Raw genomic sequence first — 57,671 nt, forward strand, 5'->3', positions numbered from 1 at the left:
GTCCTGGCCCGCCGCTTCCACCTCGACCTCGACCCCGGCGAGATACGCCCGGTGCCCAGCCTCACGCTCCAGCCGGACCGCGACGTCCTCGCCACCGTGCGGGCGAGGCCCGGCCGACCCGCCCGACGGGACTGGAACCCCGGACCTAGCCGGCCGCCGGCGCCTCTCGGGCTCCCGGAGCCTCACCGGACGTCGCGGCCCCACCGGCCCCACCGGCCCCACCGGACGTCGCGGTCTCGTCGGCCGACAGGGTCTCGCCTGCCGCCCCGGTCGCCCCGGCCGGCGCCGCCTCGGCGGACCCGGCCACGCCCGGATCCGCGCCCGGATCCGCGCCCGGATCCGCGCCCGGATCCGCGTCCTCGCCCGTCGGTCGGCCGGGCCTCGCCCGCACGGTGGCGAGGACGTCGCGGTCCGGCTGGAGCGTGAGGCTGGGCACCGGGCGTATCTCGCCGGGGTCGAGGTCGAGGTGGAAGCGGCGGGCCAGGACGGCGAGCACCAGGACGGCCTCGACCATGGCGAACCGCGTTCCGAGGCAGACCCGCGGGCCGCCACCGAACGGGAACCAGGCGTACTCCGGTATCTCCTCGGCGCCCTTGCCCTCGGCGCTCCCCCCGTCGGTCGCGCCGTCCTCCCCCGAGGCGCCGGGTGCCGCGGTGCCCCAGCGCTCCGGGCGGAACTCCTCGGGGTCGCCGAACCAGCGCGCGTCGCGGTGGGTCGCCCACTGGCTGCTCCAGACCCGCGTGCCGGGCGGAACGGGCCGGCCGCCGAGCACCGCACCCTCCTTGGCGATGCCGGTCAGAAGCCAGATGGTCGGGTAGAGCCGGAGGGTCTCCTTCACCACCGCCTGGGTATAGGGCAGCCGGGCGTAGTCCTCGAAGCCGGGCTCGCGGTCGCCGAGCACCCGGTCCAGCTCCTCGGCGAGGGCAGCCCGCACCCTCGGGTTGTGCGAGAGCAGGTGCCAGGCCCACACGAGGGTCGAGCTGGTGGTCTCGTGTCCGCCGATGTAGAGGGTGACGGTCTCGTCGCGGATCTCCTCGTCGGAGAGATGGGCGCCGGTCTCGTCCTGCGCCGCGAGCAGGCGGCTGAGCAGGTCGGGCCGCTCGGTGTCGCCGTCGCGGTGACGGGCGACGACCCGGCCGACCTCGGCGTCGATGACGGCGGCGGCCTTCTTGATGCGGGCGCGGCCGGGCGTGGGCACCCAGTCGGGCAGGATGGCTCCGATGCCGCTGAACTCGGCCCCGATCTCCTTCTGGGCGACGTCCATGGCCCGCCCGATGACTTCGGCGTCCGCCGCCGTGTCGACGCCGAAGATGGTGCGGACGGCGATGAGCTGGGTGAGCGCCGCCATCTCCTTCTTGACGTCAACGCGCTGTCCGTCGCTCCAGCGGTCGGCGAGGGCGACCGCGCACTCGGCCATGGTGGCGGCGTACGAACGGACCTGCTTGGGCCGGACGGACGGCTGGACGAGCGAGCGCTTGCGGCGCCAGTCGGCGCCCTTGGCGACGACCACGCCGTTGCCCAGGAGCGTGCGGAAGGCGATGCCGAGGTCAGGCTGGTCGAAGGTCCGCTCGATCTCGGTGAGGAGTTCGCCGATGGTGTCGGGGTGGGCGATGAAGAGGGCGGGACTCGGTCCGAACTGCCAGCTGACGAAGTCGCCACGCTCACGCAGCCGCTCGAAGAAGGCGAGCGGGTCCTTGCCGAACTCCGGCATGTTCCCGAGCAGGGGCACTCCCCGGGGCCCCGGCACGATCCTCTGTCCGTCGGACGCCTCGACGGCAGCCCGCGGACCCGCTTGCGTGGTCAAGTTCTCTTCCTCTCAACGGTGTTGAATCGTGTACGACTCCATGGAATCGGAAGGGTGTGCCACTCCGCCACCCCTGTGGACAACGGGCTGTGGACAACGAGCCACCACCGAAGGGGAGAAGACGCCCCGCCGCGTGCACCGCGGGCCGGGGCGCCGCGGCCGGGAGGAAGCGGGCCCGCCCGACACTGTGACGGAAGACCTCGACGGGCCCGTGGCGAAGGAAGAACCGGGGCACCCGAAAGGCCCGCGGCGACGAAAGGCCCCGGGGGCAAGCCGAAGGGGCCCGTGGCGACGGCCACGGGCCCCTTCGGGTGACTTCGGTGCGCTGTCCGACGGCCGTCCGGCCGTCAGCCCACCGAGCTGTAGGCGACGACCCCCCTGAGCAGCGAGTCGACGGCCTTGCGGGCGTTCTTCGCGACCGTGCTGTTCTCCTTGGGCGCGGCGGCGGCGATCTGACCGAGGACGTCGATGACCTGCTTGCACCAGCGGACGAAGTCGCCGGCCGGCATCTCGGCCTCGCGCAGCACCTCGTCGAGGCTCTTGTCCGAAGCCCACTGGTAGGCCGCGTAGGCGAAGCCCAGGTCGGGCTCGCGCTGGCCGACCCCCTCCGCCTGGTTGATCTTGAACTCCTCCTCCAGGGCGTCGAGCCGGCCCCAGATCCGCACCATCTCGCCGAGCGCGGCCTTCGCGTTGCCGGTCGGCAGCTTGGGCGCCACGGCGTCGTCGGCCTGCCGCGCCTCGAAGACCAGCGCCGATACGCAGGCGGCCAGTTCGGGCGGCGTGAGGCCCTCCCAGACGCCGTCGCGCAGGCATTCGCTGGCCAGCAGGTCGAGTTCGCCGTACAGCCGGGCGAGCCTCTTGCCGTTCTCGGTGACGGAGTCGCCCCGCAGGTAGTCGAGTTCGGTGAGGAGCGCGACGATGCGGTCGAAGGTGCGGGCGATGGTGTTGGTACGGCCCTCGATGCGCCGCTCCAGCTGCCGGGTGTCCCGCTGCAGCCGGTGGTAGCGCTCGGCCCAGCGGGCGTGGTCCTCGCGCTCGTCACAGCCGTGGCAGGGGTGGGCGCGCAGTTCCGTGCGCAGCCGGGCGATCTCGCGGTCGTCCGCGGCGGCCGAGCGGTCCTTGCGGTGCCGGTCGGGGTTGATGTGCCCCGCCTTCGTACGCAGGGCGGACGCGAGGTCGCGCCGGGACTGCGGCGAGCGCGGGTTGAAGGACCTGGGGATCCTCATCCGTTCCAGGGCTTCGACGGGGACCGGGAAGTCGATCGAGGCCAGGCGCTTGACCTGCCGTTCCGCGGTGAGCACGAGCGGACGCGGCCCGTCGTGCTGCTCGAAGCCCCGGTGGCCGTTGGTGCGGCCGGCGGGGATGCCCGGGTCGAGGACGAGGGCGAGGCCGGCGAACTTGCCGGTGGGCACGTGGATGACGTCTCCGGCTTTGAGCCGCTCCAGCGAGGCCGCCGCCTGGGCACGGCGCTGGGCGGCACCCTGCTTGGCCAGCTCGGTCTCGCGGTCCTTGAGGTCGCGGCGCAGCTGCGCGTACTCCTCGAAGTCGCCGAGGTGGCAGGTCATGCCCTCGCGGTAGCCCTCGAGGCCCTCCTCGTTCCGCTGGACCTGGCGGGAGATGCCGACGACGGACCGGTCGGCCTGGAACTGCGCGAAGGACGTCTCGAGCAGTTCGCGGGAGCGGTGCCGGCCGAACTGGTCGACGAGGTTGACGGCCATGTTGTACGACGGCTTGAAGCTGGAGCGCAGCGGGTAGGTCCGGGTGCCGGCGAGCCCGGCGAGGTGGCCGGGGTCGAGCCCGCGCTGCCACAGCACGACGGCGTGCCCCTCGACGTCGATGCCGCGCCTGCCGGCGCGGCCGGTGAGCTGCGTGTACTCGCCCGGGGTGATGTCGGCGTGCTGCTCGCCGTTCCACTTGACGAGCTTCTCCAGGACGACGGACCGGGCGGGCATGTTGATGCCCAGGGCCAGTGTCTCGGTGGCGAAGACGGCCTTGACGAGGCCGCGGACGAAGAGCTCCTCGACGACCTCCTTGAAGGTCGGGAGCATGCCGGCGTGGTGGGCCGCGATGCCGCGCTCCAGCGCTTCGAGCCACTCGTAGTAGCCGAGGACGTGCAGGTCCTCGTCGGGGATCGAGGCGGTGCGCGCCTCGACGATCTCGCGGACCCGGAGGCGCGCCTCGTCGTTGTTGAGGCGCAGCCCGGCGTACAGGCACTGCTGGACGGCGGCCTCGCAGCCGGCCCGGCTGAAGATGAAGGTGATGGCGGGCAGGAGCCCCTCGGCGTCGAGCCGTTCGATGACCTCGGGCCGGCCCGGCGTCCAGATGCGGGAGCGCTGGCGCCGCTCGCGCTCGCGGTCGGCCTCGCGGACCATCTTGCCGCGGCGGCGCTCGCGCGGGTTGTACGTGCGGGTGTTCTCGGTGCGGGCGAGGCGCATCAGGTCGGGGTTGACCTCGCGGCGGGAGGCGGCGCGTCCGCCGTGGTCGCTCTCCTCCTCGAAGAGGTCGTACATCCGGCGCCCGGCGAGGACGTGCTGCCAGAGCGGCACGGGGCGGCTCTCGGAGACGATGACCTCGGTGTCGCCGCGCACGGTGTCGAGCCAGTCGCCGAACTCCTCGGCGTTCGACACGGTGGCGGAGAGTGACACGAGGGTCACGGACTCCGGGAGGTGGATGATCACTTCCTCCCAGACGGCGCCGCGGAAGCGGTCCGAGAGGTAGTGCACCTCGTCCATGACGACGTACCCGAGACCGCTGAGGGTCTGCGAGCCCGCGTACAGCATGTTGCGCAGGACCTCGGTCGTCATGACGACGACGGGCGCCTCGGAGTTGACGCTGTTGTCGCCGGTGAGGAGGCCGACCTTGTCGGCTCCGTAACGCTTCACGAGGTCGGCGTACTTCTGGTTCGACAGTGCCTTGATCGGCGTCGTGTAGAAGCACTTGCGCCCCTGGCGCAGGGCGAGGTGGACGGCGAACTCGCCGACGATGGTCTTGCCCGAGCCGGTGGGGGCGGCGACGAGCACGCCCTTACCCGCTTCGAGGGCCTGGCAGGCCTCGATCTGGAACGGGTCCAGACCGAACTCGTACATCTCGCGGAAGGGGGCCAGCGCCGTGGCCTGCTCGGCGTTGCGTGCCCGGGCTGCTGCGTACGCTTCGGCTGGTGTGAGGTCCTCTGTCATCTTGTTGTCGAGCCTACCCGCCGACTCGGACAGTGACGCGATCTTTAAATGACCGCCGCGGGAGAACCGCCGGACGGCGCGAACCGGCCGTGGGACGGCCCCGGGACACGGCCGGCGGCGACGGCTACGACGTCCGTCCGGTCCCGCGCCCAGGCTCGAGCTCGAGCTCGGGCTCGGGCTCGGGCCCGGGCCCGGGCTCGGGCGCCAGGATCCGGAGCGCGCCGGGCACGCAGTGCGCCGTGAGCGGCAGCGGGCCGAGCGGCTCGCCGTCGGCGTAGCCGGTGACACCGGGCGCTTCGAGGGTGACGGCGCGCGCCCGGTGGACGGAGACCACCGGGTGGTCGAGGTGGGTGCCCCGGTAGACCCGCGGGAAGACCTTGAGGAGGGTGGTGCGGGAGCAGTCGCCGACGACGGTCACGTCGAGGAGGCCGTCGTCCATGCGGGCGTCTGCGCAGATGCGCATTCCCCCGCCGTAGGAGGTGCCGTTGCCCACGGCGACGAGCGTGGCGTCGATCAGCCGCTCGCTGCCGTCGTCGAGGGTGAGCCGGTACGGGACGGGCTGGAAGGCGGCGAGTTCGGCGATCATGGCGAGGTCGTACTTGAACCGGCCGGCGGGCAGGCGCATGCGGTTGCCGCGGTCGTTGACGCGGGAGTCGAACCCGGAGGCGAGGACCGTCCCGAACCAGCGGTCGCCGACCCTGCCGAGGTCGATGCGCCGGCCGCCGCCCGGGAGCAGTCCGGCGGCCAGCCGGGCGGCCGCCGCGGGTTCGCGCAGGGGGAGGCCGACGGCGCGGGCGAAGTCGTTCCCGGTGCCGACGGCGACGACGCCGAGCGGGGTGGAGGTGCCGGCGACGGCCTGGAGGGCGAGGGAGACCATGCCGTCGCCGCCGACGGCGACGAGCGCGCCGGTCCCCCGGGCCACGGCCTCACGCGCGCGCCGCAGGGCGTCCGGGGCGTCGGTTCCCTGGACGGTGCGGACCGTGAGGCCGGCGTCCTGGAACGCGCGAGCGGCCGGCAGCGCGGCGTCCGCGCCCCGGCCGCGTCCCGCGGTGGGATTGACGAACAGGGTGATCTCGCTGGTCATGGGTCCCCCCGGGACGGAGTCTGCGGGGGACCCTACAAGATCAGGTGATGTCGTCGTAACCGCCCTGGCGAAGTGCGCGGGCGCCTTCGGCGTCGCCGGTGGCCTGCTCGGGCAGGGCCCGGACGGCGCTGACGGGTTCGACGGCTCCGACGGCCTCGGGGGTGTGGTCCAGGGTCGACGCCTCGTCGTCGTCGAGCTCGGCGTCCGGGTCACGACGGGCGCGGCGCCGGTCGTTCAGGAGCGAGAAGGCGACGGCGGCGAGGTACAGCACGGTGATGGGGCCGGCCAGGGCCAGCATGCCGACCGGGTCCGTGGTGGGGGTGATGACGGCGCCGAAGACGAAGACGCCCATGATCACGCCGCGCCACCAGCCGGCCATCCGGCGGCCGGTCAGGATGCCGGTCAGGTTGAGCATGACCAGGACGAGGGGGAGCTCGAAGGCGAGGCCGAAGACGAGCACCATGCGCAGGGTGAAGTCGAGGACGTCACCGAGGGACAGGATGTTCGCCGAGCCGCCGGGCGTGAGGCTGATGAGGACCTTCACGCTGATGGGAAGAATGAGGTACGCGAGGTAGGCGCCGGCGGTGAACAGCGGCACCGCGGCGCCGACGAAGGCGTACGTGTACTTCTTCTCGTTCTTGTGCAGGCCCGGGGCGATGAAGGCCCACAGCTGGTAGAGCCAGATCGGGCTCGCGACGACGAGGCCGGTCACGAGGCTGACCTGGATCGTCGTGCTGAACGGGGCGATCAGCGTGTTGAAGGAGACGATCGCGCAGTTGCCGCCGTCGCTGGTCACGCCGGGGGCGCACTTGGGCACCGACTTCGTCAGGAACTGCATCAGGTCCTCGCTGTACACGAGGGCCACGATGGTGACCGCGGCGATGGCCAGGAGGCCCTTCGCCATGCGGTTGCGGAGCTCACGCAGGTGTTCCACGAGGGGCATGCGGCCCTCGGGATCCTTCACCTGCTTGCGGGCAGACTTCAGCAACCCACGTCCTCATCTCGTGCGGCAGACCGCCGCTCGGTGCGGCGGACTGCGGCGGACCGGGTCAGCGCTTGGTGGTGTCCGAGGGCTCGGTCACGGGGCGCGCGCTGGTCACGTCCCCGGGCGAGGCCTGGATGGTGCGCGGGGCGGCCTGGTCCGCGGCGCCGGGGTGCGGCGGGTCGGCGGGGGCGGGCTGCTGGTCGTCCGACTTCATCGCCTTGGCCTCGCTCTTGAGGATGCGGGCCGACTTGCCGAGGGAACGGGCCATGTCCGGGAGCTTCTTGGCGCCGAACAGCAGGATGATGACGACGAGGATCAGAATGATCTCGGTGGGGCCGAGCCTACCCATAGCTGTTTACCTTCTTCACCGAGGCGACATGGAGTGCGTGTGCCCGGCGGGTCGGACATGCGTCCGGCCACCGCGCTGTCTGCGATCGTAACCCGCAGGAGTAAACGCAGGGCAATGCCCATGCATACTCACGATTGCCGACCGGGCGGCCGGGACGGGGCCCCGCGTCGCAGGGTGCGGCAGGGGATCAGCGCAGGCCCTCGCCGCTGCGGGCCAGGTCTCCGGCCGCCCTTTCGAGGTCTTCGGCAGCGCGATTGATGCGGGCCGTGGTATCCGCGACCTGGCGGCCGAGCCGCTGGGCCTCGACGAAGACCTTGATGCCGAGGACGCCGAGGACGGCGATGCCGAGGAATCCGAGAGCGATGGCGAGCATGGGCCAGAACATGTGCCGAGCCTAGACGCTGCGCGGACCGCGACGCGTCAGACGGTGGGGTGCAGGCGCAGGGTGCGGACACCGCCGCCGGTGAGGAGTTCGACGATCCGCTCCCCCGCGGGCTTGCGGACGGCGCTGCCGCACTCGGGGCACGTGAAGGAGTAGAAGGTGGTGCGGCGGCTCGCTCCGATGGCGAGGCGCAGGGCGCTCGCGGCGAGTTCGAAACGGGAGCGGCAGTCGGGGCAGGCGGCCTTGAAGAACACCGGCGCGATCGATGCCGTCATTCCGTGCATCACGGACATTTCCTCATCCCTCTCGACTCCCCGCACACGCGCGCTCGCGCGATCCGATCGGTTCCACAGACAACAGCGCCCACCGCACGGGGAATGTCACCTTCCCCTTTCCCCGCCCGCAGGCGGGGAACCCGTCACCCGCCGTCCCCGTAGGCGGCGAGGGCGTCCGCGGCGGCCTGCCGGGCGCTGTCGGCGAGGTCCTGCGGGGCCACGATCCGCCCGTCGCTGCCGAGCCGCAGCGCGAGCCTGCGCAGCGAGGCCGGTGCGGGCGTGCGCAGGGTGATGCGCAGTCCCCCGTCGGCCAGCTCCTCGGCCCGGTCGTGCGGGTAGTACTCGGCGACCCAGCGACCGCCGGGCCCGACCTCCACGACGACCTCGGGGTCCTCGGCCGAGGGCTGGACGAGCCCTTCGGACAGGTCGCGCAGCTCGATCTCCGGCGGTGCGGACTGCTCGTCCAGGATCCGGATCTCGGCGACGCGGTCGAGACGGAAGGTGCGGCGCGCCTCGGAGAGCCGGCACCACGCCTCCATGTAGGTGTGGCCGACGGCGAAGAGGCGGATCGGGTCGACCTCGCGCTCGGTCAGTTCGTCGCGGGCGGGCGAGTAGTACCGCACCCACAGCCGGCGACGCTCCGAGATCGCCCGGTCGACCTCGGCGAAGACGCCGCCCTCGGACTCGAAGGTGACCGAGAGCCGGGCGCTGGCGCCGGCGGTCTCACCGGCCGCCGTCTCCAGCTTGGCGGTCGCGCGCAGCAGCGCCTCCCGGTCGCTCTCGCGCAGTCCGGGCAGGGTGGCGACGGCCCGGGCGGCGACCAGCAGCGCGGTCGCCTCGTCGGCGGCCAGTCGCAGCGGCTCGGCGACGTCGTCGGGGTTGTGCCACCAGATGCGGTCGCCGTCGGTGTCGATGTCGAGGAGGTCGCCGCCGCGGAAGCTGGTGCCGCACATCGGCAGCACGTCGAGGTCGGAGATCAGCTCGTCCTCGGTGATGCCGAAGGCGCGGGCGACGTCGGCGACGTGGGCGCCGGGCCGCTCGCGGAGGTAGGTGACGAGGGAGAGCATCCGCCTCGTCTGGTCGATCGCGTTCGCTGCCATGCCGTTCGTCCCCTCAGCCCTTGGCCACGGCGCGCAGCCGGTCCATCACGTCGGCCCGCAGGTCGGCGGGCTCCAGTACGACGACGTCCGGGCCGAACTCGACGAGCCAGGCGTCCAGGCCGTGTCCGTACGGGATCTCGAGCTCGTCCCAGCCGTCCGCGCCCTCGCTCACCGAGCGGGCACGCGCCCGCAGCGGGTAGCCGCAGCCGACACGCAGCCGGATCCGGGCCGAGCGGGTGGCGATCTCGCCGGACCAGCGCTCGACGGTCTCCCGGACGGTGACGACATCGGGCACGGGCGCGGTGAAGGCGCCGGCCCGGGAGCGGACCTTGCCGGTGATGCGGGAGAGACGGAAGACGCGCTCGGCGCCGCGGTCGCGGTCCCAGCCGGCCAGGTACCAGTGGCCGCGCACGCACTCGAGCGTCCAGGGCTCGACCTGGCGGGTCTCGGGGCGGGCGGCGGTGGCCTTGCGGTAGTCGAAGACGACGGGGCGACGGTCGCGGCAGGCGAGCATCAGGGGCTCGAACGCGGCCTCGTGCACGGGGATGCGCGGCTCCAGCGCGCTGTGCTGCGCCTCGTACGAGTCCTCGGCCTCGGGCATCCCGGCGGCGCGGAGCTTCTGCAGGGCGCCGCTGGCGGCCCCGGCGAGACGGGCCTGCTGCCAGACCTTCGCGGCCAGGCCGAGGGCGGCGGCCTCCTCGGCGTCCAGCGTGATGGGCGGAAGGCGGTTGGAGTCGCGCCGGGCGAGGTAGCCGGTCTCGCCCTCCAGGTTCTCGACGGTCGCGATGACCAGGCCGAGCTCGCGCAGATCGTCCTTGTCGCGCTCGAACATCCGGTTGAACGAGTCGTCCGTGCTCGCTTCCATGTACGCCTCGATGGAGCCGCGGAGCTCACGCTTGGAGAGCGGCCGCCGGGTCCCGAGCAGACAGAGCGCCAGATTCATCAGCCGCTCGGCCTTGGCAATCGCCATCGACGCCCTGCACCTCTTCTGCCGGATTGACTTCTCGGACGTCCGACCGTACCGCCCCGGGGTGTCCGGGCAAAAGCCGAGGGCCCATGCCGGACGGCATGGGCCCTCGTCATGACCGTTTACGGTCGGATGCGACCGATCAGACGGCGACCAGGTCGCAGACGAAGATCAGCGTCTCGCCCGGGGCGATCTTGCCGCCGGCGCCGCGGTCTCCGTACGCGAGGTGCGCGGGGATGATCAGCTGGCGGCGGCCGCCGACCTTCATGCCCTGAACGCCCTTGTCCCAGCCCTGGATGACCTGGCCCACACCGAGCTGGAACTGCAGCGGGGTGCCGCGGTTCCAGGAGGAGTCGAACTCCTCGCCGGTGGAGAAGGAGACGCCCACGTAGTGGACGGAGACGGTGGCGCCGGCCTTGGCCTCCGGACCGTCACCCTCCCAGATGTCCTTGATCTCCAGGTCCTTCGGCGGCTCGCCGCCCGGGAAGTCGACCTCGGGCTTCTCGATGCTCACTGCACTGCTCCTCATACCGGTGTACTGCGTCGGGACAGTCTTACACCTTCGCCAGGATGTCCAGGGCGAACACCAGGGTGGATCCCTTCGGGATTCCCTGCTTCTCCTCGTTCCCGAACGCCTCGGACGGCGGGGCGACGATCAGGATGCGACTGCCCACCTTCTTGCCGGTGATGCCGTCCTTGAGGCCCTTCAGGGTCAGCTGGGCGAGCGGGAAGTTCTCGGTCTTGCCCCGCGCGTAGGTGGAGTCGAAGACCTTGCCGTCCTTCCACAGCGCCGCGACGTAGTTCACGACGACCGTGTCGGTGTTCTTGACGACGTCGCCCTTGGACTCGAGGACGTAGTTCGAGACGAGCTTGGTCGGCGGGTCGACCTTGGGGACGGTCAGCGAGGGCGCCTTGCCGTCGGTGTTGGTACCGACCTTCGGCAGGTCCTTGTTGTCCTGGGCGACCGCGGTGCCCGTGGCGGACTTGGGGATCGTGGTCGCCTTGAGGATGTCCACGACGAAGACGAGGGTGGCGTTGGGCTTGATGTCGCCCTGGCCCTGCGCGCCGTAGCCGAGGTCCGGCGGGATGCCGAGTTCGACCCGGCTTCCGACGGTCTGGCCCTCCAGGCCCTGGTCCCAGCCCTTGATGACCTGACCGGCGCCCAGCGTCAGGTCGAACGGCTGGCCGCGGTCGAAGCTGTTGTCGAAGGGGGTGGTGGAGTCCCACGCCTGACCCAGGTAGTTCACCTGGATCGCGTCGCCCTTCTTCGTGACCGCGCCGTCGCCCTTGCTGATCACATTGACCTTGAGCTCCTTGGGCGGATCCCCCTCTCCCTTCGCGAGGGTGGGCTTCTCTCCGAACTTCTCGCCCGCGGTGATGGCGGGCAGCCCGTTCTTCATCGAGGCGGAATCGGAGCCCTTGTCGTCGCTGCCGCAGGCCGCTGTCGAGAGCAGCAGCAGCGGGACGACCAGTAGGCCGGCAAGTCGGCGCACGTGTTCCTCAGATCTCAGACGGCACAGTAGTTGCTCGACACTCTAGGGGGTGCCACGCCGATCAGGCCGGATCGGTGAGCGGGGCCCGGTGCGTGCGATCGCAAGGCGGAGGAGGGAGCCCATGCGGAGCATCGGCGACCGACGACAACGCGGCGAGCGTGCGTGCCAGGGCACGCGAGCCCGGCCTGCTCGGTGAGGCATCCCCCAGGGGGGTGCCGCGCCGATCAGGCCGGATCGGTGAGCGGGGCCTGGTGCGTGCGATCGCAAGGCGGAGGAGGGAGCCCATGCGGAGCATCGGCGACCGACGACGCACGTCAGGCCCCGCACGTGGGACGTGCGGGGCCTGACGTGTCGTGAGGTCGGGGCTACATTCCGGCGATCAGCTTCTCCACCCGGTCGTCGACCGACCGGAAGGGGTCCTTGCACAACACGGTGCGCTGGGCCTGGTCGTTGAGCTTGAGGTGGACCCAGTCGACGGTGAAGTCCCGTCGCTGCTCCTGCGCGCGGCGGATGAAGTCGCCGCGCAGTCGCGCCCTGGTGGTCTGCGGGGGCACGGACTTGCCCTCGAAGATCTTCATGTCGTTGCAGATCCGGGCCGCCTGCCCCTTCCTCTCCAGGAGGTAGTAGAGCCCTCGGCGGCGGTGGATGTCGTGGTAGGCGAGGTCTATCTGCGCGACCCGGGGGTGCGACATGGTCATGTTGTTCTTCGCCCGGTACCGCTCGATGAGCTTGTACTTCATGACCCAGTCGATCTCGGTGCCGATGCGGTCGAGGTCCTCGGCCTCGATGGCGTCGAGGGTGCGCCCCCACAGCTCCAGCACCTGGGCGACCGTGCCGGTGCGGATGCCGCGGCGGTCGACGAAGTCCGCGGCCTTCTCGTAGTACTCGCGCTGGACCTCCAGGGCGGAGGCCTCGCGCCCGCTGGCGAGTCGGACCTTGCGCTGGCCGGTGATGTCGTGACTGACCTCGCGGATGGCCCGGATGGGGTTCTCCAGCGTCAGGTCGCGCATCACGGTGCCCGCCTCGATCATGCGCAGCACCAGGTCGGTGGCGCCGACCTTGAGCAGCATGGTCGTCTCGGACATGTTGGAGTCGCCGACGATGACGTGGAGACGGCGGTAGCGCTCCGCGTCCGCGTGCGGTTCGTCCCGGGTGTTGATGATGGGCCGGGAGCGGGTCGTCGCGGAGCTGACGCCCTCCCAGATGTGCTCCGCCCGCTGGGAGACGCAGTAGACGGCGCCGCGCGGGGTCTGGAGGACCTTTCCGGCCCCGCAGATGAGCTGCCGGGTGACGAGGAAGGGAATGAGGATGTCCGCGAGCCGGGAGAACTCTCCGTGGCGGGCGACGAGATAGTTCTCGTGGCAGCCGTAGGAGTTTCCCGCCGAATCGGTGTTGTTCTTGAAGAGATAGACGTCGCCGGCGATTCCCTCCTCGTGCAGGCGGCGTTCGGCGTCGACGAGCAGACCTTCGAGAATGCGCTCGCCGGCCTTGTCGTGGGTGACCAGTTCGGTCACGTTGTCGCATTCCGGTGTTGCGTATTCCGGATGCGAACCCACGTCGAGGTACAGGCGGGCGCCGTTCCGCAGGAAGACATTGCTGCTGCGGCCCCATGACACGACACGGCGGAAGAGGTAGCGCGCCACTTCGTCAGGAGACAGTCGGCGCTGTCCCCTGAACGTGCACGTGACGCCGTACTCGTTCTCCAGCCCGAAAATGCGGCGGTCCATGACTGAACATTACGCCTGATGCCCTGCGCTGAAACCGGGTTCGACGGCCCCGTTTCGATCATTTTCCGATGGGTCGGTGTTCTTTTCGGCGTGTCCGGGGTTCCCGCCGCCGGCGGCCACGGCGTGTCGTGTCCGGTGACCGGGCGTCCGGAGGACGCGGCCGGTGGCCAGGAGGACCAGGAGCGCCGCGAAGCCTCCGGCGCCGGCGACACCGAAGCCCGCGGTGGTTCCGGAGAGTTCGACGACGGGTCCGGCGACGGCCGAGCCGAGGGCGGCCCCGACACCGAAGGTGGTGACGAGCCAGGAGAAGGCCTCGGTGACCGTGCCGGTCGGCGCGTGCCGGTCGACGACGATGAAGCCGCACGCGAGGGCGGGGGCGAGGAAGACGCCGGAGAGCGCGGCGAGCGCGGTCATCGGCACGACCCCGGGCGTGAGCATCAGGGGCAGGTAGCCGAGGGCCAGCAGGCCGACGATGACGCGGAGCCGCCGCTCGGGGGCGCTGGACCAGTGGCGGGCACCGTAGGCGACACCGCCGATGAGGGCTCCGAGGCCGAGCGCGGCCATCAGCCAGCCGTAGGCCGCCTCGTTGCCCTGGTCGTCGGCGTACGCGAGGCCGGCGACGGTGATGGAGCCGAGGGCGAGGCCGACGAAGAAGAACGAGCCGAGCAGGGCGAGCAGTCCGGGCGAGCGCAGGGCGCCGAGCCAGTGGGCCTCGCGGGGTTCGGAGCGCCAGACGCGGGAGGGCTCGGAGACGACGACGGAGAGCGCGCCGAGGACGCCGAGGACGTTGATGACGACGAGGGCGGCGGCGGGCGACCAGAGGGCGACGAGGAGGGTCAGCAGCAGCGGGCCGACGGTGAACATGACCTCCTGGGCGACGGCGTCCAGGGCGTAGGCGCGGTGGACCCGGTCCTCGCGCCCCAGCACGCTCGGCCACAGGGCACGCAGGCCGCCTTCGAGGGGCGGGGTGAGGAGTCCGGCGACGACCACGGCCGCGTAGGCGAGGGGGAGGTGGCCGATGCCGGCCAGGGCCAGGACGATCATGCCGAGGGCGGAGACGAGCGCGGCCGGGAGCTGGACGCGCGGCTGTCCCTTGAGGTCGACGGCCCGGCCCAGGAGGGGCTGTCCGACGGCGGTGGCGATGCCGTAGGCGGCGGTGAGGCCGCCGGCGAGGCTGTAGCTGCCGCCCTCGGCGCGGGTGAAGAGCACGATCGCGATGGGGCCGGTCCCGTTGGGGAGCCGGCCCACGAGGGTCCCGGTGAGCAGCCGCAGGGCGTGCGGCGCCCCGAGGATGTCGCGATAGCCGCCCGTCGTCCTGGCCTCGGTGGCCATGTCGGTCTCCTCTCCCCCGGTGCCCACCCCCGAGGTTTTACGTATAACTTCTTGCGTCATACGTACCATGGCGACATCCCGTGGGTCCAGCCCACGGGTCGGCAGCAGGCAGGGACCGTAGATCGCGGAGGCATGTGTGCAGACCCCGGAACCGCTCGGCGGACCGCGGCCGACCAGTCGTGACGTCGCCAGGGCCGCTGGGGTGTCCCAGGCCACCGTCTCGCTGGTGCTGGGCGACAAATGGCGCGGCCGGGTCTCGGAGCGGACGGCGGAGTCGGTACGGGAGGCCGCGCGCGGGCTCGGGTACCGGCCGAACCTCGCGGCGCGCAACCTGCGCCTCGGCCGGACCAGGACCGCCCTCCTCGTGGTCCCGGCGCTGACCAACGAGTTCTTCGCCCGCGTCTACACCGGCGCCGCCACGGTCGCCGCCCGCCACGGCTTCGGGGTGGTGCTCTACCCCTCCCCCGACGGCGTCGGACCCGCCCGGGACCCCTTCGCCTCGGCCCGCGCCGCGCTCGACGGCGTCATCGCCTCGTCCATGGCCTCCGACGCCCTGGAGGCGTTCCGGGGGACGGATCTGCCGCTGGTGATGCTGGACAGCGACCCCGCCGACACCGCGGCGGCGGCGCACGTGAACCTCGACGTCGCGGACGGCATGCGGCAGATCACCGGGCATCTGCTGGGCCTCGGCCACCGCAGCTTCGTCCACCTCGCCTCCGCCGTGCCGTCCTGGACCTTCGACGTGCGGGCGACGGCGCTGCGGGAGGCCCTGCGGGACGTGTCCGTACGCACCGTCCGCGCCCCGCTGGACGTCGACGGCGCCCGGGCCGCCGCCGAGCTGGCCCTCACCGGCCCGGGCCCCCGGCCGACGGCGTTGATCTGCGACGACGACATCCTGGCGGCCGGCGCCTGCAAAGCGGTCCGGCGGCTGGGGCTGCGGGTGCCCGAGGACGTCTCGGTCACCGGCTTCGACGACCTGGCGCTCGCGACCGCGCTGGAGCCCGAGCTCACCACGATCCGGCTGCCCGCCGAGACCATCGGGGAGCGGGGCATGGCCGCGCTCCTCGCCGTTCTGGCGGGCGAGCCGCCGCAGGCCGGCGATCTGCCGGTGACCCTGAAGCCCCGCGGCTCCTCGGGCCCGCCGCCCGCGGTCTGACGTCATCGCCCGCCCCGCGGCGCCCCGGCCGGGGACCGGGTACGCCGTCGGCCCCGGTCCGCTGGGCGGGCCGGGGCCGACGTGACTGCCTGCGGGGACCTACTCCGCCGACTCGTCCGGAATCTCGTCCGACGGGTCGTCCGTCTTCGCGATCGCCGCGTTGTCCGCCTCCATCAGACGCACCAGCTGGCGTCCGATGATCCGCTTGAACTTGCGCTGCTGCGGACGCGTGCGGTCCAGCACGGCCACCTCCAGGCGCTCGGCGGGGATCTCCCGCTCGCTGCCGTTGGTGTCGCGCGAGAGCGCCTGGACGGCGAGCTTCAGCGCCTCCGCCAGGGACATCCCGTCGCGGTGCCGCTGGTCCAGGAAGCTGCTGATCTGCTCGGCGTTGCCGCCGACCGCGACCGAGCCGTGCTCGTCCACGATCGACCCGTCGTGCGGCAGCCGGTAGATCTGGTCGCCCTCGGGCTCGGCGCCCACCTCGGCGACGACCAGCTCCACCTCGTAGGGCTTCTCGCCCGCGCTGGAGAAGATCGTGCCGAGCGTCTGGGCGTAGACGTTGGCCAGGCCGCGCGCGGTCACGTCGTCGCGGTCGTAGGTGTAGCCCCGCAGGTCGGCGTAGCGGACGCCGCCGATGCGGAGGTTCTCGTACTCGTTGTACTTGCCGGCCGCGGCGAAGCCGATCCGGTCGTAGATCTCACTGAACTTGTGCAGTGCGCGGGACGGGTTCTCGCCCACGAAGACGATGCCGTCGGTGTACTGGAGGACGACGAGACTGCGGCCCCGGGCGATGCCCTTGCGGGCGTACTCGGCCCGGTCGGCCATGGCCTGCTGGGGTGAGACGTAGAACGGAGTCGACACCGGTGGTCCGTCCCTTTCTTCTGGGCGCTGGGGATGCCCCGGACGCGGTCCGGGAGAGGGCGACGGTGGGTCAGAGCAGGGCGGCGCGCGGGCCGTCGGGCTGCTCCAGTCGCCGATCGGTGACCGAGCGGGCGAGCGCCGAGGACTCCTCCTCGGTGAGCCGCCGGAAGCCCTCGTCGGTGATGACGGTGACGATCGGGTAGATGTGCCGGTAGAGGTCCGGTCCACCGGTCGCCGAGTCGTCGTCGGCCGCGTCGTACAGCGCCTGCACGACCAGCGTGGTGGCCTGTTCCTCCGTCAGGTCGGGACGGTAGAGCTTCTTCATCGAGCCGCGGGCGAAGATCGAACCGGAGCCCGTGGCGGCGAAGCCGTGCTCCTCGGAGCGGCCGCCGGTCACGTCGTAGGAGAAGATCCGGCCCTTCTCCTTGCCCTCGTCCCAGCCGGCGAAGAGCGGGACCACCGCGAGGCCCTGCATGGCCATGCCGAGGTTGCCGCGGATCATGGTGGAGAGGCGGTTCGCCTTGCCCTCCAGGGAGAGGGTCGCCCCCTCCACCTTCTCGAAGTGCTCCAGCTCCAGCTGGAACAGCTTGACCATCTCCACGGCGAGGCCGGCGGTGCCGGCGATGCCCACGGCCGAGTACTCGTCGGCCGGGAAGACCTTCTCGATGTCGCGCTGGGCGATCATGTTGCCCATGGTCGCGCGGCGGTCACCGGCGAGGACGACTCCGCCGGGGAACGTCACGGCCACGATCGTGGTGCCGTGCGGTGCCTCGACGATCCCCTCGGGAAGCTTCCGGTTGCCGGGGAGCAGCTCCGGCGAGTGGTCGGAGAGGAAGTCCAGGAACGAGGACGACCCCGGCGTCAGGAAGGCAGCTGGTAGACGCCCGGTGCTACGAGTGTTGGCTTCCACGCGTGTCCCTCCAGGTATGAGTCGGCCCGACGCATCGTGTCGGGATCCTCTCCCAACGAGCCGGTGCCCGTATTGCAGTTGCTGCACGTTGTGCCACGGACCCTACCCGTCCCGTGGCGGTGATCCACATGTACTGCGCGAGCAGTACGGCGGATCGTCGTGGATGCCTCCCGGGTCCGCCSGGCGGACGGCCGGGCGGTGCTGCGGATGCGCGGCGGAGCACGGCGCGGGTGCGCCCGGCGCCCGCCGGCGCCGTGACGGGGAGGACGTGCGCGGCCGGGTCACCACCCCACCGCGCACGCCGCTCCTCAGTCCTGGCTCGGGGCGCGCGCCCCGCTCTCGGCCTTCGAAGCGAAGGCAGCGGTGGCTACTGGCCACCCTTCTGCACGAACGATCGCACGAAGTCCTCGGCGTTCTCCTCCAGGACGTCGTCGATCTCGTCCAGGACGGAGTCGACGTCGTCGCTCAGCTTCTCCTGGCGTTCCTGGAGGTCGGAGCTCGCCTCCGCGGTCGTCTCCTCGACCTCTTCCGTGGAACGCGTCGCCTTCTGCTGTCCGCCGCCGGTGTCCTTGGTCGCCATATCCCTCACCCCGCTCGAATCGGCCCGCTCGGTTGGGTCTCTCAAGATCAGACCCTACAAGCCAGGTCTGACATCGGCCCCGCAAATCGGTACAACGCCCGGGCACTAGTCCCATGATTCCCAATGCCCGGGCATTTCAGGCGTCAGGCGCCCGACAGGACGCGGACCAGTTCCTCGGCCGTCCGGCACCGGTCCAGCAGCTCCTTGACGTGGTTCCTGGTGCCCCGCAGGGGCTCCAGGGTCGGCACGCGCTGGAGCGAGTCCCGCCCCGGCAGGTCGAAGATGACCGAGTCCCAGGAGGCCGCGGCGACGTCGTCCGCGTACTGCTCCAGGCAGCGGCCCCGGAAATAGGCCCTGGTGTCCTCCGGAGGCTTCGTCTCGGCCCGTACGACCTCGGTCTCGTCCAGGAGCCGCTTCATGCGCCCACGGGCCGCCAGGCGGTTGTACAGGCCCTTCTCGGGGCGCACGTCGGCGTACTGGAGGTCGACCAGGTGCAGCCGGGCCGCGTCCCAGTCCAGGCCGTCCCGGCGCCGGTAGCCCTCCATCAGCTCGCGCTTGGCGATCCAGTCCAGCTCGCCCGCCAGGCTCATCGGATCGTTCTCGAGCCGGTTGAGCGTGTCCTCCCAGCGGCTGAGGACGTCCTTGGTCTGCTCGTCCGCGTCGACGCCGTAGCGCTCGTCCACGTACTTCCTGGCCAGCTCGAAGTACTCCATCTGGAGCTGCACCGCGGTGAGTGTCCGGCCGCTGCGGAGCGTGACCAGGTGCTGGAGGGTCGGGTCGTGCGAGACCTGGTGCAGGGTGCGCACCGGCTGGTCCACGGCCAGGTCCACGTTGACGAAGGAGTCCTCGATCATCGACAGGACCAGGGCGGTGGTGCCGAGCTTGAGGTAGGTCGAGATCTCGGAGAGGTTGGCGTCACCGATGATCACGTGGAGCCGGCGGTACTTCTCGGCGTCGGCGTGCGGCTCGTCCCGGGTGTTGATGATCGGGCGCTTCAGCGTGGTCTCCAGCCCCACCTCGACCTCGAAGTAGTCGGCGCGCTGGCTGATCTGGAAACCGTGGTCGCGGCCGTCCTGGCCGATGCCGACCCGGCCGGCGCCGGTGACGACCTGCCGCGAGACGAAGAACGGGGTCAGGTGGCGCACGATGTCCGAGAACGGGGTCTCCCGCTTCATCAGGTAGTTCTCGTGCGTCCCGTAGGAGGCGCCCTTGTTGTCGGTGTTGTTCTTGTAGAGGTGGATCGGCTGGGCACCGGGCAGCTGGGCGGCCCGCTCGGCGGCCTCGGCCATGATCCGCTCGCCCGCCTTGTCCCAGAGCACGGCGTCGCGGGGGTTGGTGACCTCGGGGGCGCTGTACTCGGGGTGGGCGTGGTCGACGTAGAGGCGGGCACCGTTGGTGAGGATCACGTTGGCCAGGCCGATGTCCTCGTCGGTCAGCTGGCTCGAGTCGGCGGCCTCGCGGGCGAGGTCGAAGCCGCGGGCGTCCCGCAGCGGATTCTCCTCCTCGAAGTCCCAGCGGGCGCGGCGCGCCCGGTGCATCGCCGCCGCGTAGGCGTTGACGATCTGGGACGAGGTGAGCATGGCATTGGCGTTCGGGTGTCCCGGGACGGAGATCCCGTACTCCGTCTCGATGCCCATTACTCGCCGTACGGTCATGCGGCCCTCCTTGCCCGGCGGCGCTCCCCTTCGGGTGCGGCGCTCAAGTACCGCTCTCTGCCGATGCGTGTGCGGTGCCCGTCCCCGCACTGCGCGCCTCGGCGGTACCGAAGAGCCTAGAGCGACTCCGCGCCGGTGGGGAGATCGATTACGTCTTTGCTGCGGGGGAAAAGCGGCCGGCTGCGGATGCCCGTGGTCCGGACATCCGCAGCCGGTGTGCGATCTACAGGTACTGACCGGTGTTCGCCACCGTGTCGATGGAGCGTCCCGTGTCCGCGCCCTGCTTTCCGGTGACGAGGGTGCGGATGAAGACGATCCGCTCGCCCTTCTTTCCGGAGATCCGGGCCCAGTCGTCGGGGTTGGTGGTGTTGGGCAGGTCCTCGTTCTCCTTGAACTCGTCCACGCAGGCCTGGAGGAGATGGGAGACGCGGATGCCCTTCTGGTTGTGGTCGAGGAAAGCCTTGATGGCCATCTTCTTCGCCCGGTCGACGATGTTCTGGATCATCGCTCCGGAGTTGAAGTCCTTGAAATACAGGACTTCCTTGTCGCCGTTGGCGTACGTGACCTCCAGGAAGCGGTTCTCCTCGGATTCCGCGTACATCTGCTCCACGACGGACTGGATCATTCCGTGCGCGGCGGCCTCCTTCGAGCCCTGGTGCTCGGACAGGTCGTCCGAGTGCAGGGGCAGGGTCGGAGTGAGGTACTTCGCGAAGATGTCCTTCGCGGCCTCCGCGTCCGGACGCTCGATCTTGATCTTGACGTCGAGCCGGCCGGGCCGCAGGATCGCGGGGTCGATCATGTCCTCGCGGTTGGAGGCGCCGATGACGATGACGTTCTCCAGCCCCTCCACGCCGTCGATCTCGGCGAGCAGCTGCGGGACGATGGTGTTCTCCACGTCCGAGCTGACACCGGATCCACGGGTGCGGAAGAGGGATTCCATCTCGTCGAAGAAGACGATGACGGGGGTGCCCTCGCTCGCCTTCTCCCGAGCACGCTGGAAGACGAGGCGGATGTGCCGCTCGGTCTCGCCGACGTACTTGTTGAGGAGCTCGGGGCCCTTGATGTTCAGGAAGTACGACTTCCCGGCGGGCTGACCGGTCACCTCGGCGACCTTCTTGGCAAGGGAGTTGGCCACCGCCTTGGCGATGAGCGTCTTGCCGCATCCGGGCGGTCCGTAGAGCAGGATGCCCTTCGGCGGACGCAGTTCGTGCTCCTTGAAGAGATCCGGGTGGAGGTACGGGAGCTCGACCGCGTCGCGGATCATCTCGATCTGGCCGCCCAGACCGCCGATCTTGTCGTAGTCGACGTCGGGGACCTCTTCGAGGACGAGCTCTTCGACCTCGCTCTTGGGGATCACTTCGTAGACGTAGCCGGACCTGGGTTCGAGCAGCAGGGCGTCGCCGGGTCGGATGGTGGTGTCCAGCAGCGTCTCGGCGAGCCTCACCACCCTCTCCTCGTCGGTGTGCCCGACCACCAGGGCACGCTCGCCGTCCTCGAGGACCTCCTTGAGGGTGACGATGTCCCCGGCCCGCTCGAACGCCATGGCCTCGACCACGTTGAGCGCTTCGTTGAGCATGACCTCCTGGCCGCGCCGGAGCTCGTCGAGCTCGACGCTGGGGCTGACGTTCACCCGGAGCTTGCGGCCCCCGGTGAAGATGTCGCAGGTGCCGTCCTCGTTCGTCTGCAGGAAGACACCGAAGCCGGCCGGCGGCTGTGCGAGCCGGTCGACCTCCTCCTTGAGGGCCACGATCTGGTCGCGGGCCTCACGGAGGGTATTGGCGAGTCGCTCGTTCTGCGCGGACACGCCGGCCAGGTTTGTCTGCAGCTCGACGATCCGCTCTTCGAGAATCCTCGTATGGCGCGGAGAGTCGGCGAGCTTGCGGCGCAGGACGGCGATTTCCTGCTCGAGATAGGCAACCTGGCCGGCGGGGTCTTCAGACCCCCGCCCCGGCCGGATGCCGCGGTTGATGTCGTCGTCGTGGGCTGCCACGGTCCTCACCTCCTCCAAGGGGAGCTGGACGCTTCCTGACCCTACCTGCGTGGGTGGTGATTGAAACCCCTAGATCACAAAGACTGTCGGGGTGTGTCCGATCTTCACCCTTGCGCTTCCCCTCACGCCAGGTGAATACCCACCCATCAACATCGGAAAGCCGGCGGTTGTATCGTCGTCAGTGGTCAACACCCGTCAGGCTTGACCGGACTTACGAACCAGACGCAGAAACGGCAGGAATCATGACCGTGCAGCACGAGGCCCCGACGACGGGCGCCGGCGAGGCGCTGGAGGTCTGGATCGACCAGGACCTCTGCACCGGAGACGGGATCTGCGTGCAGTACGCGCCCGAGGTCTTCGAGCTCGACATCGACGGCCTGGCGTACGTGAAGAGCGCCGACGACGAGCTGCTGCAGGACGCGGGCGCCACGACGCCGGTGCCGCTGCCGCTGCTCCAGGACGTGGTGGACTCCGCGAAGGAGTGCCCCGGCGACTGCATCCACGTACGCCGGGTCGCGGACCGGGTCGAGGTCTACGGTCCTGACGCGGAGTGACGATTCGGGTGCGTGATGCTCACGCTCCGTCGCCGGCGGCCGGGTTCCCGGCGGCGGCGACGGAGCGGTGAAGTCCTTCAGAGGGCGCGGGCGTCGTCCTGGCCGCTGCGGACGAACGCGCCGCCCCGCCAGCGCCACTTGACCTTCTCCTGCTCGTCGGGGCAGCAGCTGGGCACGTCCGGGGACGAGTAGCCGAGCAGGGTGGCGGTGACCGCCCCGTCGCGCACGGTCAGGTCCGCGACGTTCTTCTGCTGCGCCGGCTCCACGAGGGTGGCCACCACACGCGCGGCGCCCTTCTCTCCCCGGGTGAGGACGTAGATCCCGCTGGGCGGGGTGCCCGATCCGGCTTCGCAGTGCACGACTGCGACGGTCTCGGGGTTTCCGTCCCCGTCGAGATCCCCCTGCGCCTGCCGGGCGACCTTGCTCGGCCCTCCCCCGCACTGCAGCGGGTAGTCGGCTCCGGCGGCGTCCGGGGCGGGCGCGGCCGCGGGCGCGGCGGCCGGGGCGGTCTTCGGTCCGGCCTCGGTGGTGGCGGTCGCCGCACCGGGCTGCAGCAGGCCGGCCGCGGCGACGACGGCGGCCATCGCGGTCGCGGTGGCCAGCCAGTGCACCGGCCGGGCGTGGGTGTGCGCGAGGTCCGGGACGGCGGAGGGCTGCACGCGAGACGTCTCCTGTGAGGGTGGTGCGGAAGGAGTTCCGGGCATCGTGCCACACGTCACAGGCGGGCGGAACAGCCGGGGTACGGGGATCCCGGCGGGCCGGGCGGTGAAATGCCGAAAGCAAACGCGAACGTGCCCGAACGTGAAGGTGCCGCCGTCGAGTTCCCGCGGCGGGGCGGGAACTCGACAGCGGCGCGCTGTGGTTGTCGGGACGTCAGGCCCGGGGGACGTCAGCCCTTGTTGGGGCCTTCGTAGTCCTCGCCGTAGGCGCCCTTGGCGGGCCGGCGGCGGCGCATCGGGGGCTCGACGCCGTCGGCGAGACGGCGGGCGGTGACGAGGAAGCCGGTGTGGCCGATCATCCGGTGGTCCGGGCGGACGGCCAGGCCCTCGACGTGCCAGTTGCGGATCATGGACTCCCACGGCTGCGGCTCGGCGTAGCAGCCGAACTCGCGGATGGACTCCACGGTGCGCGCGAGCTGGGTGGTGGTCGCCACGTAGCAGCAGAGGATGCCGCCGGGGACGAGCGCCTTGGAGACGGCCTCCAGGCACTCCCAGGGAGCGAGCATGTCCAGGATGACGCGGTCGACGTCCGTGTCGGACAGGTTGTCCTGGAGGTCGCCGACGGTCAGCTGCCAGGCCGGGTGCGGGCCGCCGAAGTAGCGCTCGACGTTGCCCTTGGCGATCTCGGCGAAGTCCTCACGGCGCTCGTACGAGTGCAGCATGCCGCTGTCGCCGATGGCGCGGAGCAGGAAGCTGCTGAGCGAGCCCGAGCCGACCCCGGCCTCCACGACGCGTGCGCCGGGGAAGATGTCGGCGAAGGCCAGGATCTGCCCCGCGTCCTTGGGGTAGACCACGGCGGCGCCGCGGGGCATGGACAGGACGTAGTCGGGGAGCAGGGGGCGCAGCGCAAGGTAGGCGACGTTTCCCGTGGTACGGACAACACTGCCCTCGGGAGCACCGATCAGCTCGTCGTGGGGGAAGGAACCCTTGTGGGTGTGGAAGTTCTTCCCGGCCTCGAGCGTGAACGTGTAGTGGCGTCCCTTGGGGTCGGTGAGCTGGACCTGGTCCCCGACCTTGAAGGGCCCGCGACGGCGGGCGGCACCGGTCGGTTCGGACATGTGACCAGAGTACCGGGGTTACGAGGAGGGTCTTGCCATGGCCCGGACGAAGGCGCGTTCCACGTCGGCCGCGGACAGGACTCCGTAGATCTCGCCGCCGTCCTCGACGACGAGGTACTCGGAGGCGGGGCTGGCCCGCAGGTGGTCGAGGAGCGGCTGGCCCGTGAGTTCGGCCGGGACCCGCATGCCGTCGGTGAGGTCCTGGGAGAGGGTGCTGACGGCGACCCAGGGGCGGCGGTGCTGCGGGACACCGGCGATGGCGGTCTCGCGGACCAGGCCGGTGGGGGCGCCCTGGCCGTCGACGACGACGAGGGCGCGGGCTCCGGCCTCGTTGGCGCGGCGCAGCGCCTCGGAGAGCGGGGTGGCCGGCTCGACCGGGATGGCGCGGCGGGTGAGGCTGCGGGCGCGCAGGTCGGGGAGGTGTTCGCGCAGGCGGGCCATGCGCAGGCTGTTGCCGGCGCCGGTCCAGATGATGGCGGCGAGGATCGCGGCGAGCAGGGCGTCGGTGACGGTTTCCATGCCACTGATGTCGTCGGTCTCGTTGCCGAGGAGGCCGGTGCGGGTGAGCAGTGGCAGGCCGATGAGGACGGTGACGGCCAGGGCGCGGCCGACCCACGCGGCGGCGACGGTGCCGCTCATGGGCTTGCCGGTGATCTTCCAGATGACCGCGCGCAGCATCCGGCCGCCGTCGAGCGGGAGCCCGGGGAGCAGGTTGAAGACCGCGACGATCAGGTTGGAGATCATCAGCCCGCCGAGCAGGACGCCGGGGACGGTGCCGGGCTCGACGGCGTACAGGGTGAGGTAGAAGAGGCCGGCGAGGACGAGGGAGAGCAGCGGGCCGACGAAGGCGAGGACGAACTCGCGGCCCGGGGTCTCGGTCTCCTTCTCGATCTCGGAGACGCCGCCGAAGAACTGGAGCTGGATGCGGCGCACCGGGAGCTTGAAGCGGAGGGCGGCGATCGTGTGGGCCAGTTCGTGGACCAGCACGGAGGCGTAGAAGGCGACGGCGAAGAAGAGCGAGACGAGGTAGCGGGCCGCACCGAGGTCGGGCAGCACGCGCTCGATCTGGTCGCCGAAGACCCAGGTGATGAGGGCGGCGACGAGGAACCAGCTGGGCGCGACGTAGACGGGCACCCCGAAGGGGCGGCCCATGAGGATGCCGCCGCCGGGGTCCTCGGACCGTCGCGGTTTGCCTCCGCCGCCGTCGCCGGCGGGGCCTCCGGTCGGCTGCGGCGTCGCGGGCCCGGGTTCCGATGCGCCGGATCGCGGCCGGTGGTCCTCGCCGCGCTCGTCGTCCTGGTTCACGGGATCCTTTCGTGGCCGAGCTGCGTGATCCGCTTCGTCGCGGCACTGCGTCACGTTTCGATCATGCAGTGTGAGGGGGTCTGTCGTCGATGGTATTCCGCTCGCTGTCGGTGGCGGGTCGTAGGGTCTTGGTCATGAGTACGAGCGAGCAGCCGCCGGCGGGGCCCCGAGCCCCCGTGTCGCTGTCGCCCTCGCGGGCGAGCGACTTCATGCAGTGTCCTCTGCTGTACCGGTTCCGGGTGATCGACAGGCTGCCGGAGAAGCCGAGCGAGGCCGCGACCCGGGGCACGCTGGTGCACGCGGTGCTGGAGCGGCTCTTCGACGCGCCGGCGGTGGAGCGGACGGCGCCGCGGGCGAAGTCGCTGATCCCGGGTCAGTGGGACCGGTTGCTCGAGTCGAAGCCGGAGCTGGCCGGGCTGTTCGCCGAGGACGCGGAGGGCGAGCGGCTGGCGCAGTGGCTGGGCGAGGCGGAGCGGCTGGTCGAGCGGTGGTTCACGCTGGAGGACCCGACACGGCTGGAGCCGGCGGAGCGGGAGCTGTTCGTCGAGACGGAGCTGGACTCGGGGCTCCGGCTGCGGGGCGTGATCGACCGGATCGACGTGGCGCCGACGGGCGAGGTGCGGATCGTCGACTACAAGACGGGCAAGGCGCCGCGGCCGGAGTACAGCGAGGGCGCGCTGTTCCAGATGAAGTTCTACGCGCTGGTGATCTGGCGGCTGAAGCGGGTCGTGCCCCGGCGGCTCCAGCTGGTCTACCTGGGCAGCGGGGACGTGCTGACGTACGACCCGGTGGAGGCGGACCTGCTGCGCGTGGAGCGCAAGCTGCTGGCCTTGTGGGAGGCGATCCGGCTGGCGACCGAGACGGGCGAGTGGCGGCCCCGTCCGACGAAACTGTGCGGCTGGTGCGACCACCAGGAGGTGTGCCCCGAGTTCGGCGGCACGCCCCCGGTGTACCCGCTGGAGATCGTTTCCGCGCGCCCGCCGGAGTCGGGCGAATCGGGTCAGGGCAGAATGGGGCCGGTCCCGCCCGCCCCGTAGAGGAGTTCCTGTGGCTATCCGCGTCCTACTGGTCGACGACCAGCCGCTGCTGCGCACCGGCTTCCGGATGATTCTGGAGGCGGAGCAGGACCTCGCGGTCGTCGGTGAGGCCGGGGACGGCCTCCAGGCCCTGGAGCAGGTCCGGGCGCTGCAGCCCGACGTGGTGCTGATGGACATCCGGATGCCGCGGATGGACGGGGTCGAGGCCACGCGCCAGATCACCGGTCCCGGCCGGGACGGTCCGGCGAAGGTCCTGGTGCTGACCACGTTCGACCTGGACGAGTACGTGGTGGAGGCGCTGCGCGCGGGGGCGAGCGGCTTCCTGCTGAAGGACGCGCCGGCCAACGAGCTGGTGCAGGCGATCCGGGTGGTCGCGGCCGGCGAGGCGATGCTGGCCCCGTCGATCACGCGGCGGCTGCTCGACAAGTACTCGGCGCACCTGCCGTCGGGTGAGGAGCAGGTGCCGGACACGCTGAACACGCTGACCGAGCGCGAGGTCGAGGTGCTGAAGCTGGTGGCGCGCGGCCTGTCGAACGCGGAGATCGCGGCGGACCTCTTCGTCAGCGAGACGACGGTGAAGACGCACGTGGGGCACGTGCTGACGAAGCTGGGGCTGCGCGACCGGGTGCAGGCGGCGGTGTACGCCTACGAGAGCGGTCTGGTGCGGCCGGGCGCGCAGTAGCGCCGTCCCCGGACGTACGGGAGGGGCCCGGCGCGCTGGTCGCGCGCCGGGCCCCTCGCCGTGTCGCCTTCGTGCCGCCCGCGAGGGGCGGCGTCCGGGCGGGTCAGCTCTTCTTGAGCTCCCAGAAGCGGAAGACCGTGGAGGCGTCCAGGGTCCACTCCAGGCCCGTGACGTTGTCGCGGGCGACCGCGTACTGCTTGCCCTGCCACAGCGGGAGGATCGGCAGCTCGTCGGCGACCAGGTCCTGGAGCTTCCCGTAGTCCGCGTCGGTGGCGCCGCGGTCGGCGGCGGCCGAGGTCCTCGGAAGGAGGGTGCCGGTGATCGTGTCGTTCTCGTAGTTGTTGCCGAGGACGTTGTCCTCGCCGAAGAACGGGGCGGTGAAGTTGTCGGCGTCGGGGTAGTCGGGGACCCAGCCCTTGACGTAGACGCCGTACTTGCCGGCCGCGATGTCCTTCTCGTACTGCTCGAAGGCAACGGACTGGACGTCGGCGTCGAACAGGCCGCTGGCGTTGAGCTGCTCGGCTATCGCCTTGAGCTCCTGGTCGGTGGAGGGACCGTAGCGGCTGGGGGTGGACCAGAGCGTGAGCTTCACCTTGTCGGTGATGCCGGCCTTGCGGAGCGCCTTCTTGGCCTTGGCGACGTCGGGGCTGCCGTAGGTGTCGTAGAAGGCGGTGTTGTGTCCGGCGACGCCGGCCGGGACGATCGAGTACAGCGGGGTGGCCGTGGACTTGAGGACGTCCTGGACGAGGGCCTCGCGGTCCACGAGGTGGGCGATCGCCCGGCGGACGCCGAGCTTGCCGACGACCGGGTCCTTGACGTTGAACACCAGGTGCTGGACCTCGGCGCTGGTGCCCTGGACGACCTCGATGCCACGGTCGTCGGTCGTCTCGGAGTTCTCCAGGGCGGCGATGTCGTCGGCGGCGAGGCCACGGTAGGCGACGTCGACGTCCTGGTCGGCGATCGCCTTCGAGAGGGCCTCGCGGTCTCCGTCGTACAGCTTGAGGGTGATGCCGCCGTTCTTCGGCTGGGCACTGCCCCGGTAGGAGGAGTTGACGGAGAAGACGGCCTCGGTGTCGCTGATGGACTCGAGCTTGTACGGACCGGAACCGACCGCCTTGCCGTCGGTGCGCAGCGCGTCGGCGGCGTACTCGCGGTGGTCGACGATCGAGCCGGCGCCCGAGGCGATCTTGCTCGGGAAGGTGGCGTCCGGCACCTTCAGCCGGAACACGACGGTCCGGTCGTCCGGGGTCTCGATGGTGTCGATCGAGGACAGCAGCGGGCCCGGGCCGGACGGGTCGTTGATCTCGAGCGCGCGCTCGAAGGAGAACTTGACGTCCTCGGCGGTCAGGGCGTTGCCGTTGGAGAACGTGAGGCCCTCGCGCAGGGTGCAGCGGTAGACCTTGCTGCCCGACTCGAAGCCGCACTTCTCGGCGGCCTCCGGCTCGGGCGTGGAGGTGCCCTTGGGGAAGCTCAGCAGGGACTGGAAGACGTTGTTGAACAGCAGCCAGGAGCCGGGGTCGTAACCGGCGGCGGGATCGGTGGCCAGGACCTCGTCCGACATCCCGACCCGGATGTTGGCCCCCGAGCCGGCGGAACCCCCGCCCTGCTCCGCGCCGCAGCCGCTGAGCAGGGCGGCGGACAGGCCCGCGGCGAGCGGGGCCGTCAGCCACTTGTTGTGCTTCACAGAACTTGCCTCTTGATCTCTTGCCAGGCCGGCCGCGCCCCGTGCGCGGCCGGTGTCACCGAGCTGGTGGAGCGGTCAGGCGCTGCCCCGGCCGAACTCCCACAGGAGCAGGTCCGAGGACGTGTTCAGAGCCCATTCGACGCCGGTCACGTCGTCGCGGGCGGCGACGTACTGCTTGCCCTGCCAGAGCGGCAGCAGCGGCACGTCCTTGGCCACGGTCTCCTGGATCTCGCCGAAGACCGGGCTGACTGCGGTGCGGTCGGCCGAGCGGCGCGACTGCGGGATGAGCTGCTCGCGGACGGCCTTGTTCACGTAGGGCGTGTTGAGGAAGTTGTCCGCGTCGAGGAACGGGGCGACGTAGTTGTCCGGGTCCGGGAAGTCGGGGAACCAGCCGAGGCCGTAGACCGCGTAGTCGCCGCGCTTCTGCGCCGGGCGGAACTTGGCCCACTCGGTGCCCTCGACGGTGGCCTGGAAGAGTCCCGTGGAGTTCAGCTGCCGCTGCAGCGTCTCGAACTCCTTCTTCGTGCCGGAGCCGTAGTGGTCGGTGGTGTAGTGGAGCGTGAGCTTCACCGGGGTCTTGACGCCGGCGTCGCGCAGGATGCCGCGGGCCTTGGTGGCGCTGGGCTCTCCGTAGATGTCGAAGAAGTCGGTGGAGTGCCCGGTGATGCTGGAGGGGATCAGCGAGTAGAGCGGCTGGGCGGTCTCGCCGTAGACCGAGCTGACGAGCGCGCCGCGGTCGACCACGGAGGCCATGGCCTGCCGGACGGCCTTGTCCTTGACGGCGGGGGCCTCGGTGTTGAAGGCGAGGTAGCGGATCTCCAGGCCGGGGACCTCGGTGAGCTCGATGCCCGCCTGCGGGGTCTCCGTGAACTTCTTGATCTGGTCGAGCGACATCGAGCGGGTCATGATGTCGATCTGGCGGTCCTCGAGGGCCTTGCCCATGGCGTCCGCGTCGGCGAAGGAGCGCAGTTCGACCTTGTCGTTGCGCAGGGTGATGTCGCCCTTGTACTTCGGGTTCTTGGTGAAGACGGCCTTGGCGATGCGGTCGCCGTCGCGCTCGACCTTCATCGTGTACGGGCCGGAGCCGTCGACCTCGAAGCCCTCGCGGAGCTCCTTGGCGCCGTACTTGTTCTTGCTCAGGATGCCGGCGACCGGGGTGGACAGCTTGTACGGGAAGGTCGCGTCGGGCGTCTTGAGGTGGAAGACGATCTCGCGGTCGCCCTTGGTCTCGATGGCGTCGATGTTCGCGAGGAGCGCCGCGGTGCCGTTGTCGGACTTGATGTTCAGCACGCGCTCGACGGAGAACTTGACGTCCTCGGCGGTGACGGGCGAGCCGTCGGAGAAGGTGAGGCCCTCCCGCAGCTTGCAGCGGTAGCTCTCGCTGGCCTTGTCGCTGAACGCGCAGCTCTCGGCGGCCTCGGGGACGGGCTCGCCGCCGCCGCGGGGCGCGTGCATCAGCGTCTGCACGGTCTGGCGCAGGATGTTCCAGGCGCCCGTGTCGTACGCGAAGGCGGGGTCGAGGGGCGCCGGGGCCTCGCTGGTGGCGAGGAACTGGTCCGTGGTGCCGACGACGATGGCTCTGCTTTCGTCCGAGCCGCCGCAGGCGACGAGCAGCGGGGCGAGCAGGCCGGCCACGGCCGGCAGCACCAAGGTCTTGCGGTTCATCCTGGACAGTCTCCTCATCCGGCACTGTTTGAGCGGGGGGGGTACGAACACTCCGCCGCTGCCGCCCGGTCAGGGCGGGCGATCGGGCCGGGATGGTGTGCGATCGGTCCTGTGTTCGCGGCGACTGGGGTATGCGCCGGGGGCACGCGGATATGCGGCGAAGTACTCGCGAAAGATTAGTGGGCGACGCCGGTATTACCGGCCTCCGATCACCTCACCGGGTAATCGCATAGTGATCATGAATGCGAGAGGTCCGATAGTCATGCGGAGGCATGTTTCGTGCATCACTTGATGAATCAGGACACATGGGCGGGGTCGAACCAGGGCGATCCGGACACCGGACGCACGAAGGCCACCCGCCGGTCCGCACGCTGCGTGACCAAGGTCACGCCGGTGCCATTTCGGCGGGTGGCCGGAGAATTCCGCACGCTCTCCCGCGGACCTTCGCGTCGCGGTCACGGAAAATGCACGATCAGGTGCTGAGCGTTCCCTTCCGCACCTGCGGGGAAATGGAAGCTCAGGCAAAGCTCAAATGATCAGACCCCACTGATCAAGGTGCGGAGAAACGGTACGTCGACCTCTTCCAGGGAGCGGACGACGACCCGGCCCTCCGACGCCGGGATGGGCGCCACCGAGGGCACCGCGACCACCCGGCAGCCGGCCGCCTCGGCCGATGCCACGCCCGTCGCCGTGTCCTCGATGACCGCGCAGAGCCCGGGCTCGGCCCCGACGCCGCTGGCGGCCGTCAGATAGGGCTCCGGGTGCGGCTTGGTACGGATCACCTCGTCACCGGCCACGGTGAGGGTGAAGCGGTCGCGCCCCAGCGAGGCGAGGATCCGGTCGATGATCCGCCGGTGCGAGGCGGAGACCAGGGCCGTCGGGATGTTGTGCAGCGCCAGTTCGGCCAGCAGTCGCTCGGCTCCCGGCATCAGCGGCACGCCGCGGTCGATGCGCTGCTCGAACTTGTCGTTCAGCAGGACCGTCAGCTCGGCCAGCGTGATGTCGGCGCCGGTGGCGTCGATGAGGTAGCCCGCGCTGCGGGTCATGGGGCCGCCGACGACGATGTCGCGCCAGGACTCGTCCAGCCGGTGCCCGAGGTCCTGGAAGACCTCGACCTCCGCGTCCCACCAGAAGCCCTCGGTGTCGACGAGGGTGCCGTCCATGTCGAGGAAGACCGCCTGCAGGGCGGAGCTTCCGTTGGTACGGAACAAGGACGCGGGGACCGTACTGGTCATCCGGCACACCTCCATGGAGGGACGAGAAGGCCGGTCCCCCTCCCGGTACGGGGAGGGGGACCGGCCTGCACTGGACCGACAAGTGTACGTCTCGATCACCGGAAACGCAGAGATTTACGCCCTGACGTGCGCCGTCGTGTCGCCGGGCGCGCGCGAGGGCGTGCCCGGCGGGTGCCTGCGGGGCTCCGCGGAGCCGCGGGGCCGGGCCGGGCGGCCCCGCCCCTGCGGGCTCAGCGGGCGTTGAAGTACTTCGCCTCGGGGTGGTGGATGACGATCGCGTCCGTGGACTGCTCGGGGTGGAGCTGGAACTCCTCGGACAGCTGCACGCCGATGCGCTCGGGCTGCAGCAGCTCGGCGATCTTCGCCCGGTCCTCCAGGTCGGGGCAGGCCCCGTAGCCGAGCGAGAAGCGGGCGCCGCGGTACTTCAGCGCGAACATGTCCTCCACGTCCGCCGGGTCCTCGCCCGCGAAGCCGAGCTCCGCGCGCACCCGGGCGTGCCAGTACTCGGCGAGCGCCTCGGCCAGCTGCACGGAGAGGCCGTGCAGCTCCAGGTAGTCGCGGTAGGAGTCGGACTCGAAGAGCTTGGCGGTGGCCTCGCCGATCCTGGAGCCGACGGTGACGACCTGCAGGCCCACCACGTCCGTCTCGCCGGACTCCTCCGGGCGGAAGAAGTCGGCCAGGCACAGGCGGCGGCCGCGACGCTGGCGCGGGAAGGTGAAGCGGGTCCGCTCGTTGCCCTGCTCGTCCAGGATGATCAGGTCGTCGCCCTTGGAGACGCAGGGGAAGTAGCCGTGGACGACGGCCGCCTCCAGCAGGTTCTCCGTGTGCAGGCGCTCCAGCCAGCCGCGCAGCCGCGGCCGGCCCTCGCTCTCGACGAGCTCCTCGTAGCTGGGGCCGTCGCCGGCCCGGTTCTGCTTGAGACCCCACTGGCCCTTGAAGAGGGCGCCCTCGTCGAGCCAGCTCGCGTACTCCTTGAGCTGGATGCCCTTGACCACCCGGGTGCCCCAGAACGGCGGGGTCGGGACCGGGTTGTCGACGGCGACGTCCGAACGGCCGCCCGCCTCGGGCTCGTCGACCTGGAGCGCGGTGGCCCGCTGGGCGACCCGGCGCTGCTTGAGCTCCGGCAGGGCGGCCCCCGGCACGCCGCGCTTCACCGCGATCAGGGCGTCCATCAGGCGCAGGCCCTCGAAGGCGTCGCGGGCGTAGCGGACCTCGCCCTCGTAGATCTCGTGGAGGTCCTGCTCGACGTACGCGCGGGTCAGCGCGGCGCCGCCCAGGATGACCGGGAAGTCGGCCGCGAGGCCGCGCTGGTTCAGCTCCTCCAGGTTCTCCTTCATGATCACCGTGGACTTGACCAGCAGGCCGGACATGCCGATGACGTCCGCCTTGTGCTCCTCGGCGGCCTCCAGGATCGCGGCGACGGGCTGCTTGATGCCCAGGTTCACCACGTTGTAGCCGTTGTTGGAGAGGATGATGTCGACGAGGTTCTTGCCGATGTCGTGGACGTCGCCGCGGACGGTGGCGAGCACGATGGTGCCCTTGCCCTCGGCGTCCGACTTCTCCATGTGCGGCTCCAGGTAGGCCACCGCGTTCTTCATGACCTCGGCGGACTGGAGCACGAACGGCAGCTGCATCTGGCCGGAGCCGAAGAGCTCGCCGACGACCTTCATGCCGTCGAGCAGGGTGTCGTTGACGATCTCCAGGGCGGGCCGGGTCTGCAGCGCCTCGTCGAGGTCGGCCTCCAGGCCGTTCTTCTCGCCGTCGATGATGCGGCGCTTGAGGCGCTCCTCCAGCGGCAGGGCGAGGAGCTCCTCGGTCTTGCCGGCCTTCATCGACTTGGTGTTGACGCCCTCGAAGAGCGCCATCAGCTTCTGCAGCGGGTCGTAGCCCTCGGCCCGCCGGTCGTAGATCAGGTCGAGGGCGGTGTTCACCTGCTCGTCGTCGAAGCGGGCGATCGGGAGGATCTTGGACGCGTGCACGATCGCCGAGTCGAGGCCCGCCTTGACGCACTCGTCGAGGAAGACGGAGTTGAGCAGGATGCGGGCGGCCGGGTTGAGGCCGAAGGAGATGTTCGACAGGCCGAGCGTGGTCTGCACGTCCGGGTGCAGGCGCTTGAGCTCGCGGATCGCCTCGATGGTGGCGATGCCGTCCTTGCGGGACTCCTCCTGACCGGTACAGATGGTGAAGGTCAGGGTGTCGATCAGGATGTCCGACTCGTGGATGCCCCAGTTGCCGGTCAGGTCGTCGATGAGGCGTTCGGCGATGGCGACCTTGGTCTCGACGGTGCGGGCCTGGCCCTCCTCGTCGATGGTCAGCGCGATGAGAGCGGCGCCGTGCTCCTGGGCCAGCCGGGTGACCTTGGCGAAGCGGGACTCGGGACCGTCGCCGTCCTCGTAGTTGACGGAGTTGATGACGGCCCGGCCGCCGAGCTTCTCCAGGCCCGCCTGGAGGACGTCGACCTCGGTGGAGTCCAGGACGATCGGCAGCGTGGAGGCGGTGGCGAAGCGGCCGGCCAGCTCCGCCATGTCGGCGACGCCGTCGCGGCCGACGTAGTCGACGCAGAGGTCGAGCATGTGCGCGCCCTCGCGGATCTGGTCGCGCGCCATCTCGACGCAGTCGTCCCAGCGGGCTTCCAGCATGGCCTCGCGGAACTTCTTGGAGCCGTTGGCGTTGGTCCGCTCGCCGATCGCCATGTAGGAGGTGTCCTGGCGGAAGGAGACCGTCTGGTAGAGCGAGGCGGCGCCCGGCTCGGGGCGCGGCTCGCGGGTGCCCGGGGTGAGGTCGCGGACGCGCTCGACGACCTGGCGCAGGTGCTCCGGGGTCGTACCGCAGCAGCCGCCGATCAGGGAGAGTCCGTACTCGCGGACGAAGTTCTCCTGGGCGTCGGCGAGCTCGGCCGGGGACAGCGGGTAGTGCGCGCCGTCCTTGCCGAGGACGGGCAGGCCCGCGTTCGGCATGCAGGACAGCGGGATGCGGGAGTGGCGCGCCAGGTAGCGGAGGTGCTCGCTCATCTCGGCGGGGCCGGTGGCGCAGTTCAGGCCGATCATGTCGATGCCCAGCGGCTCCAGGGCCGTGAGCGCGGCGCCGATCTCGGAGCCCAGCAGCATGGTGCCGGTGGTCTCGACGGTCACGGAGCAGATCAGCGGGACGTCGGCGCCGAGCGCGTCGAGGGCGCGGCGGGCGCCGATGACGGACGCCTTGGTCTGCAGGAGGTCCTGGGTCGTCTCCACGAGCAGCGCGTCGGCGCCGCCCGCGAGCAGGCCCTCGGCGTTCTGCTGGTAGGCGTCGCGCAGGGCGGTGTACGGGGCGTGGCCGAGGGTCGGCAGCTTGGTGCCCGGGCCCATGGAGCCCAGCACCCAGCGCTGCTGTCCGGTGGAGGCGGTGAACTCGTCGGCCACCTCGCGGGCGATCCGCGCTCCCGCCTCGGAGAGCTCGTGGACGCGCTCGGGGATGTCGTACTCGCCCAGTGCGGCGAGGTTGGCGCCGAAGGTGTTGGTCTCGACGCAGTCGACACCGGCGGAGAAGTACTCCTGGTGCACCGAGCGGACGATGTCCGGGCGGGTGACGTTGAGGATCTCGTTGCAGCCCTCGAGGTCCTGGAAGTCCTCCATCGAGGGGTCCTGCGCCTGGAGCATGGTGCCCATCGCTCCGTCCGCCACGACCACCCGGGTCGCGAGTGCCTCGCGAAGGGCTGCGGCGCGGTCGGTGCTACCTGCGGACGGGGTCGGCGACGAGGCCATGGATGAGCTCCCTGGGATGCGACGGCTGTCGGCTTCACACCCTCGGTGGAGGGTGTACGGGGCCAGAGTAACCGTGCGGATGCCGGGGTGGGCAGGGTGTTCCACGGGGCGGACGGCATCCTGTGTCGGGGGACTCCCGGTCGGACCCGTTCGTGAACGACACTGTCAGGGTAACGAGCGGTCGACATCGACCGATAGTGTTCAGCATTGCCGAACAGCATGATCCACGAGATCCTACTCCGTAAGATCCACGAAACTCCGCGATCAGGAGACAGGGAGAAGGGCCGGGCGATGGCGAAGAACATCCAGTCGCTTGAACGGGCGGCGGCGATGCTGCGACTGCTCGCGGGCGGCGAGCGCCGGCTCGGCCTGTCCGACATCGCCTCGTCCCTGGGCCTGGCGAAGGGCACGGCACACGGCATCCTGCGCACGCTGCAGGCCGAGGGCTTCGTCGAGCAGGACGCGGCCTCGCGCTATCAGCTGGGCGCGGAGCTGCTGCGCCTCGGCAACAGCTACCTGGACGTGCACGAGCTGCGGGCCCGGGCCCTGGTGTGGACGGACGACCTGGCGCGGTCCAGCGGCGAGAGCGTCCATCTGGGCGTACTGCACCAGCAGGGCGTCCTGATCGTGCACCACGTCTTCCGGCCGGACGACAGCCGGCAGGTCCTGGAGGTGGGGGCCATGCAGCCGCTGCACTCCACCGCGCTGGGCAAGGTGCTCTCGGCCTACGACCCGGTGGCGCACAGCGAGGTCCTGGAGCTGGAGCGCGAGCCGTTCACACCCCGCACGATCACCGAGACCACGGCCTTCGAGACGCTGCTCGACACCACCCGCGCGCGGGGATGGGCGGCGGACGTGGAGGAGACCTGGGACGGCGTGGCCGCGGTGGCCGCGCCGATCCACGACCGGCGCCGGATGCCGGTCGGCGCGGTGGCCATCACGGGTGCCGTGGAGCGGGTCTGCGACGGGGGCGAACTGCGCTCGGAGCTGATCGCCGCGGTGCGCGACTGCGCCCGCGCCGTCTCCCGCGACCTGGGTGCCGGACGCTTCTGAGCCCTCTCCGGACCACGGCCCCGGCACTTCGGGGGCCGCCCGGCACACCCGCCCGCCACCGGCACATCCGCCCGCCGCCCGACCCCGCACACCCGGCCCGGCCGTCCTCGGACGGCCGGGCCTCGGCGTTTCCCGGGACCGGCCGCCCCGCTCGGGGTGCCGTCGCGGAACCGTCCGGTAACGATCGCGTTATGCGCGTGGTTCGCGGGCAAGAACCCTTGACGCGCTGTTAACCCGGGGGCAAAACTTCCGTTCACCGGTCGACATTGTCGAACGCCTAACGGCAATACGCGCTAAGGTGTGACAGTGCCAAGGGCCGGCCAACGCCCTCACACGAGGGCGCGGACCACCGGCGGGACCCGTGGTTCGCCTTCCCCTGGACGAAGGACAAAGGAGTCGCGGGTGTCCAGCTCCGACATCTTCATCGGCGAGACCATCGGTACCGCCGTGCTCATCCTGCTCGGCGGTGGCGTCGTCGCCGCCGTCGTGCTCAAGCGCTCGAAGGCGCAGAACGCCGGCTGGCTGGCCATCACCTTCGGGTGGGGCTTCGCGGTCATGACGGCCGTCTACATGACGGCCTCGCTGTCCGGCGCCCACCTCAACCCGGCCGTCACGGTCGGCATCGCGATCAAGGACGGGGACTGGAGCAACGTCCCGGTCTACTTCGCCGGGCAGATGCTCGGCGCCATGATCGGTGCCGCCCTGGTCTGGATCGCCTACTACGGACAGTTCCAGGCCCACCTCACGGACCCGGAGATCATCGCCGCGCCGCCGCACGAGGAGGGCATGGTCGACCAGAAGGCCTCCCCCAAGGCCGGTCCGGTGCTCGGCGTCTTCTCCACCGGCCCCGAGGTCCGCAACGTCTGGCAGAACCTCGCCACCGAGATCATCGGCACCGTCGTGCTCGTCCTCGCGGTGCTGACGCAGGGTCTCAACGACAGCGGCAAGGGCCTGGGCGTCATAGGCGCCCTCATCACCGCCTTCGTGGTCGTCTCCATCGGCCTCTCGCTCGGTGGCCCGACCGGCTACGCCATCAACCCGGCCCGTGACCTCGGTCCGCGCATCGTGCACGCCCTGCTCCCGCTGCCGAACAAGGGCGGCTCCGACTGGAGCTACGCCTGGATCCCGATCGCCGGTCCGCTGATCGGTGGCGCCCTCGCGGCGGGTATCTACAACCTCGCGTTCGCCTGAGCCGTACAGCAGTAGTCGAAGCCGACCCCTGAGACCTCCTGGGAGCACCCCGTGACCGACGCACACACCAGCGGCCCCTTCATCGCCGCCATCGACCAGGGCACGACCTCGTCCCGCTGCATCGTCTTCGACAAGGACGGCCGGATCGTCTCGGTCGACCAGAAGGAGCACGAGCAGATCTTCCCCAAGCCCGGCTGGGTGGAGCACGACGCCGCCGAGATCTGGACCAACGTCCGGGAAGTGGTCGCCGGCGCGATCGAGAAGGGCGGCATCTCCGCCGCCGACGTCAAGGCCATCGGCATCACCAACCAGCGCGAGACCACGCTGCTGTGGGACAAGAACACCGGCGAGCCGGTCCACAACGCGCTGGTCTGGCAGGACACCCGCACCGACGGGCTCTGCAAGGAACTCGGCCGCAACGTCGGCCAGGACCGCTTCCGCCGCGAGACCGGCCTGCCGCTCGCGAGCTACTTCTCCGGCCCGAAGGTCCGCTGGCTGCTCGACAACGTCGAGGGCCTGCGCGAGCGCGCCGAGCGCGGCGACATCCTCTTCGGGACCATGGACTCCTGGGTCATCTGGAACCTGACCGGCGGCGTCGACGGCGGCCACCACGTCACCGACGTGACCAACGCGTCGCGCACCATGCTGATGAACCTCCACACCATGGAGTGGGACGACAAGATCCTCCAGTCCATGGACATCCCGGCCGCCCTGCTGCCGGAGATCCGCTCCTCCGCCGAGGTCTACGGCCACGTCAAGGGCGGCGTCCTGGACGGCATCCCGGTCGCCTCCGCGCTCGGCGACCAGCAGGCCGCCCTGTTCGGCCAGACCTGTTTCGCCGAGGGCGAGGCCAAGTCCACCTACGGCACCGGCACCTTCATGCTGATGAACACCGGTGACAAGATCATCAACTCCTACAGCGGGCTGCTGACCACCGTCGGCTACCAGATCGGCGAGGAGAAGCCGGTCTACGCCCTGGAGGGCTCGATCGCCGTCACCGGTTCGCTGGTGCAGTGGATGCGCGACCAGATGGGCCTGATCAAGTCCGCGGCCGAGATCGAGACCCTCGCGTCCTCGGTCGAGGACAACGGCGGCGCCTACTTCGTGCCGGCCTTCTCCGGCCTGTTCGCCCCGTACTGGCGCTCCGACGCCCGCGGTGTGATCGCCGGCCTCACCCGGTACGTCACCAAGGCGCACATCGCCCGCGCCGTGCTGGAGGCCACCGCCTGGCAGACCCGCGAGATCACCGACGCCATGACGAAGGACTCCGGCGTCGAGCTGACGGCGCTCAAGGTCGACGGCGGCATGACCTCCAACAACCTGCTGATGCAGACCCTCTCGGACTTCCTCGACGCGCCGGTCGTGCGCCCGATGGTCGCCGAGACCACCTGCCTCGGTGCCGCCTACGCCGCCGGCCTGGCCGTCGGCTTCTGGCCGGACACCGACGCCCTGCGCGCCAACTGGCGCCGCGCGGCGGAATGGACCCCTCGCATGGACGCCGACAAGCGTGACGGCGAGTACAAGAACTGGCTCAAGGCCGTGGAGCGCTCCATGGGCTGGCTCGACGAGGAAAACTGACGAGGAGTAGATCGACATGACCACCCTGCAGAGCGTCCCCGCCCTCGGGACGCGACCGGCCGCCGGTTCCCAGCCGAGCCGCGCCGAGACTCGGGAGCAGCTTTCCAAGGCGACGTACGACCTCCTGGTGATCGGCGGCGGCATCCTGGGCATCTCCACCGCCTGGCACGCCGCGCAGTCGGGCCTGCGGGTGGCCCTGGTGGACGCCGGCGACTTCGCCGGCGCCACCTCCTCCGCCTCCTCCAAGCTCCTCCACGGCGGCCTGCGCTACCTGCAGACCGGCGCGGTGAAGCTGGTCGCGGAGAACCACTTCGAGCGACGTGCGGTGTCGCGCCAGGTGGCACCGCACCTCGCCAACCCCCTCACCTTCTACCTGCCCGTCTACAAGGGCGGCCCGCACGGCGCGGCCAAGCTCGGCGCCGGTGTCTTCGCCTACTCCGCCCTGTCGGCGTTCGGTGACGGCGTCGGGCACCTGCTCTCCCCGGCCAAGGCCGCGCAGGACGTGCCGGAGCTGCGCACCGACAACCTCAAGGCCGTGGCCGTGTACGGCGACGACCAGATGAACGACGCCCGGATGGCGCTGATGACGGTCCGCGCCGCGGTCGCCGCCGGCGCCACCGTCCTCAACCACGCCGAGGTCACCGGGCTGCGCTTCACCCGGGGCCGTGTCACCGGCGCCGAGCTCCGGGACCGCACCAGCGGCGACGAGTTCGGCGTCTCCGCCCGGCTCGTCCTCAACGCCACCGGTCCGTGGGTCGACCACCTGCGCCGGATGGAGGACCCCAACGCGGCCCCCTCCATCCGCCTTTCCAAGGGCGCGCACCTGGTCCTCAAGCGCACCTCTCCGTGGAAGGCCGCGCTGGCCACGCCGATCGACAAGTACCGCATCACCTTCGCCCTCCCCTGGGAGGACATGCTGCTCCTCGGCACCACCGACGAGGAGTACGAGGGCGACCCCGGCCAGGTCGAGGTCACCGAGAAGGACACCGCCCAGATCCTGGACGAGGCCGCCTTCTCCATCCGTGACCAGCAGTTGTCGCGCGACCTGATCACCTACGCCTTCGCCGGTCTGCGGGTGCTGCCGGGCGGGCCGGGCGACACCTCCAAGGCCAAGCGCGAGACAGTCGTCACCGAGGGCCGCGGCGGCATGCTCTCCGTGGCCGGCGGCAAGTGGACGACCTTCCGTCACATCGGCCGTACGGTGATGAAGAAGCTGGAGGCCCTGCCCGGTCACCCGCTGGGCGAGGACTACGAGCCGGTCTCCACGCTGCCGAAGCGGCTGCCGCTGCCCGGCATAGCCAACCCCAACGCGGTGGCCCACCGGCTGCTCGTGGACGGCCCGGCCCCCGGTCCGCGGATGGCCGCCGACACGGCCAGGCACCTGGCCACGCACTACGGTTCGCTCTCCTTCGACATCGCCCGGATGGCGAACGAGAACCCGGAGCTGGCGGAGCGCATCCACCCGGACGCCCCGGAGATCTGGGCGCAGGTCGCCTACGCCCGCGACCACGAGTGGGCCGAGACGGCGGACGACGTGCTGCGCCGCCGCACCACGCTGACGATCCGCGGCCTTGCCACGGACGAGATCCGCGGCAAGGTCGAGGATCTGCTCGGCAGGAAGGCCTGACACACCGGGCCGGTTCTCGGGGGCGGTCCGTTCACGGACCGCCCCCGAGGCGCGTCCCGGGCCGGCCCGGGACGCGCGCCACACGGCCGCCACACCACCGCAACAGTGGCCCGGGAGAGTTGGACCATGAAGTTCCAGGTGCTCTCCCTCATCGGCCATGCCCCCCATCCCCTCACCGGCGAACTGCCCACCGCGGCGGACCGGTTGGAGCAGGTTCTCGCGGTCGGCGAGGCCGCCGAGCGGCTCGGCTTCGACGCGTACGCCCTCGGCGAGCGGCACGCGGGGCCGTTCCTCTCCTCCAGCCCGACGGCGGTGCTGGGCGCGCTGGCCGCCCGCACCTCCCGGATCCGGCTGCTCACCGGTGTCACGGTCGTCGCGATCCTCGACCCGGTGCGGGTCGCCGAGGACTACGCCACGCTCGACCAGCTCTCCCGCGGCCGGGTCGAGCTCGTCATCGGCAAGGGCGCCGAGGCCGGCCACTTCGACCTCTTCGGCCTGGACGAGAGCCGGCAGTGGGACCTCCAGCGGGAGAAGTACGAGCTGCTGCGCCGGCTGTGGAGCGAGGAGGGGGTGGACTGGGAGGGCGAGTTCCGTCCGCCGCTGAAGGGCGTGACCACGGTCCCCCGGCCGTACGACGGCGTGCCGCGCGTGTGGCACGGCTCGGCCACCAGCCGCAACTCCCCCGAACTCGCGGCGAGGCACGGCGACCCGCTGTTCACCGCCAACGCGATCCAGCCCCGGGCGGCCTACGCGAGGCTCATCGCGCACTACCGCGAGAGGTTCGAGGAGCACGGGCACGACCCGGCGCACGCGCGCGTGGCGGCCGGATCCGGCGGACTGCTGATCGCCGACACGCCCCGTGAGGCGGTCGTCCGCTACAAGGACCTCTACGAGGCACGCGTACGGCAGAACTTCAGGCCCCACCTGGAGGGGAAGGCCGGGTACAACACCCCGTTCCGCACGATCGAGGAGGCCATCGCCGACGGGCCGCAGCTGATCGGCTCCCCGCAGCAGATCATCGACAAGATCCTCGGATACCACGAGGTCTACGGCCACGACCTCCAGTCGATCACCGTCGACGGGTTCGGCCAGTCCACGGCCGAACAGACCGAGACTCTGCAGCGCTTCGCCGAGGAGATCGCGCCCGTCGTCCGCAAGGAGGCGCCCAGCACGCTGTGGGAGGACTGAGCCCGCCGTGTGCCGACTCGTGTTCCTGGGTAGTCGATCACGGGAACGAGGGCCCCCGGGAGGCTGCGGGGGCTGCGGCCGGACCGCCGGAAAGCCGTAAGGTTGGTCCGTACGGCAGGAACGTCGAAAAGGAGGCACTGGGTGATCGAGCTCGAGGGGGTTCCCGAGCTGATCGACCCGGTCATGGTGGCCGCGTTCGAGGGCTGGAACGACGCCGGCGACGCCGCCTCCACCGCGGTCGCCCACCTGGACCGGGAATGGAAGGGCGAGGTGTTCGCGGCGCTCGACGCCGAGGACTACTACGACTTCCAGGTCAACCGGCCGACGGTGTGGCTCGACAACGGGGTCCGGAAGATCACCTGGCCGACGACCCGGCTCTCCGTGGTCAGGATCCGCGGCGAGAAGCCCCGTGACCTGGTCCTGGTCCGCGGGATCGAGCCGTCGATGCGGTGGCGTTCGTTCTGCAACGAGATCCTGGGCTTCGCCCACGAACTCGGCGTGGAGATGGTGGTGATCCTGGGCGCGCTGCTCGGCGACACCCCGCACACCCGGCCGGTCCCGGTCAGCGGCGTCACGTCCGATCCGGACCTGGCGCGGACGATGGACCTGGAGGAGACGCGCTACGAGGGCCCCACGGGCATCGTCGGCATCCTCCAGGAGGCCTGTACGCACGCGGGGGTGCCGGCGGTGAGCCTCTGGGCGGCCGTGCCGCACTACGTCTCGCAGCCGCCGAACCCGAAGGCGACGCTGGCGCTGCTGAACCGGCTCGAGGACCTGATCGACCTGCGCATCCCGCTCGGCGAGCTGCCCGAGGACGCGCGGGCCTGGCAGGTGGGGGTGGACCAGTTGGCCTCCGAGGACAGCGAAGTCGCCGAGTACGTGCAGACGTTGGAGGAGGCCCGGGACACCGCGGAGCTTCCGGAGGCCTCCGGCGATGCGATCGCCCGGGAGTTCGAGCGGTACCTGCGGCGGCGCGAGCCCGGTCAGGGACCGGGGCAGGGCCCGGGTCTGGCCACCGACAGCGGTGACACCTCGTATCTGAGGGACCCGTCCAGCGGGCGCACCCGGCCGCCGAAGCCGGAGCAGCCGGGCCCCGAGGCGCCGCCGGAGCCGGGCGGACCGGAGCAGCCGCCGGCACCCCGCGAGGACGCCGACGACGACACGGACCAGACCGGCGGCACCGGCGAGGACGGCGGCCGGGACGGCGACGGCTGAGGCGGGTACGCGCCCGTGACGCGCGGGGGCCGCGCCGGAGTTCCGGCGCGGCCCCTTCTCGTCCGACCGTCAGGCGCACGCGAAGCGCGCCGCGGCCCAGTCGCCGTGGTCACCGCTCTTCGAGCCGTTCGTGTCGGTGATCCGGAGGCGGACATGCCGGGCGCCGGTGACGTCGACGTCCACCGGGAGCGTCGCCGAGGCGCCGGTCAGCCGGGGGGAGGTCCACAGGACCTTGCCGTCGGCCTCCACCGAGAACGCCACGTCCCCGTAGCCGTCGATCTCGTCGTCGATGCCGACGTCGGCGGTGAAGGCGGTGCAGCGTCCGCCGAGGTAGACCTCGATGTCGGAGTCGGCGTGGGCACCGACGCCCTTCTCGTACGTCCTGCCCGCCAGCGTGAGCGGGTGGCCGTCGGTCGCGCCCGACTCGCCGTTGGACCGGTCGCGCTCGGGCGGCCCCCAGCCGTTCGTGGACCTCAGCCAGACCAGGTCGCTCGCCCAGGCGTCGGCGGAGGGCGGCTGCGGCATCACCCCGACCGCGAAGCGCTGGACGGCGGTGCGGTCCTGTCCGGCGGACCGGTGGCGGACGGTCGCGGTGAGGGTGGCCTCGCCGGGGGTGGCGGACCCGGGCGGGGTCACGGCGACCTCGACCCGCCGGGTGGTGCCGGCCGGGACGCGCGCGATCGGGGCGGCCGGGGTGACCTGCCAGCCCGCCGGGACGTCGAGGGAGACCTCGACGCCCGTGGCGTCCCGGTCCCCCGCGGTGACGTCGACCGCGACCGTGCCCGGGGTGCCGGCGCCCAGTTCCTGTCCGGCCGGCGCGGCGAGCCTGGCGGCCGCGCCCGGGACGGCTCCGCCGACCGCGCTGGTGTCCTTCAGTTCCAGCGTGAACGCGCGGTCGGTGCGCAGGGCGGCGGTCTTGACCTTCACCACTCCCCCGCGGTCGTCCCGGTCGTACCACCAGCCCTGCGACGCGGCCTCGTAGGCGGCGCGCGAGGTGAACCGGGGCAGGGTCCCGCCGAGTTCGACGGCCGACGGCGCGTCGCCGGTGTGGACGGTGAACTGGTAGGGCCGAGCGGCGGACTTGCCGGCGAAGGTGCCCTGGCTCGCACCGATCCGGACGGTCACGTCTCCCGCGCCGCGCCGCGGGGCCACGACGTCCGCGCGCTGGGTGGCGTACCGGCCGGCCCGGTGCTCGCGGGTGACGCCGTCGTCCTCGTAGAGCGTGAAGGAGGACGTGCCCTGCGGGTAGACGTCCCAGGCGAGCGGGGAACCGGCGGTGCGGTCGGCGTAGGAGCGGATGCCGCCGGGCCACATGGGGACCGTCGCCCCGGCGCGGACGAACAGGGGCAGGGTGTCCAGCGGGGCGCTGTAGTCGTCGACCGTGACCGGGCCCTCGTAGGTGCGCCCGCTCCAGTAGTCGATCCAGGTGCCCGCGGGCAGGTAGATCCCGTCGCGCTCGACGGCGTCCTGGTACACGGGGGCGACGAGGAAGTCCTCACCGCTGAGGAACTCGTACTTGGCCGCGTCGCCGGCCGCCTTCGGGTCGTCCGGGTACTCCAGGACGAGCGGCCGGGCGAGGCCGACGCCGGTCGTGGTGGCGCGGTGGGCGTGCGAGTAGATGTAGGGGAGCAGGGCCTCGTGGAGCTTGAGGGAGGCGCGGTTGATCGAGGTGTACGGCTCGCCGTAGCGGAAGGGCTGCTTGTCGTTCGCGGCCCAGCCGTCCATGGTCATGGTGACCGGCAGGAACGTCTTCCACTGGAGGTCGCGGGTGTAGGTCTTGGCGCTGCCGCCGAAGATGCCGTCGACGTCGCCGGTGGTGTAGGCGAGTCCGGACATGGAGGCGCCGGCGTAGGTGGGGATCTGCCAGCGGATGTACTCCCAGCTGCCGGACTGGTCGCCGGACCACTGCACACCGCAGCGCTGGGCGCCGGACCAGCTCTCGGGGGCCCAGGTGAAGCCGCGGGCGCCGCTGTTGGCCTCGATCCCGGCGTAGGCGTCCTTGCAGCCGTCGAGGGCGAACTTGTAGCCCTCGCCCACCCAGGCGACGTCCAGCTTGGCGACGCGCTGGCCGGCCTTGACCTGTTCGCCGAGCCGGTCGATGCCGTCCTCGGTCCACAGGCCGAGCTGCATCTTGCGCTGCTGGAGGCCCTGGGCGGTCTCGGCGAGGTTCTCGTAGCCGCAGCCGTAGCCGTCGTTGACGAGCATCCAGCCGTTGGGCATGTCGTTGGCGACGTAGCCGTCGGCGATCTTCAGGGCGTCGAGGGTGTGGCGCTCGCCGCGGTTGGCGTTGTGGAGGTAGCAGTCGGCGTCGCCGATCTCCAGGCCGTAGACGGGCGGCAGGAAGGGTTTGCCGGTGAGGCTCGTGTACCGGCCGATGACGTCCTTGGCCGCGTCGGAGCCGTCGCCCGCGAAGTAGTAGGCGTCGAAACGCCGTTCGCGGGCGGTGGTGGTGACGGGCTCGCCGAAGACGTAGGTGTTCGGGGCGTAGGTGTTGCGGTAGACGCCGTAGCCGGCCGAGGAGAGGTAGAACGGGACGGAGTTGGGGTGCCCGCCGTCGTTCCAGTTGTAGTCGACGCCGACCTCGACGGTCTTGCCGCGGTGCGAGGTGTTGCCGCGGCCGTTCTGCATGCCGGCGCCGTAGAACTGCTCGCCGGCGCCCCGGGCGAGGGACTGGGTGGTCCGGTCCTGGTCCCACGTCAGGCCCTGGGTCTCGGACCACAGGGGGGTGCCGTCGGCGCGGAAGGCGGCGAAGCGGAGCGGCGCCTTGTAGGCGCGCAGGGTCACCTTCGCGGAGGTGAGTTCGTAGCGGTCGCCGCGGTCGTACCAGCGGGTGGCGGGCGGCGGGCCCTGCGGCAGGACGACGTCCTGGCCGGTGGGGTCGGTGAACTTCCCGTCGGGGGACAGTTCGATGCGGAAGGTCTCCGGGGTGACGAAGCTGACGCGGGCCTCGGCCGGGCCGGCGCTCAGGCGGTAGACGGAGCCTTCGGCGGCGAAGCCGGTGACGTCCCCGACCGTGGTGGGGGCCGGTTCGGCTGACTGGGCGCTGCCGGATCCCGCGAAGGTCGCGAGGAGTCCGAGCATGGCGCCTGCGAATGCAGTCTTCATGCGCAATGTTGATTGCATGGACGGTATTTAGCGCAGAAACGAGCAAGGAGCCAGGACAAAACGGAACCGCCCTCGGACTTCGGCTGGAAGTCCAAGGGCGGTTGCGTGAAAGGGAGTTGCTTGGAGGTGCTCGTTACAGGGCGACACCGAGCAGTGCGTCGACCGAGCGGGAGACGAGGCCGGGCGCGGACTCGTCCGTGCCGCCCTCGGCCGTCTGGGCCGCCACCCAGCGGTCGACCGCGGCGAGCGCGGCCGGGGCGTCGAGGTCGTCGGCGAGCGCGTCGCGGATCTCCTCGACGAGCGCGTCGGCCGGCAGGCCGTCGGGGCGGGAGACGGCGGCGCGCCACCGCTCCAGGCGGTCCACGGCGTCCTGGAGGACCTGGTCGGTCCACTCCCAGTCCGCGCGGTAGTGGTGCGAGAGGAGGGCGAGGCGGATGGCCGCCGGGTCGACGCCGTCACGGCGGAGCGCCGAGACGAAGACCAGGTTGCCCTTCGACTTCGACATCTTCTCGCCGTCGAGCGCGACCATGCCGGCGTGGACGTACGCCCGCGCCATGGGGAACTCGCCGGTGAGCGCCTGGGCGTGCGAGGCGCCCATCTCGTGGTGCGGGAAGATCAGGTCGGAGCCGCCGCCCTGCACGTCGAAGCCCATGCCCAGGTGGTCGAGGGCGATGGCGACGCACTCGATGTGCCAGCCGGGCCGTCCGGGGCCGAGGCTGCCGCCGTCCCAGCTCGGCTCGCCCTCACGGGCCGCCATCCAGAGCATCGGGTCGAGGGGGTTCTTCTTGCCGGGGCGGTCCGGGTCGCCGCCGCGCTCGGCGGAGAGGTGCCGCATCAGCTCGGTGCCGTAGTTCGACACCTGGCCGAAGTGCGGGTCGGCCTCGACCGAGAAGTAGACGTCGCCGTCCAGCTCGTAGGCGGCCCCGGAGTCCCGGAGCCGTTCGACCAGCGGCACGATGCCGGGTATGGCCTCGACGGCGCCGATGTAGTGCTGGGGCGGCAGCATCCGCAGCGCGGTCATGTCCTCGCGGAACAGGGCGGTCTCGCGCTCGGCGAGGCCGACCCAGTCGATGCCGTCGCGGATCGCCCGCTCCAGGAGGGGGTCGTCGACGTCGGTGACGTTCTGGACGTAGTGGACCTGCCGCTTGGTGTCGAGCCACACGCGCTGAACGAGGTCGAACGCGTTGTAGGTCGCCGCGTGACCCATGTGGGTCGCGTCGTACGGCGTGATGCCGCATACGTAGATACGGGCGACGGGGCCGGGGGCGAGGGTCACTCGTCCGCCGGTCGCGGTGTCGTGGATCCGGAGGTCGCGGCCCTTGCCGGGCAGGGCGGGGACCTCAGAAGCGGGCCAGGCATGCATGACCTGAGCGTAACCGGACACCTGTTCCGGATACGAACCGGATCCGGGATCTTGACCGATTACGCGGTCTTGCGGGTCAGAGCCGTTCGTGCATACCCCTGGGGGGTCCCGCCCGGTCGGACGTGGTGTGGCCGGATCCGATCGGTCAGACGGGGGGCCAGGGGATGGCGGGCCACTGGCCCGACGGCTCCGGGTGCCGGCGGGTCCGGCGCAGGACCTCGACGCGGGCCCGCAGGGCGTCCACCTCCGCCGCGGTGAGCAGTTCCGCCAGACGGGTGGCGAGCGGCGTGCCGGGCGCGAGGGCGCCGCCGAGGCCGGCGAGGACCTCGACGGCCTCGGCGGGCAGTTCCTCGCCCGCCCAGCCCCAGAGGAGGGTGCGGAGCTTGTCCTCCACGTTGAAGGTCACGCCGTGGTCGATGGCGTACAGCCGGCCGTCCGGCGCCGGCAGCAGGTGACCGCCCTTGCGGTCGCCGTTGTTGATGACCGCGTCGAGGACGGCGAGACGGCGCAGCGCCGGGCTGTCCGCGTGCACGAGGAGCGCGGTGCCGCCGTCACCGACCTGGGCGGGCCCGACGGCCTTCCAGCCCTCCCCCGCCTCCTCGTCCTCGGTCAGGGCGAGCAGGTTCGCGCCGGGGTCCGCCTCGATCCACAGCTGGACCATGCCCTCGCCGTACGGGCCGTCGCGCAGCACGGTCGGCGGCACGAGGCCCCAGCCGGTCGCCTCGGAGAGCTCGTACGCGGCGACCTCCCGCTGGGCGAGGGTGCCGTCGGGGAAGTCCCACAGGGGCCGCTCGCCGGCCACGGGCTTGTAGACGCAGTCGGCCTCCCGGCCCTGATGCGCGACCGTGCAGAACAGCACCGCGTTGGAGGCCTCGCGGACCTGGCCGCGGACGGTCAGTTCACCGTGGGCGAGCAGTTCGACGTCCGCGGCGGCGGAGGGGCCGGGCGGGACCCCACCGGACCCCCGGCCCCGGCGGCGCCGGCACACCGGGCGACGCCGGGGCCGGGGGTCCGGTGGGGTCGCCGGGCGCGGCGGGCACGTCGGGCGTGTCGGCGTACGTCATGCGCCGCGCCGGTATCCGTTCTGGCGCGGGCACACGTGGCCCTCGGGGTCGAGCGGCAGGCTGCAGAGCGGGCACGGCGGACGGCCGGCGTTGACGACGTCGAGGGCGCGCTTGGCGAAGGACCGGGCCTGGGCGCCGGTGAGCCGGACGCGCAGCATCGGCGGGCCGTTCTCCTCGTCCTGGAGCAGTCGCTCCTCGGCCTCGGCGAGATCCTCGTCCGACTCGGCGTCGAGCTCGACGAGCGCCTGCGCCTCGACGATCATGCGCTGTTCCTCGCCGTCCCAGGCCAGCGCCATCGTGCCGACCCGGAACTCCTCCTCGACCGGGGCGTCCAGCGGGGCGGTGTCCGCGATGTCGGCGGGCGCGACGGCCGGGACGGGGGCGTTGCCGCCGGTGCGGCGCACGACCTCGTCGAGGAGTTCGTCGATGCGCTCGGCGAGCGCGGCGACCTGGGTCTTCTCCAGGGCCACGCTGGTGACCCGGCCCGCCGCGGACGCCTGCAGGAAGAACGTACGGCGGCCAGGCAGCCCGACCGTGCCGGCCACGAAACGCTCCGGTGGGTCGTAGAGGAACACCTGACGGGACACGTCCCTGACTCCCTTGAGTCTCGACAGTGGTGAAGGCCCGCGCTACAGCGGCCCGTCCACCCTACTGCGCGGATGGATCACGGTGCGCCCGCGCCGCCCCCGACCTCGGCCGTCCCCTGCGTGTCACGCGCCTCACGGGGGGCGAGACCGGCGAGGTCCCCGGTGTCCCCGAGGCGGAGGAGGAAGGGGCGCAGCCGGGTGTAGCGGATGACGGTGACCGAGCAGGGGTCGACGTGGATGCGCTGGAAGAGGTCGAGGTGCATCCCGAGCGCGTCCGCGACGATCGACTTGATGATGTCGCCGTGCGAGCACATCGCGTAGACGGCGTCCTCGCCGTGCTCGGCCTCGATCCGGGCGTTCCAGTCCCGTACGGCGTCGACGGCCCGGGCCTGCATGGCACGCATCGACTCGCCGCCGGGGAAGGCCGCGGCGGAGGCGTGCGCCTGGACGACCTCCATCAGGGGCTCGTCGTTGAGCTCGGCGAGCTTGCGCCCCGACCAGTCGCCGTAGTCGCACTCGCTGATCCGCTCGTCGGTGTGCAGCGGCAGGCCGGGGCGGGCCTCCAGGAGCGGTACGAGGGTCTCCCGGCACCGCTGCAGCGGGCTGCTGACGGCGGCGGCCAGCGGCAGGCCGGCCAGGCGCCCGGGCAGGGCGGCGGCCTGCGCGGCGCCCCGCTCGTCGAGCGCGACCCCGGGCGTCCGCCCGGCGAGGACCCCGGAGGTGTTGGCGGTGGAGCGTCCGTGGCGGACGAGGATCAACGTGGCCATGGCGGCAAGGGTAGGGCCACGCCCGCGCGCGTGGGGCGGCGGCTTCCTGCGCGGCCGCTCGCCGGGGCCGGGGCACCGGACGGGGCACCCGACCCGGGCTCGCGCGCCGGGCCGGAGCCGGGACGGGAGGACGGGTGCGAGAAGCGGCGGAGCGGGGAACAATGACCGGATGATCGTCGACTCTGCCCTCTACAAGGCCGGTGCCCGTGCCGAAGGCCCCGCCGACCTGTCCGACGCGCTGGCGGAGGCACGGGCGAGCGGCGACGCCTTCCTCTGGGTCGGCCTCTACGAGCCCACCGAGGCGGAGTTCGATCACGTGGCGGCCGAGTTCGCGCTGCACCCCCTGGCCGTCGAGGACGCGCTGAAGGCCCATCAGCGGCCCAAGCTGGAGGTCTACGAGGACTCGCTCTTCGTCGTCCTCAAACCGGTGCTGTACGAGCCGAAGAGCGACCGGGTCTCCACGGGCGAGCTGATGGTGTTCCTGGGCGACTCGTTCGTGGTCACCGTCCGGCACGGCGAGGGAGCCCCGCTCGCGGCGGTCCGCAAACGGCTGGAGGCCGAACCTGAGGTGCTGCGGCACGGGCCGACGGCCGTCCTGTACGCGATCAGCGACGCCGTGGTGGACCACTACATCGACGTGGCCGGCGAGCTCCAGGTCGACCTGGAGGAGCTGGAGGCCGACGTGTTCGCGCCGGTCGGCGGCAAGCCGGGCAACACGGCGGCGCGGATCTACACCGCCAAGCGCCAGGTGCTCGAGTTCCGCCGGGCGAGCAGCCCGCTGACGGTGCCGATGCAGCGGCTGGCGGCCGCGTCGGTGCCCTTCGTGCACGAGCACTCGATGCCCTTCTTCCGGGACGTCGTCGACCACCTGACCCGGGCCAACGAGCAGGTGGAGGGCCTGGACCGGCTCCTCTCGGACGTGCTGTCGGCGCATCTGGCGCAGATGGGCGTGCGGCAGAACGACGACATGCGGAAGATCTCGGCGTGGGCGGCCATGGCCGCGGTCCCCACGATGGTCGCGGGCATCTACGGCATGAACTTCGAGCACATGCCCGAACTGGGCTGGGAGTGGTCGTACCCGGCGGTCGTCCTGCTGATGGCCGGAATCGTGACGGGCCTGTACCGGCTGTTCAAGCGCCGCGGCTGGATGTAGGCCCGGTCCGGCGATCTTCGAGGACCGGCCGGACAGGGCCTGGCCGCGGCGCTGGTCCCGCGGGGTCAGAAGGCCGGCGCGGGGACGGCGGGCCCGCCGAGCGCGTCGCGCCGCTCGGGCATCCTCAGGTCGACCATCTTGTGCCAGCCGGCGAACCGCTCCCAGGCGTGCATGCCGTGGATGCCGGCCGTGAGCGCGGCCGCCTTGGCCCGCGGCCACTCCAGGATGCGGCCCATGTGGCTCATCACGGCCAGGCTGACGTCGCGGTAGACCTGGATCTCGGCGAGGGCGGACTCCCGCAGCGTGCGCTGGATGAGGCGGCCGTGGCCGGCCTGCGCGAGGCGCAGCAGTTCCTCGTGGCAGTAGGCGAGGTGGTTGTCCTCGTCGTTGCAGATCATGTGGATGGCCCTGCCGAGCTCGGGGTGGTCCCCGAAGTACGTGACCAGCATGTCCATCTGGTCGGCCGCCCGCTGCTCCGTGACCCTGCTGTGGGCGAGGTAGACGACGACGTCCTCCTCGCTCAGCGGTTGGTCGCGGCGCAGCTTGTCGTGGGCGAGACCGATCCCGCGCTGTTCGAGGAGCATCGTGTAGTCGGTCTCCGGGGGGACCGGTACGGGCTCCAGACCGCGCTTCTTCATCAGCGCGTTGAAGATCCGGCCGTGCTTGTCCTCGTCGGCGCCGTGCCGGGTGATCTTGGGGGTCAGGTCCCGCATGCCGGGGGCGACGAGCGCCGCGATACGCGCGTTCTCCCAGCCTCCCTGCGCCTCGCCGCTGGCGGCGATCGAACAGAAGAGCCGGAAGGACTCGTCGTTGTCGATGATCTCCTGGAAAAGGCTCCTGGCCGTGAGCATTGCTGCCACCTCCATCCGGGCGTCCGCACACCGCACGTCCGCAGACATCGAGTCAAATGCGCCGCGGGAGAGTGGGCAACACGAGGGCCGGGCGACTCGGCCGAAAGAAGGAGCCCCGCGCTCGTAACCGGGGGGTGGGGTGGAGCGTTGTTCAGCGTGACGGCCGTGGCGGGGAAGACCCCCGAGCCCCCACCACGGCCGCAGACTTCCTCCCGCTACGCCAGGCCCGCCCGCTCCAGGGCCTCCGTGCCCGCGCGCAGGGCGGCGAGGCGCTCGTCCAGGGTGAAGCCGGCCGGGGCCAGGGTCAGCGTGTTGACACCGGCCGCGGCGTAGGCCTTCATGCGGTCGGCGATCCGCTCGACGGAGCCCAGCAGGGTGGTCTGGTCGATCAGCTGCCGCGGTACGGCGGCGGCGGCACCGGTCTTGTCGCCGGCCAGGTACTTGTCCTGGATCTCGGCGGCCTCCTTCTCGTACCCCATCCGCTGGGCGAGCTGGTTGTAGAAGTTCTGCTTGCGGCTGCCCATGCCGCCGACGTACAGGGCGGTGTACGGGCGGAAGATGTCCGCCAGGGCGTCGATGTCGTCGCCGAGGGCCAGCGGCAGGGTCGGGTGGACGTCGAAGCCGTCCATCGTCAGTCCCGCCTTCTCGCGGCCCGCGCGCAGGTGGCGCAGCGCGGTCTCCTCCAGGTGCTCGGCGGAGGGGAAGATCAGCAGGGCGCCGTCGGCGATCTCGCCGGTCTGCTCCAGGTTCTTGGGGCCGATCGCGGCGATGTAGAGCGGGATGTGCTCGCGCTCCGGGTGGACGGTGAGCTTGATGGGCTTGCCGGGGCCGTCCGGCAGCGGGAGCGTCCAGTGGGCGCCCTCGTAGGTGAGCCGCTCGCGGGACATGGCCTTGCGGACGATCTCGACGTACTCGCGGGTGCGGGCGAGCGGCTTGTCGAACTTGACGCCGTACCAACCCTCGGACACCTGCGGTCCGGACACGCCGAGGCCCAGGCGGAAGCGGCCCCCGGAGAGCGAGTCGAGGGTGGCCGCGGTCATCGCCGTCATGGCCGGCTGGCGCGCGGGGATCTGCATGATCGCGGAGCCGACGTCGATCCGTTCGGTCTTGGCGGCCACCCAGGAGAGCACGGTGGGCGCGTCGGAGCCGTAGGCCTCGGCCGCCCAGCACACGTCGTATCCGAGGCGGTCCGCCTCCTGGGCGACGGCGAGGTTGTCGCCGTCCATACCGGCGCCCCAGTAGCCGAGGTTGATGCCGAGCCGCATATCCGCACCCTCTTTACTGATCAGTAACGTCCCTTGCGCGGGACTCTAGCGCGCGGGCGCGGCATCCGTCAGGAGGAGCTTGTCCACAGGGTCTCTCCGCGTGGGGCCGTGGCCAGTAATCTCGCGCCCATGGAGCAGAGGCATCTCGGACGTACCGGCCTGCGCGTGTCCCGGCTCGGGCTCGGCACCCTCACCTGGGGCCGGGACACCGACGAGCACGACGCGGCCGACCAGTTGAAGGCGTTCTGGGACGCCGGCGGCACGCTCGTGGACACGGCGGACGTCTACGGCGGCGGCGAGGCCGAATACCTGCTCGGGCAGCTCATGGAGCGGCTGGTGCCGCGGCGGGACCTGGTCGTGTCGACGAAGGCGGGCAGCGTGCCCGACCCGGACCGGCGGATGGACGGCTCCCGGGGACATCTGCTGGCCGCGCTGGACGCCTCCCTGGCGCGGCTGGGCACCGACCACGTCGACCTGTGGCAGCTGCACGCGTTCGATCCCCACACGCCGCTGGAGGAGTCCCTCCAGGCACTGGACATCGCCGTGAGCAGCGGGCGGGCGCGGTACGTGGGGGTGTCGAACTTCTGCGGGTGGCAGCTGGCGAAGGCCGGGACCTGGCAGCTCGGCTCGGCGGCCGGCGTACGGACCCGCCTCGCGGCGACGCAGATGGAGTACTCGCTGCTGCAGCGGGGCGTCGAGCGCGAGGTGCTGCCGGCCGCGCTCGATCTGGGCATAGGCCTGCTGCCCTCCTCACCCCTCGGCCGCGGCGTGCTGACGGGCAAGTACCGGCACGGCACGCCCTCGGACTCGCGGGGCGGCTCGGAGACGATGTCGCCGTTCGTGGAGCCGTACCTCGACGACGCGGCGAGCCGGATCGTGGACGCGGTCGCGACGGCGGCGGACGGCCTGGCGGTCACACCGCTGCAGGTCGCCCTCGCGTGGGTGCGCGACCGGCCGGGGGTGACCGCGCCCATCGTCGGCGCGCGCAACGCGCAGCAGCTCGCGGCCGCTCTGTCAGTGGAGAGCCTTAGTCTTCCTGACGAGATCTGTCGGGCTCTCGACGACGTGTCGGCGCCCGTGCACCGCTACCCGGACCAGGACTGGAGCACCTTGTGACCGAGCCTTCCCGCGAGACCACTCCCGAGGCCGAGCACGACGAGGCGGTCGTGGGATCGGCCGCGGAGGACTCGGCGCCGGAGAGCGCCGCACCGGCCGCCGACGTCCCCGACGACGCGGAGGGGCCGGACGAGGACGGCACGGAGGACGCGGCCCCGGAGGCGGCGGACGGCGACGGCTCCGAGGACGCGGATCCCGAGGCGGCGGAAGCGGGCGACGCGGCCGGCGGCGAGGGCGGCACGGCGGACGGTGCCGGAACGGCGGCTGAGGTGTCCGAGGCGCAGGCGGAACTGGCCGCGCAGCGCGAGCTGCGGGCCAGGATCGAGCAGCGCAAGGCCGACAAGGAGGGCCCCGTCGACGCCGGTGCCAAGCTCAGCGGCAAGGCGGCCGACCTGCTGGCCGCCGTACGGGCCGTGGAGAGCGGGACGAAGACGGACACCGACCTCTTCGAGACGCCGGCCCCCGCGCCCCGGCGGGCCGCCCCGGAGCCGGCGCCCGCGCCCCTCGTGCGGCCCGCGGCCGAGGTGCTGTCGGCCGCGCCCGGGACCGTGGCGGCGGTGCGGGAGATCCTCGCCCGCGGCGGGGCTCCCGAGTCGCTGGCGGAGCCGGTCGCGCCGCTGTTGGGCGAGGGCGCCGCCCAGGTGCTGGGCGAGGATCCCTGGCAGCTGCTCTCGGTCCCGGGTGTGCAGCCCGAGCAGGCGGACGGTTTCGCCCGCGCGCTGCTCGGCGACGCGTGCGGGCCGGGCGATCCGCGCCGCGGGGCGGCGCTGGTGGGCTGGCTGCTGGAACGGGCCGCGCTCAAGGGGCACACCGCCCTGGAGATCGGGGACGTGCGGGCGGGGCTGGCCAAGCTGTCGGTGCCGGACCCGGACGAGGCCGTCCGGCAGGCGGTGTCCGAGGCCACGGTGCTCGTCTTCCAGGAGGAGGAGCCGGCCGCGGACGGGTTCGACGGCGGCGACGACGCCGACGCCGACGACGCGGCGGAGCAGGCCGCGCCGGCGGCCGAGCCGGCCCCGGAGCTGCCCGTGCTGCTCGGCCTCGACCGGTACGCCCTCGCCGAGGAGAGCCTGGCCGACGGCCTGGCCCGGCTGGTCAAGACGGTGACGCCCGAGGTGTGGGACGGCCCCGAGCTGGTCCGCGCCGCAGGGGCGCACGGCCTGGTGCTGCACACCGGCGGCGAGGCGGCCCGCAGCGAGCCGGTCGCGCTCGCCGAGGGCGCGCGCGAGCGGGGTCTGCGCGTCGCGGTCGCGGTCCACAGCGAGAACGGCCGCGGCCGCCTGGACACGGCCGCGACCACCGTCGCCACCCTGCTGTCGGGGGCGGACGGGCCGGGACGGGACGAGGACGGCGCGCTCGCCCTGGACCTGCTGGTGGTGCTGGACGCGCCGCAGCTCGACGTCGAGGACGCCGCGATGCTGGTCGAGTCCCTGCCCGACGGCTGCCGGCTGGTGCTCGGGGGCGACCCCGGCGTGCTGGGTTCGGCGGGCGCGGGCCGGGTCTTCGGCGATCTCCTGGCGGCCCGGGTGTGCCCGCAGATCGCGTCCCGGACGCCCGACCCCGGCCCGCTCGGCGAGCTGGTCTCCGGCATCGGCATCGGCGAGCTGAACCAGGTGGAGGCCCCCGGCAAGGAGGTCGTGATCGTGCCGGTCAGGGACGCCGGCGAGGCCGTCCACCGCACGGTGCAGCTGGTCGCCGACTCCATTCCGCGAGCCCTCGGCGTGCCGGCCGGGCAGACCCGGGTGATCACGGTGGGCCACGGCGGTTCGGCGGGTACGCGGGCGCTCAACACGGCGCTGAAGCAGCGGCTCAACCCCGGCCCCGGCCGGTTCGGCGGCTACGACCCGGGCGACGCGGTGGCCTACGCGCCCGCGCCCGGCAGGACGGTCACGGGGACGGTCGTCTCGGCGGACGCCGAGGGGCTGCACCTGGAGTGCGAGGACGCGAAGGTCGTCGTACCGAAGGAGCGGGTGGAGCGGACGCTGCGGCACGGCTGGGCGCTCACCGCGCACCAGGCGGCCGGGATGCGCTGGCCGGCCGCCGTGGTGGTGCTGCCGGGCGACGCCGCGGGCGGGCTGAGCCGCGCCTGGGTCTACACCGCGTTCGGTCGCGCCGAGCGCCATCTGTCGGTCGTCCACGGCGTGGACCAGGCGCTGCCCCGGGCGGTGGCGGAGGGCGTCACCCCCGACCGTACGACCCGGCTGCGCCCCCTCCTGGAAGCACTGCTGGCGACCCCGGAGGACTGAGGGGCCCGGGGGCCCGAGGAGACGGAGGAGGGCGGGGCCGCCGCCAGGCCGCCCCGCCCTCCTCCGTCGTGCCACCGGCCGCGGTGCGGCCGGCCTCGGTCACGGCTCCCGGTCCTCCGGGTCCTCGTCCGACTCGTCGTCGAAGACGGCGCTCACGTCGAACCGGCAGACGATCCGCTCGGGGTCGGCCTGCTCGAAGGGCGCGCCGAGCCACTCCCCCGGCTCGGGCAGCTCGTCGGTGGCCGACACCCAGAGGGTGGAGTCGCCCTCCTCGAGACCGAATTCCTTGTGCCGCGAGGCGATTTCGTCCGGTTCGTACTCTCCGAACAGCACACCGAGCGCCGCGTGGGCGCTGGCGCCGACGGCGGCGGGTACCTCCGAGCCGTCCTCGTTCTCCAGGTCGGCGATGCGCTGCGCCTGGGCGAGCAGCCGCTTCGGCTCCACCACCGCGTAGTCACGGCGGATGAGCACGCTCAGCGCGTGCGGTTCCTCGGGCCCGGCGTACGGCGGCAGGGAGTCGTCGGCGCCGGGGATCTCGAAGGGGGTGACCTCGTCGTACCGGTCGTAGAGCCGCTCGTCGTACGCCTCCGCCGCCGCGGCGAGGGCGTTGAAGGCTTCGTAGACGGCCGGGTCGTCGTCCCCCGTGCGGCGTTCGACCGCCTCGAGGTGACGGTCCAGTGCGGCTTTGACCGCCTCGGCGGCGGCACGTACCTCGGCAGCGGTGGGCTGCGCAGCATCAGACATGGGACAGACGCTATCCGTACGGGGCCCGTGCCCGCACAATAGATGCGATGCCGGAA

47 protein-coding genes and 1 pseudogene (1 of these 48 running past the window's edge) are annotated in these 57,671 nt (G+C 71.5%); 14 read left to right on the top strand and 34 right to left on the bottom strand.

What is annotated here, in order from left to right; all coding sequences use genetic code 11:
- Window positions 1–379: 379 nt before the first annotated feature.
- The 13 genes and pseudogenes from EAO71_RS08815 to EAO71_RS08875 form a co-directional block, all read right to left on the bottom strand.
- Window positions 380–1,804: pseudogene (locus tag EAO71_RS08815) on the bottom strand (cytochrome P450); the annotation flags it as partial.
- Window positions 1,805–2,151: 347 nt separating this feature from the next.
- Window positions 2,152–4,980, bottom strand: coding sequence for a DEAD/DEAH box helicase (locus EAO71_RS08820; RefSeq protein WP_147977206.1), 2,829 nt, complete (start codon window positions 4,978–4,980; stop codon window positions 2,152–2,154).
- A 124-nt stretch (window positions 4,981–5,104) separates the two neighbouring features.
- The gene (locus tag EAO71_RS08825) at window positions 5,105–6,064 is read right to left on the bottom strand and encodes a diacylglycerol kinase (protein ID WP_147977207.1); all 960 of its coding nucleotides are present in this window, start codon (window positions 6,062–6,064) and stop codon (window positions 5,105–5,107) included.
- Between the two features lie 40 nt (window positions 6,065–6,104).
- On the bottom strand, window positions 6,105–7,007 hold the full coding sequence (gene tatC / locus EAO71_RS08830; RefSeq protein WP_187282730.1) for a twin-arginine translocase subunit TatC: 903 nt from the start codon (window positions 7,005–7,007) through the stop codon (window positions 6,105–6,107).
- Between the two features lie 106 nt (window positions 7,008–7,113).
- On the bottom strand, window positions 7,114–7,398 hold the full coding sequence (gene tatA, locus EAO71_RS08835) for a Sec-independent protein translocase subunit TatA (protein WP_147977209.1): 285 nt from the start codon (window positions 7,396–7,398) through the stop codon (window positions 7,114–7,116).
- A gap of 187 nt (window positions 7,399–7,585) precedes the next feature.
- Complete coding sequence (locus EAO71_RS08840) at window positions 7,586–7,783, bottom strand: hypothetical protein (RefSeq protein ID WP_147977210.1); 198 nt, start codon at window positions 7,781–7,783, stop codon at window positions 7,586–7,588.
- 35 nt (window positions 7,784–7,818) lie between these two features.
- On the bottom strand, window positions 7,819–8,073 hold the full coding sequence (locus EAO71_RS08845; protein WP_147977211.1) for a CpXC domain-containing protein: 255 nt from the start codon (window positions 8,071–8,073) through the stop codon (window positions 7,819–7,821).
- A 125-nt stretch (window positions 8,074–8,198) separates the two neighbouring features.
- Complete coding sequence (locus tag EAO71_RS08850; protein WP_147977212.1) at window positions 8,199–9,155, bottom strand: helix-turn-helix transcriptional regulator; 957 nt, start codon at window positions 9,153–9,155, stop codon at window positions 8,199–8,201.
- Between the two features lie 13 nt (window positions 9,156–9,168).
- The gene (locus EAO71_RS08855) at window positions 9,169–10,125 is read right to left on the bottom strand and encodes a helix-turn-helix transcriptional regulator (RefSeq protein WP_147977213.1); all 957 of its coding nucleotides are present in this window, start codon (window positions 10,123–10,125) and stop codon (window positions 9,169–9,171) included.
- Window positions 10,126–10,264: 139 nt separating this feature from the next.
- Entirely contained in the window at window positions 10,265–10,636 is a 372-nt protein-coding gene (locus tag EAO71_RS08860; RefSeq protein ID WP_147977214.1) for an FKBP-type peptidyl-prolyl cis-trans isomerase, read from the bottom strand.
- A 40-nt stretch (window positions 10,637–10,676) separates the two neighbouring features.
- Window positions 10,677–11,615, bottom strand: a complete 939-nt coding sequence (locus tag EAO71_RS08865; protein WP_147977215.1) for an FKBP-type peptidyl-prolyl cis-trans isomerase — start codon at window positions 11,613–11,615, stop codon at window positions 10,677–10,679.
- Between the two features lie 365 nt (window positions 11,616–11,980).
- Window positions 11,981–13,342, bottom strand: a complete 1,362-nt coding sequence (gene pafA, locus EAO71_RS08870) for a Pup--protein ligase (protein WP_147977216.1) — start codon at window positions 13,340–13,342, stop codon at window positions 11,981–11,983.
- A 9-nt stretch (window positions 13,343–13,351) separates the two neighbouring features.
- Window positions 13,352–14,674, bottom strand: a complete 1,323-nt coding sequence (locus tag EAO71_RS08875) for an MFS transporter (RefSeq protein WP_147977217.1) — start codon at window positions 14,672–14,674, stop codon at window positions 13,352–13,354.
- A 136-nt stretch (window positions 14,675–14,810) separates the two neighbouring features.
- Between EAO71_RS08875 and EAO71_RS08880 the strand changes: the two genes are divergently transcribed.
- On the top strand, window positions 14,811–15,830 hold the full coding sequence (locus EAO71_RS08880) for a LacI family DNA-binding transcriptional regulator (RefSeq protein ID WP_147977218.1): 1,020 nt from the start codon (window positions 14,811–14,813) through the stop codon (window positions 15,828–15,830).
- A 99-nt stretch (window positions 15,831–15,929) separates the two neighbouring features.
- Here the strand turns inward: EAO71_RS08880 and prcA are convergent, their stop codons facing one another.
- From prcA to arc, 6 genes are all read right to left on the bottom strand, one after another.
- Entirely contained in the window at window positions 15,930–16,691 is a 762-nt protein-coding gene (gene prcA, locus EAO71_RS08885) for a proteasome subunit alpha (RefSeq protein ID WP_147977219.1), read from the bottom strand.
- Window positions 16,692–16,761: 70 nt separating this feature from the next.
- On the bottom strand, window positions 16,762–17,601 hold the full coding sequence (gene prcB / locus EAO71_RS08890; protein WP_147977220.1) for a proteasome subunit beta: 840 nt from the start codon (window positions 17,599–17,601) through the stop codon (window positions 16,762–16,764).
- Window positions 17,553–17,810 (bottom strand): endonuclease domain-containing protein, encoded by a 258-nt coding sequence (locus EAO71_RS08895; RefSeq protein ID WP_147979183.1) that lies wholly within the window; start codon window positions 17,808–17,810, stop codon window positions 17,553–17,555. Before EAO71_RS08895 ends, prcB begins: the two co-directional genes overlap by 49 nt.
- 158 nt (window positions 17,811–17,968) lie before the next feature.
- Window positions 17,969–18,181, bottom strand: a complete 213-nt coding sequence (locus EAO71_RS08900) for a ubiquitin-like protein Pup (RefSeq protein WP_187282613.1) — start codon at window positions 18,179–18,181, stop codon at window positions 17,969–17,971.
- 143 nt (window positions 18,182–18,324) lie between these two features.
- On the bottom strand, window positions 18,325–19,836 hold the full coding sequence (gene dop / locus EAO71_RS08905; RefSeq protein WP_147977221.1) for a depupylase/deamidase Dop: 1,512 nt from the start codon (window positions 19,834–19,836) through the stop codon (window positions 18,325–18,327).
- A 223-nt stretch (window positions 19,837–20,059) separates the two neighbouring features.
- Window positions 20,060–21,826 (bottom strand): proteasome ATPase, encoded by a 1,767-nt coding sequence (gene arc, locus EAO71_RS08910; RefSeq protein WP_147977222.1) that lies wholly within the window; start codon window positions 21,824–21,826, stop codon window positions 20,060–20,062.
- A gap of 242 nt (window positions 21,827–22,068) precedes the next feature.
- Between arc and EAO71_RS08920 the strand changes: the two genes are divergently transcribed.
- Complete coding sequence (locus EAO71_RS08920; protein WP_147977223.1) at window positions 22,069–22,380, top strand: ferredoxin; 312 nt, start codon at window positions 22,069–22,071, stop codon at window positions 22,378–22,380.
- A gap of 77 nt (window positions 22,381–22,457) precedes the next feature.
- Here EAO71_RS08920 and EAO71_RS08925 read toward each other — a convergent pair whose 3' ends face one another.
- From EAO71_RS08925 to EAO71_RS08935, 3 genes are all read right to left on the bottom strand, one after another.
- Window positions 22,458–23,039, bottom strand: a complete 582-nt coding sequence (locus EAO71_RS08925) for a hypothetical protein (protein ID WP_147977224.1) — start codon at window positions 23,037–23,039, stop codon at window positions 22,458–22,460.
- Window positions 23,040–23,269: 230 nt separating this feature from the next.
- Complete coding sequence (locus EAO71_RS08930; protein ID WP_019884997.1) at window positions 23,270–24,157, bottom strand: tRNA (adenine-N1)-methyltransferase; 888 nt, start codon at window positions 24,155–24,157, stop codon at window positions 23,270–23,272.
- An 18-nt stretch (window positions 24,158–24,175) separates the two neighbouring features.
- Window positions 24,176–25,309, bottom strand: a complete 1,134-nt coding sequence (locus EAO71_RS08935; RefSeq protein ID WP_399757530.1) for a site-2 protease family protein — start codon at window positions 25,307–25,309, stop codon at window positions 24,176–24,178.
- Between the two features lie 287 nt (window positions 25,310–25,596).
- Here EAO71_RS08935 and EAO71_RS08940 point away from each other — a divergent pair, with 287 nt between their 5' ends.
- Both EAO71_RS08940 and EAO71_RS08945 read left to right on the top strand, forming a co-directional pair.
- The gene (locus EAO71_RS08940; protein ID WP_261992065.1) at window positions 25,597–26,499 is read left to right on the top strand and encodes a RecB family exonuclease; all 903 of its coding nucleotides are present in this window, start codon (window positions 25,597–25,599) and stop codon (window positions 26,497–26,499) included.
- A 10-nt stretch (window positions 26,500–26,509) separates the two neighbouring features.
- On the top strand, window positions 26,510–27,181 hold the full coding sequence (locus EAO71_RS08945) for a response regulator (protein ID WP_147977227.1): 672 nt from the start codon (window positions 26,510–26,512) through the stop codon (window positions 27,179–27,181).
- 103 nt (window positions 27,182–27,284) lie between these two features.
- On the opposite strand, the gene EAO71_RS08950 is transcribed toward EAO71_RS08945, so the two are convergent.
- The 4 genes from EAO71_RS08950 to metH form a co-directional block, all read right to left on the bottom strand.
- Entirely contained in the window at window positions 27,285–28,865 is a 1,581-nt protein-coding gene (locus EAO71_RS08950) for an ABC transporter substrate-binding protein (protein WP_147977228.1), read from the bottom strand.
- 75 nt (window positions 28,866–28,940) lie between these two features.
- Window positions 28,941–30,530, bottom strand: coding sequence for an ABC transporter substrate-binding protein (locus tag EAO71_RS08955; protein ID WP_147977229.1), 1,590 nt, complete (start codon window positions 30,528–30,530; stop codon window positions 28,941–28,943).
- 536 nt (window positions 30,531–31,066) lie between these two features.
- Entirely contained in the window at window positions 31,067–31,765 is a 699-nt protein-coding gene (locus EAO71_RS08960) for an HAD family hydrolase (protein WP_147977230.1), read from the bottom strand.
- 230 nt (window positions 31,766–31,995) lie between these two features.
- Entirely contained in the window at window positions 31,996–35,505 is a 3,510-nt protein-coding gene (gene metH, locus EAO71_RS08965) for a methionine synthase (protein ID WP_147977231.1), read from the bottom strand.
- A 291-nt stretch (window positions 35,506–35,796) separates the two neighbouring features.
- Here metH and EAO71_RS08970 point away from each other — a divergent pair, with 291 nt between their 5' ends.
- The 6 genes from EAO71_RS08970 (at window position 35,797) to EAO71_RS08995 (ending at window position 43,357) form a co-directional block, all read left to right on the top strand.
- On the top strand, window positions 35,797–36,558 hold the full coding sequence (locus EAO71_RS08970; protein ID WP_147977232.1) for an IclR family transcriptional regulator: 762 nt from the start codon (window positions 35,797–35,799) through the stop codon (window positions 36,556–36,558).
- Window positions 36,559–36,960: 402 nt separating this feature from the next.
- A complete protein-coding gene (locus EAO71_RS08975) occupies window positions 36,961–37,749 on the top strand; it encodes an MIP/aquaporin family protein (RefSeq protein ID WP_147977233.1) in 789 nt (262 codons plus the stop codon).
- Between the two features lie 51 nt (window positions 37,750–37,800).
- Entirely contained in the window at window positions 37,801–39,327 is a 1,527-nt protein-coding gene (gene glpK / locus EAO71_RS08980; protein ID WP_147977234.1) for a glycerol kinase GlpK, read from the top strand.
- A gap of 16 nt (window positions 39,328–39,343) precedes the next feature.
- Window positions 39,344–40,954 (top strand): glycerol-3-phosphate dehydrogenase/oxidase, encoded by a 1,611-nt coding sequence (locus tag EAO71_RS08985; protein WP_147977235.1) that lies wholly within the window; start codon window positions 39,344–39,346, stop codon window positions 40,952–40,954.
- Window positions 40,955–41,080: 126 nt separating this feature from the next.
- Window positions 41,081–42,142: an LLM class flavin-dependent oxidoreductase gene (locus tag EAO71_RS08990; RefSeq protein WP_147977236.1), complete on the top strand. Its 1,062-nt coding sequence runs from the start codon at window positions 41,081–41,083 to the stop codon at window positions 42,140–42,142.
- 141 nt (window positions 42,143–42,283) lie between these two features.
- Window positions 42,284–43,357 carry a PAC2 family protein gene (locus EAO71_RS08995; RefSeq protein WP_147977237.1) on the top strand — a complete coding sequence of 358 codons (1,074 nt, stop codon included), beginning with the start codon at window positions 42,284–42,286 and terminating at the stop codon, window positions 43,355–43,357.
- 69 nt (window positions 43,358–43,426) lie between these two features.
- Here EAO71_RS08995 and EAO71_RS09000 read toward each other — a convergent pair whose 3' ends face one another.
- From EAO71_RS09000 to EAO71_RS09020, 5 genes are all read right to left on the bottom strand, one after another.
- A complete protein-coding gene (locus EAO71_RS09000) occupies window positions 43,427–46,480 on the bottom strand; it encodes an NPCBM/NEW2 domain-containing protein (RefSeq protein WP_147977238.1) in 3,054 nt (1,017 codons plus the stop codon).
- A gap of 115 nt (window positions 46,481–46,595) precedes the next feature.
- Window positions 46,596–47,825 carry a cysteine--1-D-myo-inosityl 2-amino-2-deoxy-alpha-D-glucopyranoside ligase gene (gene mshC, locus EAO71_RS09005; RefSeq protein WP_147977239.1) on the bottom strand — a complete coding sequence of 410 codons (1,230 nt, stop codon included), beginning with the start codon at window positions 47,823–47,825 and terminating at the stop codon, window positions 46,596–46,598.
- A gap of 145 nt (window positions 47,826–47,970) precedes the next feature.
- Window positions 47,971–48,741, bottom strand: coding sequence for an SCO1664 family protein (locus EAO71_RS09010; protein ID WP_261992220.1), 771 nt, complete (start codon window positions 48,739–48,741; stop codon window positions 47,971–47,973).
- 144 nt (window positions 48,742–48,885) lie between these two features.
- Window positions 48,886–49,476, bottom strand: coding sequence for a DUF3090 domain-containing protein (locus tag EAO71_RS09015; protein WP_147977241.1), 591 nt, complete (start codon window positions 49,474–49,476; stop codon window positions 48,886–48,888).
- Window positions 49,477–49,553: 77 nt separating this feature from the next.
- On the bottom strand, window positions 49,554–50,243 hold the full coding sequence (locus EAO71_RS09020) for a histidine phosphatase family protein (protein WP_147977242.1): 690 nt from the start codon (window positions 50,241–50,243) through the stop codon (window positions 49,554–49,556).
- A 169-nt stretch (window positions 50,244–50,412) separates the two neighbouring features.
- Here EAO71_RS09020 and corA point away from each other — a divergent pair, with 169 nt between their 5' ends.
- Window positions 50,413–51,396, top strand: coding sequence for a magnesium/cobalt transporter CorA (gene corA / locus EAO71_RS09025; protein WP_147977243.1), 984 nt, complete (start codon window positions 50,413–50,415; stop codon window positions 51,394–51,396).
- A 65-nt stretch (window positions 51,397–51,461) separates the two neighbouring features.
- Here corA and EAO71_RS09030 read toward each other — a convergent pair whose 3' ends face one another.
- Both EAO71_RS09030 and EAO71_RS09035 read right to left on the bottom strand, forming a co-directional pair.
- Window positions 51,462–52,247 carry a ferritin-like domain-containing protein gene (locus EAO71_RS09030; protein WP_147977244.1) on the bottom strand — a complete coding sequence of 262 codons (786 nt, stop codon included), beginning with the start codon at window positions 52,245–52,247 and terminating at the stop codon, window positions 51,462–51,464.
- A 215-nt stretch (window positions 52,248–52,462) separates the two neighbouring features.
- Window positions 52,463–53,512 carry an LLM class F420-dependent oxidoreductase gene (locus tag EAO71_RS09035; protein ID WP_147977245.1) on the bottom strand — a complete coding sequence of 350 codons (1,050 nt, stop codon included), beginning with the start codon at window positions 53,510–53,512 and terminating at the stop codon, window positions 52,463–52,465.
- A 129-nt stretch (window positions 53,513–53,641) separates the two neighbouring features.
- Here EAO71_RS09035 and EAO71_RS09040 point away from each other — a divergent pair, with 129 nt between their 5' ends.
- Both EAO71_RS09040 and EAO71_RS09045 read left to right on the top strand, forming a co-directional pair.
- A complete protein-coding gene (locus tag EAO71_RS09040) occupies window positions 53,642–54,628 on the top strand; it encodes an aldo/keto reductase (protein WP_147977246.1) in 987 nt (328 codons plus the stop codon).
- Window positions 54,625–56,871: a helix-hairpin-helix domain-containing protein gene (locus tag EAO71_RS09045; RefSeq protein ID WP_187282614.1), complete on the top strand. Its 2,247-nt coding sequence runs from the start codon at window positions 54,625–54,627 to the stop codon at window positions 56,869–56,871. Before EAO71_RS09040 ends, EAO71_RS09045 begins: the two co-directional genes overlap by 4 nt.
- Before the next feature lie 99 nt (window positions 56,872–56,970).
- Here the strand turns inward: EAO71_RS09045 and EAO71_RS09050 are convergent, their stop codons facing one another.
- On the bottom strand, window positions 56,971–57,615 hold the full coding sequence (locus EAO71_RS09050; protein ID WP_147977248.1) for a hypothetical protein: 645 nt from the start codon (window positions 57,613–57,615) through the stop codon (window positions 56,971–56,973).
- A 47-nt stretch (window positions 57,616–57,662) separates the two neighbouring features.
- Here EAO71_RS09050 and EAO71_RS09055 point away from each other — a divergent pair, with 47 nt between their 5' ends.
- On the top strand, window positions 57,663–57,671 hold the start of the coding sequence (locus tag EAO71_RS09055; protein ID WP_147977249.1) for a DUF5703 family protein. It continues 180 nt past the right edge of the window; only the first 9 of its 189 coding nucleotides appear in the window; it begins with the start codon at window positions 57,663–57,665; its stop codon lies beyond the right edge, outside the window.

This window comes from Streptomyces sp. MS191, assembly GCF_008042125.1.
Lineage (GTDB): Bacteria > Actinomycetota > Actinomycetes > Streptomycetales > Streptomycetaceae > Streptomyces.

Excerpts from the sequence above, each read along its gene's own strand:
- EAO71_RS08820 (WP_147977206.1), bottom strand. The coding sequence starts at position 4,980 with ATGACAGAGGACCTCACACCAGCCGAAGCGTACGCAGCAGCCCGGGCA.
- EAO71_RS08825 (WP_147977207.1), bottom strand. The coding sequence starts at position 6,064 with ATGACCAGCGAGATCACCCTGTTCGTCAATCCCACCGCGGGACGCGGC.
- tatC (WP_187282730.1), bottom strand. The coding sequence starts at position 7,007 with ATGCCCCTCGTGGAACACCTGCGTGAGCTCCGCAACCGCATGGCGAAG.
- tatA (WP_147977209.1), bottom strand. The coding sequence starts at position 7,398 with ATGGGTAGGCTCGGCCCCACCGAGATCATTCTGATCCTCGTCGTCATC.
- EAO71_RS08840 (WP_147977210.1), bottom strand. The coding sequence starts at position 7,783 with ATGTTCTGGCCCATGCTCGCCATCGCTCTCGGATTCCTCGGCATCGCC.
- EAO71_RS08845 (WP_147977211.1), bottom strand. The coding sequence starts at position 8,073 with ATGTCCGTGATGCACGGAATGACGGCATCGATCGCGCCGGTGTTCTTC.
- EAO71_RS08850 (WP_147977212.1), bottom strand. The coding sequence starts at position 9,155 with ATGGCAGCGAACGCGATCGACCAGACGAGGCGGATGCTCTCCCTCGTC.
- EAO71_RS08855 (WP_147977213.1), bottom strand. The coding sequence starts at position 10,125 with ATGGCGATTGCCAAGGCCGAGCGGCTGATGAATCTGGCGCTCTGTCTG.
- pafA (WP_147977216.1), bottom strand. The coding sequence starts at position 13,342 with ATGGACCGCCGCATTTTCGGGCTGGAGAACGAGTACGGCGTCACGTGC.
- EAO71_RS08875 (WP_147977217.1), bottom strand. The coding sequence starts at position 14,674 with ATGGCCACCGAGGCCAGGACGACGGGCGGCTATCGCGACATCCTCGGG.
- EAO71_RS08900 (WP_187282613.1), bottom strand. The coding sequence starts at position 18,181 with ATGGCGACCAAGGACACCGGCGGCGGACAGCAGAAGGCGACGCGTTCC.
- dop (WP_147977221.1), bottom strand. The coding sequence starts at position 19,836 with ATGACCGTACGGCGAGTAATGGGCATCGAGACGGAGTACGGGATCTCC.
- EAO71_RS08920 (WP_147977223.1), top strand. The coding sequence starts at position 22,069 with ATGACCGTGCAGCACGAGGCCCCGACGACGGGCGCCGGCGAGGCGCTG.
- EAO71_RS08930 (WP_019884997.1), bottom strand. The coding sequence starts at position 24,157 with ATGTCCGAACCGACCGGTGCCGCCCGCCGTCGCGGGCCCTTCAAGGTC.
- EAO71_RS08935 (WP_399757530.1), bottom strand. The coding sequence starts at position 25,309 with ATGGGCCGCCCCTTCGGGGTGCCCGTCTACGTCGCGCCCAGCTGGTTC.
- EAO71_RS08940 (WP_261992065.1), top strand. The coding sequence starts at position 25,597 with ATGAGTACGAGCGAGCAGCCGCCGGCGGGGCCCCGAGCCCCCGTGTCG.
- EAO71_RS08955 (WP_147977229.1), bottom strand. The coding sequence starts at position 30,530 with ATGAACCGCAAGACCTTGGTGCTGCCGGCCGTGGCCGGCCTGCTCGCC.
- EAO71_RS08960 (WP_147977230.1), bottom strand. The coding sequence starts at position 31,765 with ATGACCAGTACGGTCCCCGCGTCCTTGTTCCGTACCAACGGAAGCTCC.
- metH (WP_147977231.1), bottom strand. The coding sequence starts at position 35,505 with ATGGCCTCGTCGCCGACCCCGTCCGCAGGTAGCACCGACCGCGCCGCA.
- EAO71_RS08970 (WP_147977232.1), top strand. The coding sequence starts at position 35,797 with ATGGCGAAGAACATCCAGTCGCTTGAACGGGCGGCGGCGATGCTGCGA.
- EAO71_RS08985 (WP_147977235.1), top strand. The coding sequence starts at position 39,344 with ATGACCACCCTGCAGAGCGTCCCCGCCCTCGGGACGCGACCGGCCGCC.
- EAO71_RS08990 (WP_147977236.1), top strand. The coding sequence starts at position 41,081 with ATGAAGTTCCAGGTGCTCTCCCTCATCGGCCATGCCCCCCATCCCCTC.
- EAO71_RS09000 (WP_147977238.1), bottom strand. The coding sequence starts at position 46,480 with ATGCAATCAACATTGCGCATGAAGACTGCATTCGCAGGCGCCATGCTC.
- mshC (WP_147977239.1), bottom strand. The coding sequence starts at position 47,825 with ATGCATGCCTGGCCCGCTTCTGAGGTCCCCGCCCTGCCCGGCAAGGGC.
- EAO71_RS09020 (WP_147977242.1), bottom strand. The coding sequence starts at position 50,243 with ATGGCCACGTTGATCCTCGTCCGCCACGGACGCTCCACCGCCAACACC.
- corA (WP_147977243.1), top strand. The coding sequence starts at position 50,413 with ATGATCGTCGACTCTGCCCTCTACAAGGCCGGTGCCCGTGCCGAAGGC.
- EAO71_RS09030 (WP_147977244.1), bottom strand. The coding sequence starts at position 52,247 with ATGCTCACGGCCAGGAGCCTTTTCCAGGAGATCATCGACAACGACGAG.
- EAO71_RS09035 (WP_147977245.1), bottom strand. The coding sequence starts at position 53,512 with ATGCGGCTCGGCATCAACCTCGGCTACTGGGGCGCCGGTATGGACGGC.
- EAO71_RS09040 (WP_147977246.1), top strand. The coding sequence starts at position 53,642 with ATGGAGCAGAGGCATCTCGGACGTACCGGCCTGCGCGTGTCCCGGCTC.
- EAO71_RS09050 (WP_147977248.1), bottom strand. The coding sequence starts at position 57,615 with ATGTCTGATGCTGCGCAGCCCACCGCTGCCGAGGTACGTGCCGCCGCC.